The sequence below is a fragment of the Streptosporangium sp. NPDC050855 genome (assembly GCF_044456585.1).
Classification (GTDB): Bacteria; Actinomycetota; Actinomycetes; order Streptosporangiales; family Streptosporangiaceae; genus Streptosporangium; species Streptosporangium longisporum.
The window spans coordinates 283946-339261 of the sequence record NZ_JBITFY010000001.1; the positions used below are offsets into that span (position 1 = coordinate 283946).

The 55316-nt window shown below is 71.3% G+C and carries 57 protein-coding genes and 1 pseudogene (2 of these 58 running past the window's edge); 32 read left to right on the forward strand and 26 right to left on the reverse strand.

Annotation, left to right across the window (positions count from 1 at the left end):
- The 10 genes from ACIBCT_RS01275 to ACIBCT_RS01320 all read left to right on the forward strand — a co-directional run.
- Positions 1-2220, forward strand: partial view of an NADH-quinone oxidoreductase subunit G gene (locus ACIBCT_RS01275; protein WP_399185380.1) — the 3' portion only. Its footprint begins 414 nt before the window's first position; 2220 of the gene's 2634 nt are visible here — the last part of the coding sequence; its start codon lies off the left edge, out of view; it ends in the stop codon at positions 2218-2220.
- A complete protein-coding gene (nuoH, locus tag ACIBCT_RS01280; RefSeq protein ID WP_399185382.1) occupies positions 2220-3569 on the forward strand; it encodes an NADH-quinone oxidoreductase subunit NuoH in 1350 nt (449 codons plus the stop codon). The genes ACIBCT_RS01275 and nuoH overlap by 1 nt, the downstream gene beginning before the upstream one ends.
- Positions 3556-4071 (forward strand): NADH-quinone oxidoreductase subunit NuoI, encoded by a 516-nt coding sequence (gene nuoI, locus ACIBCT_RS01285; protein ID WP_344891043.1) that lies wholly within the window; start codon positions 3556-3558, stop codon positions 4069-4071. Before nuoH ends, nuoI begins: the two co-directional genes overlap by 14 nt.
- Positions 4064-4900 carry an NADH-quinone oxidoreductase subunit J gene (locus ACIBCT_RS01290; RefSeq protein ID WP_399185383.1) on the forward strand — a complete coding sequence of 279 codons (837 nt, stop codon included), beginning with the start codon at positions 4064-4066 and terminating at the stop codon, positions 4898-4900. The genes nuoI and ACIBCT_RS01290 overlap by 8 nt, the downstream gene beginning before the upstream one ends.
- Entirely contained in the window at positions 4897-5193 is a 297-nt protein-coding gene (nuoK, locus tag ACIBCT_RS01295; protein WP_344891038.1) for an NADH-quinone oxidoreductase subunit NuoK, read from the forward strand. The genes ACIBCT_RS01290 and nuoK overlap by 4 nt, the downstream gene beginning before the upstream one ends.
- Positions 5194-5259: 66 nt before the next feature.
- A complete protein-coding gene (gene nuoL / locus ACIBCT_RS01300) occupies positions 5260-7122 on the forward strand; it encodes an NADH-quinone oxidoreductase subunit L (RefSeq protein WP_399186082.1) in 1863 nt (620 codons plus the stop codon).
- Positions 7122-8672, forward strand: coding sequence for an NADH-quinone oxidoreductase subunit M (locus ACIBCT_RS01305; RefSeq protein WP_399185384.1), 1551 nt, complete (start codon positions 7122-7124; stop codon positions 8670-8672). Before nuoL ends, ACIBCT_RS01305 begins: the two co-directional genes overlap by 1 nt.
- Entirely contained in the window at positions 8669-10219 is a 1551-nt protein-coding gene (gene nuoN, locus ACIBCT_RS01310; protein ID WP_399185385.1) for an NADH-quinone oxidoreductase subunit NuoN, read from the forward strand. The genes ACIBCT_RS01305 and nuoN overlap by 4 nt, the downstream gene beginning before the upstream one ends.
- Before the next feature lie 14 nt (positions 10220-10233).
- A complete protein-coding gene (locus ACIBCT_RS01315) occupies positions 10234-11229 on the forward strand; it encodes a polyprenyl synthetase family protein (RefSeq protein WP_399185386.1) in 996 nt (331 codons plus the stop codon).
- Between the two features lie 130 nt (positions 11230-11359).
- A complete protein-coding gene (locus ACIBCT_RS01320; protein ID WP_399185387.1) occupies positions 11360-11761 on the forward strand; it encodes a MarR family winged helix-turn-helix transcriptional regulator in 402 nt (133 codons plus the stop codon).
- Positions 11762-11918: 157 nt separating this feature from the next.
- On the opposite strand, the gene rarD is transcribed toward ACIBCT_RS01320, so the two are convergent.
- Complete coding sequence (gene rarD, locus ACIBCT_RS01325; protein WP_399185388.1) at positions 11919-12836, reverse strand: EamA family transporter RarD; 918 nt, start codon at positions 12834-12836, stop codon at positions 11919-11921.
- Positions 12837-12972: 136 nt separating this feature from the next.
- Here rarD and msrA point away from each other — a divergent pair, with 136 nt between their 5' ends.
- Positions 12973-13632: a peptide-methionine (S)-S-oxide reductase MsrA gene (gene msrA / locus ACIBCT_RS01330; RefSeq protein ID WP_399185389.1), complete on the forward strand. Its 660-nt coding sequence runs from the start codon at positions 12973-12975 to the stop codon at positions 13630-13632.
- A gap of 82 nt (positions 13633-13714) precedes the next feature.
- On the opposite strand, the gene ACIBCT_RS01335 is transcribed toward msrA, so the two are convergent.
- Both ACIBCT_RS01335 and ACIBCT_RS01340 read right to left on the reverse strand, forming a co-directional pair.
- A complete protein-coding gene (locus ACIBCT_RS01335; RefSeq protein WP_399185390.1) occupies positions 13715-13966 on the reverse strand; it encodes a hypothetical protein in 252 nt (83 codons plus the stop codon).
- A 90-nt stretch (positions 13967-14056) separates the two neighbouring features.
- Complete coding sequence (locus ACIBCT_RS01340; protein ID WP_399185391.1) at positions 14057-14773, reverse strand: hypothetical protein; 717 nt, start codon at positions 14771-14773, stop codon at positions 14057-14059.
- A gap of 462 nt (positions 14774-15235) precedes the next feature.
- On the opposite strand from ACIBCT_RS01340, the gene ACIBCT_RS01345 reads away from it, so the two are divergent.
- The 8 genes and pseudogenes from ACIBCT_RS01345 to ACIBCT_RS01380 all read left to right on the forward strand — a co-directional run bounded on the left by ACIBCT_RS01345 (position 15236) and on the right by ACIBCT_RS01380 (position 20836).
- Positions 15236-15592, forward strand: a complete 357-nt coding sequence (locus ACIBCT_RS01345) for a type II toxin-antitoxin system RelE/ParE family toxin (protein WP_399185393.1) — start codon at positions 15236-15238, stop codon at positions 15590-15592.
- Between the two features lie 38 nt (positions 15593-15630).
- Positions 15631-15888: a helix-turn-helix domain-containing protein gene (locus ACIBCT_RS01350; RefSeq protein ID WP_399186083.1), complete on the forward strand. Its 258-nt coding sequence runs from the start codon at positions 15631-15633 to the stop codon at positions 15886-15888.
- Positions 15889-16320: 432 nt separating this feature from the next.
- Positions 16321-16455: a hypothetical protein gene (locus tag ACIBCT_RS01355; protein ID WP_399185394.1), complete on the forward strand. Its 135-nt coding sequence runs from the start codon at positions 16321-16323 to the stop codon at positions 16453-16455.
- 232 nt (positions 16456-16687) lie between these two features.
- The gene (locus ACIBCT_RS01360) at positions 16688-16921 is read left to right on the forward strand and encodes a hypothetical protein (RefSeq protein ID WP_399185396.1); all 234 of its coding nucleotides are present in this window, start codon (positions 16688-16690) and stop codon (positions 16919-16921) included.
- Between the two features lie 316 nt (positions 16922-17237).
- Positions 17238-17438: pseudogene (locus ACIBCT_RS01365) on the forward strand (helix-turn-helix domain-containing protein); the annotation flags it as partial.
- 408 nt (positions 17439-17846) lie between these two features.
- Complete coding sequence (locus ACIBCT_RS01370) at positions 17847-19124, forward strand: beta-galactosidase (protein WP_399186084.1); 1278 nt, start codon at positions 17847-17849, stop codon at positions 19122-19124.
- A 354-nt stretch (positions 19125-19478) separates the two neighbouring features.
- Positions 19479-20096, forward strand: coding sequence for a hypothetical protein (locus ACIBCT_RS01375; protein WP_399185397.1), 618 nt, complete (start codon positions 19479-19481; stop codon positions 20094-20096).
- Positions 20097-20275: 179 nt separating this feature from the next.
- The gene (locus tag ACIBCT_RS01380) at positions 20276-20836 is read left to right on the forward strand and encodes a hypothetical protein (protein ID WP_399185398.1); all 561 of its coding nucleotides are present in this window, start codon (positions 20276-20278) and stop codon (positions 20834-20836) included.
- On the opposite strand, the gene ACIBCT_RS01385 is transcribed toward ACIBCT_RS01380, so the two are convergent.
- From ACIBCT_RS01385 to ACIBCT_RS01410, 6 genes are all read right to left on the reverse strand, one after another.
- On the reverse strand, positions 20734-21111 hold the full coding sequence (locus ACIBCT_RS01385; protein ID WP_399185399.1) for a GntR family transcriptional regulator: 378 nt from the start codon (positions 21109-21111) through the stop codon (positions 20734-20736). The two genes, ACIBCT_RS01380 and ACIBCT_RS01385, sit on opposite strands and share 103 nt — an antisense overlap.
- Positions 21108-21920 (reverse strand): hypothetical protein, encoded by an 813-nt coding sequence (locus ACIBCT_RS01390; protein ID WP_399185400.1) that lies wholly within the window; start codon positions 21918-21920, stop codon positions 21108-21110. Before ACIBCT_RS01390 ends, ACIBCT_RS01385 begins: the two co-directional genes overlap by 4 nt.
- A 240-nt stretch (positions 21921-22160) precedes the next feature.
- Positions 22161-23645 (reverse strand): PH domain-containing protein, encoded by a 1485-nt coding sequence (locus ACIBCT_RS01395; RefSeq protein ID WP_399185402.1) that lies wholly within the window; start codon positions 23643-23645, stop codon positions 22161-22163.
- A complete protein-coding gene (locus ACIBCT_RS01400) occupies positions 23642-24130 on the reverse strand; it encodes a PH domain-containing protein (RefSeq protein ID WP_399185403.1) in 489 nt (162 codons plus the stop codon). The genes ACIBCT_RS01395 and ACIBCT_RS01400 overlap by 4 nt, the downstream gene beginning before the upstream one ends.
- A complete protein-coding gene (locus tag ACIBCT_RS01405) occupies positions 24121-24753 on the reverse strand; it encodes a TetR/AcrR family transcriptional regulator (RefSeq protein ID WP_399185404.1) in 633 nt (210 codons plus the stop codon). The genes ACIBCT_RS01400 and ACIBCT_RS01405 overlap by 10 nt, the downstream gene beginning before the upstream one ends.
- Before the next feature lie 182 nt (positions 24754-24935).
- A complete protein-coding gene (locus ACIBCT_RS01410; protein ID WP_399185405.1) occupies positions 24936-25814 on the reverse strand; it encodes a helix-turn-helix domain-containing protein in 879 nt (292 codons plus the stop codon).
- A gap of 165 nt (positions 25815-25979) precedes the next feature.
- On the opposite strand from ACIBCT_RS01410, the gene ACIBCT_RS01415 reads away from it, so the two are divergent.
- On the forward strand, positions 25980-27053 hold the full coding sequence (locus tag ACIBCT_RS01415) for an aldo/keto reductase (protein WP_399185406.1): 1074 nt from the start codon (positions 25980-25982) through the stop codon (positions 27051-27053).
- A 104-nt stretch (positions 27054-27157) separates the two neighbouring features.
- A complete protein-coding gene (locus ACIBCT_RS01420; protein WP_399185407.1) occupies positions 27158-27733 on the forward strand; it encodes an HD family hydrolase in 576 nt (191 codons plus the stop codon).
- 126 nt (positions 27734-27859) lie between these two features.
- Here the strand turns inward: ACIBCT_RS01420 and ACIBCT_RS01425 are convergent, their stop codons facing one another.
- The gene (locus tag ACIBCT_RS01425; RefSeq protein ID WP_399185408.1) at positions 27860-28348 is read right to left on the reverse strand and encodes a type II toxin-antitoxin system PemK/MazF family toxin; all 489 of its coding nucleotides are present in this window, start codon (positions 28346-28348) and stop codon (positions 27860-27862) included.
- 119 nt (positions 28349-28467) lie between these two features.
- Entirely contained in the window at positions 28468-28890 is a 423-nt protein-coding gene (locus ACIBCT_RS01430; protein WP_399185410.1) for a MarR family winged helix-turn-helix transcriptional regulator, read from the reverse strand.
- Between the two features lie 70 nt (positions 28891-28960).
- Here ACIBCT_RS01430 and ACIBCT_RS01435 point away from each other — a divergent pair, with 70 nt between their 5' ends.
- Together ACIBCT_RS01435 and ACIBCT_RS01440 are read left to right on the forward strand one after the other, a co-directional pair.
- Complete coding sequence (locus tag ACIBCT_RS01435) at positions 28961-29350, forward strand: PPOX class F420-dependent oxidoreductase (RefSeq protein WP_399185411.1); 390 nt, start codon at positions 28961-28963, stop codon at positions 29348-29350.
- A 199-nt stretch (positions 29351-29549) separates the two neighbouring features.
- Positions 29550-30347 (forward strand): hypothetical protein, encoded by a 798-nt coding sequence (locus ACIBCT_RS01440; protein ID WP_399185412.1) that lies wholly within the window; start codon positions 29550-29552, stop codon positions 30345-30347.
- Between the two features lie 111 nt (positions 30348-30458).
- Here ACIBCT_RS01440 and ACIBCT_RS01445 read toward each other — a convergent pair whose 3' ends face one another.
- Entirely contained in the window at positions 30459-31271 is an 813-nt protein-coding gene (locus ACIBCT_RS01445) for an ArsR/SmtB family transcription factor (protein WP_399185413.1), read from the reverse strand.
- Between the two features lie 84 nt (positions 31272-31355).
- Entirely contained in the window at positions 31356-32114 is a 759-nt protein-coding gene (locus tag ACIBCT_RS01450) for a class I SAM-dependent methyltransferase (protein WP_399185414.1), read from the reverse strand.
- A gap of 69 nt (positions 32115-32183) precedes the next feature.
- On the opposite strand from ACIBCT_RS01450, the gene ACIBCT_RS01455 reads away from it, so the two are divergent.
- Positions 32184-32753, forward strand: a complete 570-nt coding sequence (locus ACIBCT_RS01455) for a CGNR zinc finger domain-containing protein (protein WP_399185415.1) — start codon at positions 32184-32186, stop codon at positions 32751-32753.
- Positions 32754-32880: 127 nt separating this feature from the next.
- Here the strand turns inward: ACIBCT_RS01455 and ACIBCT_RS01460 are convergent, their stop codons facing one another.
- The 4 genes from ACIBCT_RS01460 to ACIBCT_RS01475 form a co-directional block, all read right to left on the reverse strand.
- Positions 32881-33504: a DJ-1/PfpI family protein gene (locus tag ACIBCT_RS01460; protein ID WP_399185416.1), complete on the reverse strand. Its 624-nt coding sequence runs from the start codon at positions 33502-33504 to the stop codon at positions 32881-32883.
- Positions 33470-34474, reverse strand: coding sequence for a GlxA family transcriptional regulator (locus tag ACIBCT_RS01465; protein ID WP_399185417.1), 1005 nt, complete (start codon positions 34472-34474; stop codon positions 33470-33472). The genes ACIBCT_RS01460 and ACIBCT_RS01465 overlap by 35 nt, the downstream gene beginning before the upstream one ends.
- 289 nt (positions 34475-34763) lie before the next feature.
- Positions 34764-35744 carry an NADP-dependent oxidoreductase gene (locus tag ACIBCT_RS01470; protein ID WP_399185418.1) on the reverse strand — a complete coding sequence of 327 codons (981 nt, stop codon included), beginning with the start codon at positions 35742-35744 and terminating at the stop codon, positions 34764-34766.
- 55 nt (positions 35745-35799) lie between these two features.
- A complete protein-coding gene (locus ACIBCT_RS01475; protein WP_399185419.1) occupies positions 35800-36375 on the reverse strand; it encodes a hypothetical protein in 576 nt (191 codons plus the stop codon).
- Positions 36376-36564: 189 nt separating this feature from the next.
- Here ACIBCT_RS01475 and ACIBCT_RS01480 point away from each other — a divergent pair, with 189 nt between their 5' ends.
- Positions 36565-37317 carry a neutral zinc metallopeptidase gene (locus ACIBCT_RS01480; protein WP_399185421.1) on the forward strand — a complete coding sequence of 251 codons (753 nt, stop codon included), beginning with the start codon at positions 36565-36567 and terminating at the stop codon, positions 37315-37317.
- Between the two features lie 37 nt (positions 37318-37354).
- On the opposite strand, the gene ACIBCT_RS01485 is transcribed toward ACIBCT_RS01480, so the two are convergent.
- Complete coding sequence (locus ACIBCT_RS01485; RefSeq protein ID WP_399185422.1) at positions 37355-37720, reverse strand: hypothetical protein; 366 nt, start codon at positions 37718-37720, stop codon at positions 37355-37357.
- A gap of 240 nt (positions 37721-37960) precedes the next feature.
- Positions 37961-38524, reverse strand: coding sequence for an ArsR/SmtB family transcription factor (locus tag ACIBCT_RS01490; RefSeq protein ID WP_399185423.1), 564 nt, complete (start codon positions 38522-38524; stop codon positions 37961-37963).
- Positions 38525-38602: 78 nt separating this feature from the next.
- Here ACIBCT_RS01490 and ACIBCT_RS01495 point away from each other — a divergent pair, with 78 nt between their 5' ends.
- On the forward strand, positions 38603-40075 hold the full coding sequence (locus ACIBCT_RS01495; protein ID WP_399185425.1) for an alpha/beta hydrolase family protein: 1473 nt from the start codon (positions 38603-38605) through the stop codon (positions 40073-40075).
- A 141-nt stretch (positions 40076-40216) separates the two neighbouring features.
- A complete protein-coding gene (locus ACIBCT_RS01500; protein ID WP_399185426.1) occupies positions 40217-41371 on the forward strand; it encodes a hypothetical protein in 1155 nt (384 codons plus the stop codon).
- Between the two features lie 87 nt (positions 41372-41458).
- On the opposite strand, the gene ACIBCT_RS01505 is transcribed toward ACIBCT_RS01500, so the two are convergent.
- A complete protein-coding gene (locus ACIBCT_RS01505; protein WP_399185427.1) occupies positions 41459-42493 on the reverse strand; it encodes an ion channel in 1035 nt (344 codons plus the stop codon).
- Positions 42494-42793: 300 nt separating this feature from the next.
- Entirely contained in the window at positions 42794-43210 is a 417-nt protein-coding gene (locus tag ACIBCT_RS01510; RefSeq protein WP_399185429.1) for a hypothetical protein, read from the reverse strand.
- Positions 43211-43307: 97 nt separating this feature from the next.
- Between ACIBCT_RS01510 and ACIBCT_RS01515 the strand changes: the two genes are divergently transcribed.
- On the forward strand, positions 43308-46013 hold the full coding sequence (locus ACIBCT_RS01515; protein WP_399185430.1) for a helix-turn-helix transcriptional regulator: 2706 nt from the start codon (positions 43308-43310) through the stop codon (positions 46011-46013).
- Between the two features lie 57 nt (positions 46014-46070).
- Here the strand turns inward: ACIBCT_RS01515 and ACIBCT_RS01520 are convergent, their stop codons facing one another.
- Positions 46071-46502: a VOC family protein gene (locus tag ACIBCT_RS01520; protein WP_399185432.1), complete on the reverse strand. Its 432-nt coding sequence runs from the start codon at positions 46500-46502 to the stop codon at positions 46071-46073.
- A 212-nt stretch (positions 46503-46714) separates the two neighbouring features.
- Positions 46715-49264, reverse strand: a complete 2550-nt coding sequence (locus ACIBCT_RS01525) for a discoidin domain-containing protein (protein WP_399185433.1) — start codon at positions 49262-49264, stop codon at positions 46715-46717.
- A gap of 387 nt (positions 49265-49651) precedes the next feature.
- Here ACIBCT_RS01525 and ACIBCT_RS01530 point away from each other — a divergent pair, with 387 nt between their 5' ends.
- On the forward strand, positions 49652-51850 hold the full coding sequence (locus ACIBCT_RS01530) for a transglycosylase domain-containing protein (RefSeq protein ID WP_399185434.1): 2199 nt from the start codon (positions 49652-49654) through the stop codon (positions 51848-51850).
- Between the two features lie 254 nt (positions 51851-52104).
- On the opposite strand, the gene ACIBCT_RS01535 is transcribed toward ACIBCT_RS01530, so the two are convergent.
- Positions 52105-52332: a hypothetical protein gene (locus tag ACIBCT_RS01535; RefSeq protein WP_399185436.1), complete on the reverse strand. Its 228-nt coding sequence runs from the start codon at positions 52330-52332 to the stop codon at positions 52105-52107.
- 300 nt (positions 52333-52632) lie between these two features.
- Between ACIBCT_RS01535 and ACIBCT_RS01540 the strand changes: the two genes are divergently transcribed.
- Both ACIBCT_RS01540 and ACIBCT_RS01545 read left to right on the forward strand, forming a co-directional pair.
- Positions 52633-53007 (forward strand): STAS domain-containing protein, encoded by a 375-nt coding sequence (locus ACIBCT_RS01540; RefSeq protein ID WP_399185438.1) that lies wholly within the window; start codon positions 52633-52635, stop codon positions 53005-53007.
- Between the two features lie 124 nt (positions 53008-53131).
- On the forward strand, positions 53132-53785 hold the full coding sequence (locus ACIBCT_RS01545) for an NUDIX domain-containing protein (protein ID WP_399185439.1): 654 nt from the start codon (positions 53132-53134) through the stop codon (positions 53783-53785).
- Here the strand turns inward: ACIBCT_RS01545 and ACIBCT_RS01550 are convergent.
- Positions 53730-54362: a GNAT family N-acetyltransferase gene (locus tag ACIBCT_RS01550; protein ID WP_399185440.1), complete on the reverse strand. Its 633-nt coding sequence runs from the start codon at positions 54360-54362 to the stop codon at positions 53730-53732. The genes ACIBCT_RS01545 and ACIBCT_RS01550 overlap by 56 nt on opposite strands.
- A gap of 207 nt (positions 54363-54569) precedes the next feature.
- Here ACIBCT_RS01550 and ACIBCT_RS01555 point away from each other — a divergent pair, with 207 nt between their 5' ends.
- Positions 54570-55124, forward strand: a complete 555-nt coding sequence (locus tag ACIBCT_RS01555) for a GNAT family N-acetyltransferase (protein WP_399185441.1) — start codon at positions 54570-54572, stop codon at positions 55122-55124.
- Here the strand turns inward: ACIBCT_RS01555 and ACIBCT_RS01560 are convergent.
- Positions 55111-55316: the 3' portion of a DUF742 domain-containing protein gene (locus tag ACIBCT_RS01560; RefSeq protein ID WP_399185443.1), read on the reverse strand. 163 nt of this gene lie beyond the right edge of the window; the window shows 206 of its 369 coding nt (coding positions 164-369); its start codon lies beyond the right edge, outside the window; its stop codon occupies positions 55111-55113. The two genes, ACIBCT_RS01555 and ACIBCT_RS01560, sit on opposite strands and share 14 nt — an antisense overlap.

Consider the following 55316-nt stretch of genomic DNA (forward strand, 5'->3'; position numbering starts at 1 on the left):
GGCCAGGGCGAGAGCCGCTTCGCGGAGAAGAAGCGGACGTTCGAGAAGCCGGTGCCGCTCTCCACGGAGGTGCTGCTCGACCGCGAGCGCTGCGTCCAGTGCGCGCGCTGCATCCGCTTCTCCGACGAGATCGCCGGTGACCCGTTCATCGACTTCTTCGAGCGCGGGGCCAAGGAGCAGGTCGGCGCCGCGGACGGCGAGCCGTTCGAGTCCTACTTCTCCGGCAACACCGTGCAGATCTGCCCGGTGGGCGCGCTGACCAGCGCCGCCTACCGCTTCCAGGCCCGCCCGTTCGACCTGGTCTCCACCCCCACCGCCTGCGAGCACTGCGCCAGCGGCTGCTCGCTGCGCACCGACCACCGGCGCGGCAAGGTCACCCGCCGCCTGGCCGGGGACGACCCCGAGGTCAACGAGGAGTGGAACTGCGACAAGGGCCGCTGGGCCTTCACCTACGCCACCCAGCCCGACCGGCTGCGCACGCCCCTGATCCGTGACGAGCAGGGCCGCCTGGTCCCGGCCTCCTGGCCGGAGGCGTTCGCCGTCGCGGCCAAGGGCCTGGCCGCGGCCCGCGGGCGCGCGGGCGTGCTCGTCGGCGGCCGGGTCACCGTCGAGGAGGCGTACGGGTACGCCAAGTTCGCCCGGCTCGCGCTCGGCACCAACGACATCGACTTCCGCGCCCGCCCGCACTCGGCCGAGGAGACGCTGTTCCTGGCGCACGCCGTGGCCGGCAAGGGCATCGAGGTCCGCTACGCCGACCTGGAGAACGCCCCGGCGGTGCTGCTGGCCGGGTTCGAGCCCGACGAGGAGTCGCCGATCGTCTTCCTGCGGCTGCGCAAGGCGTGGCGCAAGAAGGGCCTGAAGGTCTTCTCGGTAGCGCCGTTCGCCGGCCCCGGGCTGGCCAAGATGGGCGGCACGCTGATCCCGGCCGTCCCGGGCACCGAGGCCGCCGTGCTGGACGATCTGGCCGCCGCCGACCCGGCCGCGGCCGCGGCGGTCCGCCTGCCGGGCGCGGTCATCCTGGTCGGCGAGCGGCTCGCCACCGCGCCGGGCGCGCTGTCGGCGGTGCTGAGGCTCGCCTCCTCCACCGGGGCCCGGCTGGCCTGGGTGCCGCGCCGCGCCGGTGAGCGCGGCGCCCTGGAGGCCGGTGCGCTGCCGAACCTGCTGCCGATCGGCCGCCCGGTCGGCGACGACGGCGCCCGCGCCGAGATCGCCCGCGCCTGGGACGTCGCCTCCCTGCCCGAGGCCGAGGGCCGCGACACCACGGGCATGCTGGCCGCCGCCCTCGACGGCGAGCTGGACGCCCTGGTGGTGGCCGGGGTCGACCCCTACGACCTGGCCGCGCCGCACGCCGCCCTGCTGGCCATGGAGAACACCCCGTTCATCGTGAGCCTGGAGCAGCGCGCCAGCGCGGTCACCGACCGCGCCGACGTGGTGTTCCCGGTCGCCGTGGTCGCCGAGAAGTCCGGCACCTTCGTCGACTGGGAGGGACGCGGGCGCACCTTCACCGAGGCGCTCACCGTCCCCGGCGTCATGAGCGACCTGCGGGTCGTCTCCGCCATCGCCGACGCCATGGACGTCCACCTGGGCCTGCCCGACGCCGCCGCGGCCCGCCGCGAGCTGGCCTCGATCGGCGCCTGGCGCGGCCCCCGCGCCGCCGCCCCCGACGCCGTCGGCCGCCCGGCCGTCCGTCCGGAGGCCGGGCAGGCCGTCCTGGCGAGCTGGCACCTGCTGCTCGACGACGGCCGCCTGCAGGCCGGCGAGCCGTACCTGGCCGGTACCGCCCGCCCGGCCGTGGCGCTGGTCTCCCCGGCCACCGCGGCCGAGACCGGCCTGACCGACGGCGGCCAGGTCACGGTCGGCACCGAGCGCGGCTCGCTGACCCTGCCGGTGCGGTTCGCGGCCCTGCCCGACCGGGTGGTCTGGCTGCCGGCCAACTCCGCCGGCCGCTCGATCACCCGCGACCTGCGCGCGGTCCCCGGCGACGTCGTCACGATCGCCGCCTCCCGGACCGGCACCGCGGACGACCGGTCGGTCGCCCCGGCCGCGGCGAGCCCGGCCACGCCCGCCGCGGTGAGCACCGTCGCGGGTACCGTCACCGACGGTGCCACGGGGGTCATCACGGGCACCGTCGTGGGCGCCGGAGCCGGTCCCGACGAGCGTGCCCCCGGCACGAGGGCCGGCGAGGCACGTGCCGCCGGCGAAGCCAACGAGGAGCGGTAATGAATGCCCGGACTCTTCTAGCGGCCGATCCGACCCTCGCCGACTTCGGCAAGGACCCGCTCTGGATCAGCATCATCAAGGCCGTCGTCATCTTCATCGTCCTGATGCTGGGCGTGCTGTTCGGCGTCTGGTTCGAGCGCAAGCTCATCTCGCGCATGCAGAACCGGTACGGCCCCAACCGCGCGGGCAAGTTCGGGCTGCTCCAGTCGGTGGCCGACGGCCTCAAGATGGGGCTCAAGGAAGACCTGATGCCCCGGACCGTCGACAAGGTGATCTACTTCATCGCCCCGGTCGTGCTCGCGGTCCCGGCCTTCCTGGCCTTCTCCGTCATCCCGATGGGCCCGAAGGTCTCGATGTTCGGCGTCCAGACGCCGCTGCAGCTCACCGACCTCCCGGTCGCGGTGCTGCTGGTGCTGGCGATGGCCTCCATCGGCGTCTACGGCGTCGTGCTGGCCGGCTGGGGCTCGCGCTCGCCGTACTCGGTCCTGGGCGGCCTGCGGGCCAGCGCCCAGGTGGTCTCGTACGAGATCGCGATGGGACTGTCGTTCGTCGGCGTGTTCCTGTTCGCCGGGACGCTGTCCACCTCCGAGATCGTCGCGGCGCAGGCCAGCGGCGGGACGCTCACGCTGGGCGGGCTGCAGCTGCCGATGCCCTCGTGGTACATGATCCTGCTGATCCCGTCCTTCCTGATCTACATCGTCACCATGCTGGGCGAGACCAACCGGGTCCCCTTCGACCTGCCCGAAGGCGAGGGCGAGCTGGTCGGCGGCTTCCAGACCGAGTACTCCAACTCGCTGAAGTTCGCGGTCATCATGCTCGCCGAGTACGTCAACGTCTTCGTGGTCTCCGCGGTCTCCATCACCCTGTTCATGGGCGGCTGGCGGGCCCCGTGGCCGATCTCCATGTGGGACGGGGCCAACGCCGGCTGGTGGCCGCTGCTGTGGTTCTTCCTCAAGATGGTGCTGGTCTTCTCCTTCTTCGTCTGGTGCCGCGCCTCGCTGCCGCGCGTCAGGTACGACCAGCTCATGGCGCTCGGCTGGAAGATCCTCATCCCGATCAACCTGGCGTGGATCCTGCTCGTGGCCACCGTCAGGGCCCTGCAGCTGCCCGAGGTCAACCGGGCGCTGGTGCTCATCCTGGCCGCGCTGGTCATGGTCGCCTGCCTGGGGATCTGGTGGCGCTTCGACAGCGTGCTGCAGAAGCGCAAGGAGGCCAAGGCCGCCCAGGTCGAGGCCGAGTTCGAGCAACTCCAAGCCGAGCCCGCCGCGGGTGGCTTCCCGGTTCCGCCGCTCGACCTGCCGCACTACCACGGTGTAGCGCGCAAGGAGGTTCCCAGTGGGAGCAACTGATTGGCTGAACCCCATCAAGGGGTTCGGCGTGACCTTCCACACGATGTTCAAGAAGGTCGAGACGGTCAACTATCCCGAGGAGCACAAGCCCACGGCTCCGCGCTTCCACGGCCGGCACCAGCTCAACCGCTGGCCCGACGGCCTGGAGAAGTGCGTCGGCTGCGAGCTGTGCGCCTGGGCCTGCCCGGCCGACGCGATCTTCGTCGAGGGCGCCGACAACACCGACGAGGAGCGGTTCTCGCCCGGTGAGCGCTACGGACGCACCTACCAGATCAACTACCTGCGGTGCATCCTGTGCGGCCTGTGCATCGAGGCGTGCCCGACACGGGCGCTGACGATGACCAACGAGTACGAGCTCGCCGACACCAGCCGTGAGAGCCTCATCTACACCAAGGAGATGCTGCTCGCGCCGCTCGGTCCCGGCATGGAGATCCCGCCGCACCCCATGCGTCTCGGCGAGACCGAAGAGGACTACTACCGGCTGGGACGCAACAATGGGTGAGACCGTCACGTTCTGGGTCCTGGCCGTCGTCTCGGTGGCGGCGGCCCTCGGCCTCGTCTTCAGCCGCAAGGCGGTCTACTCGGCGCTCATGCTGGGCGTCGTCATGCTCTCGCTGGCCGTGCTGTACGCCATCCAGGACGCCCCCTTCCTCGCCGCGGTGCAGATCATCGTCTACACCGGCGCGGTCATGATGCTCTTCCTGTTCGTGCTGATGCTGGTCGGCGTCGACTCCGCCGACTCGCTGGTGGAGACGATCAAGGGACAGCGGCTCTGGGCGGCCGTGGCGGGCCTGTCGTTCGCCGCCCTGCTCGCCCTGGGCGTCGGCAACGCGGCCTTCTCCGCGCCGGTCGGCATGGACCAGGCGGTCCAGGCGGCGGGCGGCAACGTGCCCTCGCTGGCCCAGCTGATCTTCACCAGGCACGTGTTCGCCTTCGAGGTCACCTCGGCGCTGCTGATCACCGCCGCGCTCGGCGCGATGGTGCTGGCGCACCGCGAGCGGATCCGGCCCAAGGCCACCCAGCGCGACCTGTCCCGTGCCCGCTTCAGCGGCCCGCAGCCCTCGCCGCTGCCCGGCCCCGGCACCTACGCGCTGCACAACGCGATCGACATGCCCGCCCTGCTGCCCGACGGCACGGTCGCGGCCAAGTCCATCAATCGGGTGCTGGCCCGGCACGAGATGGAGGACGGCTTCGCGCCGACCGACCCGGCCAAGGCGGCGCTCATCAAGCAGGTCCTGGAGAAGGACGCGGACACCGACCGCGCGCCCGGCCCGGACACCGCGCCCGTCCAGGTGAAGGACCCGGCGCTCCCGCAGGAGGACGGCAAGTGACCACTCACTACCTGGTGCTCTCCGCGCTGCTGTTCGCGATCGGCGCCGTCGGCGTGCTGGTGCGGCGCAACGCGATCGTGGTGTTCATGTGCGTCGAGCTCATGCTCAACGCCTGCAACCTCGCGTTCGTCACCTTCGCCAGGCAGCACGGCAACCTGGACGGCCAGCTCATCGCGTTCTTCGTGATGGTGGTGGCCGCGGCCGAGGTCGTCGTCGGCCTCGCCATCATCGTGATGATCTTCCGAACCCGCAGGTCGGCGTCTGTGGACGACGCCAACCTGCTGAAGTACTAAGAGGTGGCCGTGGAACCCGCTGAGATCATCCAGCATTCCGGGGGCGCGATCGGGGTCTCCTGGCTCATGATCGCGCTCCCGTTGCTCGGCGCCGCGGTCCTGTTGCTGCTCGGGCGCCGCTCCGACCGCTGGGGGCACCTCCTCGGCGTCGCGATGTCCCTGGGCGCCTTCGCGGTGGCCGTCGCCGTCTTCCTCCAGCTGCTCGGCCTCAACCCCGAGCAGCGCCGCCAGGGCGTCCCGCTGTACGAGTTCATCCCCGGCATCGCCGACATGGGGCTGCTGATCGACCCGCTGTCGATCAGCTTCGCGCTGCTGATCACCGGTGTGGGATCGCTGATCCACATCTACTCGATCGGTTACATGTCGCACGACCACGACCGGCGCAGGTTCTTCGCGTACCTGAACCTGTTCGTCGCGGCGATGCTGCTGCTGGTGCTGGCCGACAACTACATCGCCCTGTTCATCGGCTGGGAGGGCGTGGGCCTGGCCTCGTACCTGCTGATCGGGTTCTGGTACGTCAGGCCGCGCGCGGCCACCGCCGCCAAGAAGGCGTTCGTCGTCAACCGCGTCGGTGACTTCGGCCTCCTGATCGCGATCTTCACGATCTTCACGGTGTTCGGCACGGTCGACTTCCAGTCGCTCACCAAGGTGGCCGTCGGCGGGGCGATGCAGGCCGGCGCGGTCTCGCAGACCACGGTCACCGCGATCGGCCTGCTGCTGCTGCTCGGCGCCTGCGGCAAGTCGGCCCAGCTGCCGCTGCAGTCCTGGCTGCTGGACGCGATGGAGGGCCCGACCCCGGTCTCGGCCCTCATCCACGCCGCGACCATGGTCACCGCGGGCGTCTACCTCGTGGTCCGCTCCGGCGCGTTCTTCGAGAACGCCCCGACCGCGCAGCTCGTCGTGACGATCGTCGGTGTGGCCACGCTGCTCGCCGGTGCGATCATCGGTTGCGCCAAGGACGACATCAAGAAGGGCCTGGCCGGCTCGACGATGTCGCAGATCGGCTACATGATGCTCGCCGCGGGCCTCGGCCCGGTGGGCTACGCGTTCGCCATCGCGCACCTGATCACGCACGGCTTCTTCAAGGCCAACATGTTCCTCGGCGCGGGCTCGGTCATGCACGGCATGAACGACGAGGTCGACATGCGCAGGTACGGCGGGCTGTTCCCGGTGATGAAGGTCACCGCGATCACGTTCATCATCGGCTACCTCGCGATCATCGGCTTCCCGCTGCTGTCCGGTTACTTCACCAAGGACGGCATCATCGAGACGGCCATGCACCACAACGCGATCCTGGGCTGGCTCGCGGTGCTGGGCGCCGGCATCACCGGCTTCTACATGTCGCGGATGGTCTTCATGACCTTCTTCGGCAAGCGGCGCTGGGCCGACGACGCCCACCCGCACGAGTCGCCCGCCGTGATGACGATCCCGCTGGTCGTGCTCTCCATCGGCTCGATCTTCCTGGGCGCCTTCCTGATCCTGGGCAACCGGTTCATGCTGTTCATCGCCCCGGCCGTCGGCCGTCCCAAGGACCTGCCCGCGTTCCACGCCCTCAGCGTCCCCGGCCTGGCCACGCTCGCGCTGGTCGCCGTCGGTGCCGCGTTCGCCTGGTTCCGCTACGGCGCCGCCGAGGTGCCCGCGCTCGCCCCGCGCGGCTCGTTCCTCACCACGTTCGCCCGTCGTGACCTCTACGGCGACACGCTGAACGAGGCGCTGTTCATGCGCCCGGGCCAGTGGCTCACCCGGATCGCGGTGTTCTTCGACAACCGCGGCATCGACGGTGTGGTCAACGGCCTGGCGGCGGGGATCGGCGGCTCCTCCGGCCGGCTGCGCCGCATCCAGACCGGCTACGTACGGTCCTACGCGTTGTCCATCCTCTTCGGTGCCGCCGTGGTCGTTGGCGCGCTGCTCTACGTAGGGAACATGTGATGCCCTGGCTCTCGACCCTGATGGCCGTGCCCGTTCTGGGCGCGGTGGGTGTCTCCCTTGTCAAGAGTGACAAGCTCGCCAAGCAGCTGGCCATGGTGGTCTCGCTGGTCGTGCTGGCGCTGACCGTCGTCGTCGCCGTGCAGTTCAACCCCACCTCGCAGACCCGCTTCCAGTTCGCCGAGGTCTACGACTGGATCCCGCGCTTCGGCGTGCACTACGGCGTCGGCGTGGACGGCATCGCGCTGGTGCTGATCGCGCTCTCGGCGGTGCTGGTGCCGATCGTGATCCTCGCCTCCTGGCACGACGCCGACGGCACGGTCGTGACGGTGCCGGGCGAGGAGCCCAGGACCGTGACGCCGAAGCGGTCGGTGAAGACCTACTTCGCGCTGCTGCTGGTGCTGGAAGCGATGATGATCGGTGTCTTCGCGGCCACCGACGTCTTCCTGTTCTACGTCTTCTTCGAAGCCATGCTGATCCCGATGTACTTCATGATCGGGTCGTACGGCGGGGCGCAGCGGTCCTACGCGGCCGTGAAGTTCCTGCTCTACTCGCTCTTCGGCGGGCTGCTCATGCTGGTCGCGGTGATCGCCCTCTACGTGGTCGCCGCCAAGGGCACCTTCATGTTCCCCGAGCTCATCGGGGCCGTGCAGGACCCGACCACGCAGAAGTGGCTCTTCGCGGGCTTCTTCATCGCCTTCGCCGTCAAGGCGCCGCTGTGGCCGTTCCACACCTGGCTGCCCGACGCGGCCGCGCAGGCCCCGGCCGGCGCCGCGGTGCTGCTGGTGGGCGTGCTGGACAAGGTCGGCACGTACGGCATGCTCCGCTTCTGCCTGGAGCTGTTCCCCGGGGCGTCGAAGTTCTTCACCCCGCTGGTGATCGTGCTCTCGGTCGTCGGCATCGTCTACGGCGCGATCGTGGCCATCGGCCAGACCGACATGAAGCGCCTGATCGCCTACACCTCGATCTCGCACTTCGGCTTCATCGCGCTGGGCGTGTTCGCGATGACCAGGGACGGCGGCAGCGGTGCCACCCTCTACATGGTCAACCACGGCTTCTCCACGGGCGCGCTGTTCCTGATCGCGGGCTTCCTGATCTACCGCCGGGGCTCCAGCAGGATCGCCGACTACGGGGGCGTGCAGAAGGTCGCCCCGGTGCTCGCCGGCACCTTCCTGATCGCCGGCCTGTCCGGGCTCTCGCTGCCCGGCCTGTCGACGTTCGTCAGCGAGTTCATGGTCCTGCTCGGCACCTACGAGCGGTACGCGATCCCGGCGATCATCGGGACGACCGGCGTGATCCTGGCGGCCGTCTACATCCTGTGGATGTACCAGCGCACGATGAACGGGCCGACGGCCGAGTCGGTCGCGACCCTGCCCGACCTCGACCGGCGTGAGAAGTGGGTGATGGCGCCGCTGATCGCGGTGATCCTCATCCTGGGCTTCTTCCCCAAGCCGATGCTCGATGTGATCAATCCCGCGGTGGACAAGACGCTCTCCAGCGTCGGCGTCGAACCGTTCACCCCCGCCGTGGCGGAGAAGGGGGCCGGTCAGTGAACGGCACCATCCAAGCCCCGACGATCGAATACGCGCTGCTCTCACCGATGCTGCTCGTGTTCGGCGCGGCGATCGTCGGTGTGCTCGTCGAGGCGTTCGCGCCCCGGTACCTGCGCAAGTCGATCCACGTGCCGCTCACCCTGCTCGCCCTGTTCGGCGCGTTCGTGACGACCGTGCTGGCCGCCCGCGGCGGCCTGCCGGACGCCCCGGCGGCCATGGGCGCGGTCGCGGTGGACGGGCCCTCCCTGTTCATCTGGGGCGTCATCCTCATCCTGGCCCTGGTCAGCACCCTCCTGATCAACGAGGAGGACCAGTTCGTCGCGCAGGCGGCGGCCGTGCCGGGAAGCCCGGACGAGGAGGAGGCGATCCTCGGCGGGTACGCCCAGACCGAGGTCTACCCGCTGCTGCTGTTCTCGGTGGGCGGCATGCTGCTGTTCGCCGCCGCCAACGACCTGCTGGTCATGTTCGTCGGCCTGGAGGTCCTGTCCCTGCCGCTGTACCTGCTGTGCGGCCTGGCCCGCCGTCGCCGCCTGCTCTCGCAGGAGGCCTCGGTCAAGTACTTCCTGCTGGGCGCCTTCTCGTCGGCCTTCTTCCTGTACGGGACGGCCCTGGTCTACGGCTACGCCGGTTCGGTGGACCTCGCCGCCGTCAACACCGCGCTCGGCAGGGTCAGCGGCCAGGAGACGCTGCTGCTGATCGGCACCGCGATGCTCGGCATCGGCCTGTTCTTCAAGATCGGCGCCGCGCCCTTCCAGGCGTGGAAGCCCGACGTGTACCAGGGCGCGCCCACCGCGGTGACCGCCCTGATGGCCTCCACCGTGCTGGTGGCCGCCTTCGGCGCGCTGCTGCGGGTCTTCTGGGTCGCCCTGGGCGGCCTCCAGTGGAACTGGCAGCCGATCATGTGGGGTGTCGCGATCCTCACGATGGTCGTCGGCGCGATCCTCGCGATCACCCAGACCGAGATCAAGCGGATGCTGGCGTACTCCTCGATCGCGCACGCGGGCTTCCTGCTCACCGGTGTCGTCGCGATCGGCGCCGCCGAGCAGAACGCCCAGGCCCTGTCGGCCATCCTGTTCTACCTGGCCGCGTACGGCTTCACCACGGTGGGCGCCTTCGCGGTCGTCACCATGGTCCGCGACGCGGGCGGCGAGGCGGGGCACCTGTCGCGCTGGGCCGGTCTGGGCAAGCGGTCCCCGGTCCTGGCCGGCATCTTCGCGTTCTTCCTGCTGGCCTTCGCGGGCATCCCGCTCACGAGCGGCTTCTTCGGCAAGTACGCGGTGTTCTCGGCCGCGGTCGCCGGGGACGCGCTGCCGCTGGTCGTCGTGGGCGTGGTCACCTCGGCCGTCGCCGCGTTCTTCTACGTCCGCGTGATCGTGCTGATGTTCTTCAACGAGCCCTCCGCCGACGGGCCGTCCATCGCGGCGCCCACGGTGGGGACCTCGGCTGTGGTGGCCCTGGCGGCAGCGGCTACGGTAGTGCTCGGGGTCTTCCCGCAGCCGGTGCTCGATCTCGCGGATCAGGCTGCGTCCGCGCTGTTCATTCGCTAGAGGAGTAATGGTCCATGGCTGCGCCACCGGTTGTTGATCTTCCGTTCGTCGACGAGCGGCTGGCGCAGGATGTCGCGACAGGGCTGGCGGAGGTCGAGAAGCTGCTGCGGTCCTCGGTGCAGAGCGACGACGCCTTCGTCACGGAGGCGTCCAAGCACCTCATCGAGGCGGGCGGCAAGCGGTTCCGCGCCATGCTGGTCCTGCTCGCCGCCCAGTTCGGTTCGCCCGGCGCCCCGGGCGTGGTGCCCGGGGCGGTGGTGATCGAGCTGACCCACCTGGCGACGCTCTACCACGACGACGTGATGGACGAGGCCCGGGTCCGCCGGGGGTCCCCGTCGGCGAACGCCCGCTGGGACAACACCGTGGCGATCCTGACCGGTGACTACCTGTTCGCCCAGGCATCGGAGATCCTCGCCGACCTCGGCGCCGACATCATCAGGATCCAGGCCCAGACCTTCTCCCGCCTGGTACGCGGCCAGATCCGCGAGACCATCGGCCCCCGTCCCGGTGAGGACCCGGTGGCCCACTACATCGGGGTGCTGGCCGACAAGACCGGCTCGCTGATCGCCACCTCCGGCCGGTTCGGGGCCCTGCTCAGCGGGGCCTCGCCCGACGTGGTCGAGCGCGTCACCCGGGCGTGCGAGGCCATCGGGGTCGCCTGGCAGCTCAGCGACGACCTGCTGGACGTCGCCGCCGAGTCGGTCGAGTCGGGCAAGACTCCCGGCACCGACCTGCGCGAGGGCATCCGGACCCTCCCCGTGCTCTACGTGCTGGCCTCCGACGGCCCCGAGAGCGCCCGCCTGCGTGAGCTGCTGGCCGGGCCGGTGGCCGAGGGGGACGTCGAGGAGACCCTGCGCCTGCTCCGCGCCGACCCCGCCATGGAGCGGGCCCGCGCAGAGCTGCTCGCCTGGACCGACCGGGCCCGGCAGGACCTGGCGGCCCTTCCCGACATCCCGGCGCGCGCCGCCTACCTGGCCCTGTGCGACTACGTGGTGGAGCGTTCGGGCTGACACGTCGTCCCTGTGGGCCGGGCGGTGGTCCGGCCCACAGGGGAGTCGCCGGATCGCTACATGCCTGTGCAAGCAAATGTTGCACGTGCATGTAGACTCCTGTTGGATAGGAAATCCAGGAGGAATCACCATGTCGTGGGACCATTTCGCCCTCTTGCACGCCCGGGTGGAGGCGGAGCTGGCCAAGGCGCTCCAGCGAGGGCACGGCCTCGGCCTCTCGGAGTACCGTGCCCTGGGACGGCTCGCCACCGCCCCCAGGGGCTGCATGCGCATGCAGGAGCTCGCCGAGGCCGTGGGCCTCAACCAGAGCTCGGTGACACGCCTGGTCGCGCGCCTCGAAGAGGCAGGGATGACCCGGCGCGACCTCTGCTCGGACGACCGCCGGGGCGTCTACTCGCTGATCACCGACGAGGGACGCGCCCGCCTGGCCGACGCGACGCCCACCTACGAGCGCTCGCTGTCCTCGGCACTGGAGCAGGCCGGCATCGACCCCGTCCTCACCCCCCTGGTCCACGCCGTACGCGGCTCCTGAGGGCGTCGCCTTCGGGGGCCGGGTCTCTCTCGCGGGGCCGGGCCTTTTGGGGCGGGGGCTTATGGAGGAGAGGGCTTCCGGGAGCGGAGCCTCCCGAGGACGAAGGCCCGTGAGGGCGAGACGCGTCCGAGGGCGGTGTACCGCCCCGGGACGCCGGTCAGGTGCCCGCGGTCACCGGTGTGGCGATCGCCGCCTGACGGGCCCGTCCGGCCGCGCGGAGGCTGTCCCAGGTGAAGACCGACAGTGCCAGCCAGATGATGACGAACCCCACCCAGCGGCTGGGCGGCATCACCTCACGCGCCACCAGAACCCCGCACAGGAACTGCAGGATCGGGGCGATGTACTGCAGCAGGCCGATCGTGGTGAGCGGCACCCGGATCGCGGCGGCGGTGAAGCACAGCAGCGGAACGGCGGTGACCACCCCCGCCCCGGCCAGCAGCAGCGCATGCCCCGCCCCCCACTGCCCGAACGAGCTCGTCCCCTGCTGCCCCAGATAGGCCAGGTAGCCCAGCGCGGGCAGCAGCAGCACCAGCGTCTCGACCGTCATGCTCTCCGCGGACCCCACCCCGGCGATCTTCTTGATCAGCCCGTAGGTGCCGAAGCTGGCGGCCAGCACCAGCGCTATCCAGGGGAGACGCCCGTAGTCGATGGTCAGGACGACCACCGCCACCGTGCCCAGCCCCACCGCGACCCACTGCCACGGCCGCAGCCGCTCCTTCAGCAGGAAGACACCGAAGACCACGCTGACCAGCGGGTTGATGAAGTACCCCAGGGCGCTCTCGACCACGTGCCCGGTGTTGACGGCGTAGATGTAGACGCCCCAGTTGAGCGTGATGACCGCCGCGGCCAGCGCGAGCAGGCCGAGCTTCGCCGGGGTGCGCAGCAGCTCGCGGAACCAGGACCAGTGACGGCGTACCGCCAGGATGACCACGACCGCCACCAGGGACCAGGCGATACGGTGGGCCAGGATCTCCAGGGCGCCCGACGGTTTCAGCAGGGGCCAGTAGAGCGGGAACAGGCCCCACATGGTGTAGGCGGCGACACCGTACAGAACTCCCCGACGTGCTTCAGGCATGACCCCCATCTTCGCTGCTTACATGATTTAACGCAATTTAGTAGTGCTTTTCCGGTTGTTAAGCGTTCCTTACGGGAACATCGGCGGGCCTCCGCCGGTTGCCACCTGGTGAGAACGCGTCAGAGGAGGTCTCACGATGGGCTGGCTGTTCGGCAACAAGACCACGATGGTGTCCCCGGAGAACGCGCTCCCGGGCCGCCCCGCACCGATCACGGTGCCCGGCCGCCACGCGGTCCTCGATGCCCCGCTCGCCCCGCCGTACCCCGAGGGAAGCGAGATCGCCGACTTCGGACTCGGCTGTTTCTGGGGCGCCGAGCGCATCTTCTGGCAGACCCCGGGCGTCATCACCACCTCGGTCGGCTACGGGGGCGGCCACACGCCGAACCCGACCTACGAGGAGGTCTGCACCGGCCGGACCGGCCACACCGAGCTCGTCCGCGTCGTCTTCGACCCCACCAGGGTGTCGTACGAGGAGCTGCTCCGCGTCTTCTGGGAGGCGCACGACCCCACCCAGGGCATGCGCCAGGGCAACGACGTCGGCACGCAGTACCGCTCGGCGATCTACTTCCACTCGCCCGAGCAGGAGAAGTCGGCCCTGACCTCGCGTGACGCCTACCAGAAGGTGCTCACCGACTCCGGCTACGACCCCATCACCACGGAGATCGCCCCGGCCGGGGAGTACTTCTTCGCGGAGGAGTATCACCAGCAGTATCTTTTTAAGGTCCCGAACGGCTACTGCGGGATCGGCGGGACCGGGGTCTCCTGCCCGATCGGGCTGACCTCCGGCGAGGCGTAGACCTGCGGATTCAGCCAGATCCTGGCCCTTGATCGCCCGGCGTGTCCGGTGACGATCTTGGGTCAGTGTCGTTTGTCGATCTTCAGTTGATGATTGACGGATCAGTGTCGCCTGACGCTTTCCACCAGGCCTGGATCCTGTGGTCGATGTGGCCGCTTGCTCGTAGCCGGTCGACCTCCTTGACGCTGGTTCGAGGGTGCTGCGACAGCTCCTCGCCGTCGAACAGCACCCGAGATCGAGTCTTTTCAAGAACGACGGTGACGGCCTTGCCGCGATGGACCTGGCCGACCTGGACCTTGCAGCCGGCGACCATGAGGGTGCCGTTGCCGGCCACCACCCGCTCCACCGTCGGGACGCGGCCGACGGCGGCGTTGGGCTGTGGGCCAGACGGGCGCCGCCGCCCCGGTCGTCGCCGAGGCCGTTGTCATCCGGCGTCCTGGCGCGGGTCGGTCCACGCCTCTGTGACGCGGCCGCCTGGCAGTGCGATATCCAGCTGCCTGCACCACGATCGCGTCGGCGTCCATCCCCCGGCCGGAGTGAAGTTCACGCGCAACAGGCGGGCTGAGCCGGGAACCGGCCCACCCAGGTAGCGAGTTCCATGCGCGGCCGTCTTGCCGTCTGGATCGAAGGCACCACCATTATCGTCGCGGTAAAGGGTGCCAAGGTCATCCTCCGCAGACAGGGTCCAATACCAGAAGAACGGTCCTTTGAGATCCATCTCGTGTTGCCGCAGTCCCGGAACGAACTCGTAGTGCAGCACACCGTCGGCGCCTGATATTTCCAGTCCACGAGCGACCACGTGGTGGCTTTCCAGCAGTTCTCCAAGATCGATGTCAAAGACGATGTCGAGACGTCTCGACCCGCTCATCTTGGCGAAGTAGGCGTCGGTAGCCGTACGCGGCGGAATCCTGATCACGACCCTCAGCATCGGACACGATCGAGAAGCCTGCCACTCGATATTCGTTCTGTGAAGACGCCGCTGACGGGGCGGCTGCCCTTCCTCGCGGATCAGAAGGTCGAGGTTTCGATCACCTCCGGCCGCATGCATGCGAGAAGGCCCCTGAAAAGGCATCACGCCATCAGGGGATTTCTTGGTCGTTCGAGTTTCTTTTTTACAGTTCGCTGCGGCCTGCTCGCGCACTGTCCGATTCTCTGATCAGCCAGTCCGATGCCGTCGCGCCTACTTCGCGGCTGGTGGACACGGACTTGAGCGGAGGGCCGTTCAGGATGCGATGGCGGCGGCTTGGCAGTTGATCACCTTTGAGACGGGCAGGCCGAAGACGATCCGTATGCAGAGATCCCGCAGGGCCGCCTCCAGCGATCGCGGGTCCTGCCCGTAGTCGGCCTCGGTCTGGGTGGTGAGGCGCTGCTCGAGGTAGGCGCGCAGTTCCCGCTCGCCGCTCGGAATGCGGCCCGTACGACGAGTTGCTCACCCCAGCGCAGCAGGACCGGAGGGGGCCCATCGGAGGGCGGTGCCGAGGCGGAGACGGTGAGGGTGATTACCCGGTTTCGTCGCATTCCTCCAGGATCTGCTCCTTCGATGGACGGCCGTGTTCGGTCAAAAGCAGAGTGTGATGAAAGCGCGGCTCATAGCATCAATGCTATGAGCTGGGGTACCGTAGAGCTGGAACCGGAAGTTCAAAAATGGCTTGAAGGTCTCCCTGTGGCATCGTTCGCGAGGGCGGCCTTCTATGTCGATCTGCTCGCGGCGGAAGGGCCTCTGCTGGGAGAGCCCTATACGAAGCAACTGGACGGCAAGCTACGTGAGCTCCGGTTTCATTGTGACGAGCTCGCCGTGCGCATCACCTACTGGATCGCACCTCATCGCCGGATCGTGCTCTTGACCGTGTTTCGCAAGACCCGGACGCGTGATGACCGTGAGGTCGAGCGGGCCCGGCGAGCCATGCGGCGCTGTGTCGAACTGGCGCACACCGTCGACGAGGGAGAAGAAACAGCATGAGCGAGCAGGGGAACTGGCGAGAACTCAGAGATCGTCGAATGACCGAGCCGGGGGCGGCTGAGGCTTACGAGGCCACACGTCTCGCCTACGAGCTGGGAAGGACGGTCCGAGGGATGCGTAAGGGGCGAGGCTGGAGTCAGAACGACCTGGCTCGTGCGGCGGGCATGACACAGTCGGCCGTGGCGCGGTTCGAGGCGGGGGGGACCGTCCCCACGTTGCCGGTTCTGGAGCGTCTGGCGCGTGCCCTGGACGCGGATGTCGAGGTTCGCCTGACGCCACGCGCTCCCGCCGCTTGAGCAGAGACCCAATGTCGACGGGAAAGCCGTCGTCATACCGCCGTCACCTCGCGGGTTACTGCGGTGCTGGTGGGACCGGGGTCTCGTGCCCGGTCGGTCTGACCTCGGGCGAGGCGTAGACCTGCGGATTCAGCCAGATCCTGGCCCTTGATCGCCCGGCGTGTCCGGTGACGATCTTGGGCCAGAGCCGTTTTCGGCGACAAGTGTCGCTACTGGTGAAGGGCGTACCGCCTGGGCCGACCCGCCGTGCGTGGGCGGTCACCGGTCGTGGCCGGCATCGCCCACGTGCCGACACCGCCATGGAAACGATCGTGGACGCGACAAGAACATCACCGACCACGGTAAGCCGTGCGAAAGGCACCTATCCGGCAGAGTCCTGCGGGCCGACTCGATTCATCACATCCGGAGCGTGAACAGGCCGACAATGAGCCCATGGATCTCCAGCACGCGGTGACGCACTACAGGCGCCTGATCAAAGAGGCCGGGTGGCTGGAGGAGGGGATGGCGTGGACCGTCATCCTGCCCGTCTCGGGAGACTTTCCGTGCGGGAAACCGCGACACGCCTGACCGGCGACAGCCGTACAGAAATCAGCGAACTCGAACCGGGCTTTTCCGGTGTCGTCTCCTTCGGCCGGTCAGGAGCGGCGATGATGATCTTCGAGGCGGACGGTTTCAGTCATGCCGGATATCTCCCGTCCTGTAGCGGCTCAGCGAGAACGCCCGCGTATGGCACGTGTCCTGGAACCTCACCGGCAGACGCATGCTCAGGTACGCCGCCCATGGGAAGGTGTTGGCCCAGATGCTCGATTTCGACCCTGACGAACTCCATGGCATCGACCCCGGTTCTTTACGGGAAGAGGCGGCGATCCTCCGCGGTATCGGCCGGTACAGGCCGCCGAACAGGTACAAGACCAGGGTGATGGCCATGGTGGAACACCACACCGGAGCGCGCCTCGACAGGCGATGGCTCGACCGGCCTCAGCCCGCGCTGTCCATCGGCTGGCCGCCCGCCGAAGACATCCAGCCCACCTGATGCACCCATCGAGGATCGCGTAACGGAAGCAGGTATCCACTCCGTCCGGCCGGATCGGGGAACGCGCCCGAGACCGTCATCGGCACCGGAGGCGGCGACGCGGTACGACCTTCCGCTCTTCCGGTGGAACGATCATCCCGCTGGGCTGGACGAGCCTGTTGTCAGGAAGATCTGTGACGTATCGTCACACTGTCGATCAACTCGGCACGCGCGGCACAGGGCGTGAATGTGACGCTTACCGATCGGGAGGAACCTGAGATGGCGGGTTCTTCGTCGGCCTAGGGTGCTCCACCATTTTGGATCAGGGGGACGAGAGATGGGAGGGGCGTCGGCCGAAGATCTGGCTGAACTGCTTACCGAACTGAAGCAGCGCAGCGGCCGCAGCTACGAGGCACTGGCACGCCGTACCGGCATGAGCCGATCCACGGTGCACCGTTACTGCCGCGGCGAGATCGTGCCGGACACCTACGGGACGGTGGAGCGCATCGCCAAGGCGTGTGGTGCGAGCAAGGCCGAGCTGGACGAGCTGTACCGGCGCTGGAGGCGCGCGATCGCCTCTCTGGAACAGAGGGCGGCGGAGGCACCCGAGTCCGTGACGTCGCGTCCTTCCGCGGATCCCGATGAGATCGGGGCCGCCGAGAACGCGCCGGCCCCGAACCGGCAGGTCACGGAACAAGACCGACGAGGCCGGGGGACGGCCGAGGAAACGCCCAAGCCACGAAGCCGGGAGGCGGCCGGGGAGACTCCGGACTCACGGGGCCGGGAGGCGGCCGAGGAAACGCCCGGGCCACAGGGCCGGGAAGTGGCCGGCGGAACCCCGGACCCACGGGGCCGGGAGGCGGCCCAGGAGACTCCGGAGCCGCCGGCGAGCGGCGTGACCTCGCGGCGAAGGCCCATCGCTGTGCGGTACAGGACGTTCCTCGGCATGGGACTGGTGATCCTGTGCGTGTTCGTCCTGACCGCGGGCTCGTCGCCCGCGCGGCAGCCGCCCCGGCAGGCGCAATGGGTGAGCGGTCCCTCGTGGACCCTGCCCGAGACGTCGGTGCCGCGCACGCTCTTCGGCGTCACCATCAACACCGGGACCGGGGCCATGCCGACGTTCCGGGTCGGCGCGGTGCGCCTGTGGGACAGCGGGACACGCTGGGCGGAGATCCAGCCTGAGCGGGGCACGTTCGACTGGGCGGTGCTCGACCGGCACGTCGACGGCGCGGAGAAGGCCGGGCTCCCCGTGCTGTTCGTCATGGGAGGCACTCCCGCGTGGGCCAGTCCCGCGGGTCCTCTGTCTCCGTATCCGGACGGCACGCGAGCGGCGCCGCCCGACGACCTGGACGACTGGGACGCGTTCCTGCGCGCCGTGGCGAAGCGCTACGCGGGACGCATCCAGGCCTACGAACTGTGGGTGCTGGGCAACGACCGGCGATTCTACGCGGGCAGCATGGAGACCCTGGTGGAGATGACGCGCCGGGCCGGCCGGATCATTCGAGCGGCGGACCCCGAAGCGACCCTGGTATGTCCCGGCATGGGGCAGTTGTGGACCGCAGAAGGCCGTCGGATGTTTCAGCGGTTCACCGCGCTCGGTGGGTACGGCCACTGCGACGTCGCCGGGATCAAGCTTCACCAGCGCACCCCGTCCGACCCGCCGGAGAGCATGCTGGAGCTCGTGACCACCGTCGACCGGGCGTTCCACCGGGCCGGTATCCATCCCCGGCTGTGGAACACCGGCACCACCTACTCGATCCGGCTGCAGGGGCCGCTGGACGAGACCAGGGCCAGGAACCACGCCGTGCGCTTCTTCCTCACCGGTCTGTACGCGCGCAACCTCAACCTCGAACGCATGTACTTCTACAACTGGGGCGGCACCAAGATCCCGATCGTCCTGCAGGCGGTGGGAGGGGTCCCCACCGGCGCCGCGCTGGCGGTGGAACAACTGCAGCGGTGGCTGGTCCACGCCCGCAGCCGTTCGTGCGGCCACGGGACGGCCATCAACCTGCCGGAGAACGTCTGGCAGTGCGAGGTCACCGTCGCCAAGCCCGGGGATCACCACGAGGCTTCGATCCGCTGGACGATCGGCGGAACGGCCGAGACCACGGCCGGCCCGCGCGTCCGCGCGGTGCGCCGGTTGGACGGCACCACGGAGACCGTCCGGCCGGGAGACGTGATCACGATCACCGAGGAGCCGATCCTCATCGAATCCCGGTCCTAGGAACAGCCGCCGTCCGTGCCCTCGTACCGGTTCCGGCCGTGCCGGCGGGCGTCGATGCCCGCGCCTGCGGGCGAGCACGTCCGTCGTGCCGCGTGCGGGTGGGATGCCGGAGGGATGACGGCCACGGCGTGCCGGTGGAACATCCCATTTCTCTGGGTTCATGCAGGTGGGATGGGGTCCTTCGTCCCAGTGTCCCAGGAGCGTGCCAGGGCGTTGCCGGTGGTGGTGGGGGCTGTCACTGTTTCTCACGTCACGGGGGACGGGCGCCGACGCGGTTCGCGAGCGAGCAGGACGCATTGCGCGTCGGCGCCCGACGTGATCGTCGTACCCCAACCCTCGATTTAAGGACCACACATGGCACCGGTAAAGCACCGCTTGGTCCGCTACCTCGCCGTCTCGTTCGCGCTGGCCGTGTCGGCCGTCACCTTCCAACCTCCGATCGCGGCGAACGCCGACGACGTGCCCGGCGTCCAGGCGCCGCGGACACCGGGCCCCGATGACAGGCCTGTCAATCTTCAGCCGAAGCCGCTGGACGCGACCCCGCTGCGGCCCGCCCCGGACGCCGGCACCACGCTGCGGACCCCGGATGCGGCGGACGCCGCGGCCGTGGAGTGCTGCGGTCTCGTCATCCGGTACAACAGCATCCAGAACCTCGTCGTCGCCGCGAACATCAACGCCGGCAACGTCGGCAAGGGGGGCAACTGCAACATCTGGAACTGGAACGGAGGCAACGTCTGGAGCCCGGTGAATCCCGGACGCAACTGTGACACGCGGAGCATGAACGGCCACACCTACAGCTGGAACATCTGGGCCGACACCGACGCGTTCACGCTCCAGTACGAGGACTACTGGCTGAACTTCCACGGGTCGTGGCGCAGGATCGGCGCCAACGTCTACACCAAGATCAGCAGCATCGAGACGGCGAAGTGCTACCGCGAGTCGGACGGCGTCAACTGCTACGTCGTCTACTGACGCCGGGCCACCGGGACCGGACGCGCCGCCGCCGCTCACGGGGTCCGTCACCGGGCGGCGGCAGGTACGGATGACGCACGGCCCCTGACCACACGCACTCCGGTCAGGGGCCGTGCCTCGTTCGAGAGCCCGGCGGCCGGCCGTTCGGCAAGGGCGTCGTCATGGGGCAAGCTGATGACGTGAGTGTCCATGTGTCTTCGGACGACGTCGGACTCCCGCGGGCGCAGTCAGGCCCCAACCCGCAGCACCTGCTGACGACCCTGCTCGGCGAGTACCTCGACTCCTCGGACGCCGACCTCCCGTCGACGGCGGTGGTCGCGATGCTCGGGGAGTTCGGCATCAGCGAGTCCAGCGCGCGGGCCGCGTTGTCCCGGTTGACCAAGCGCGGCCTGATCGCCGTGCGGGGAACCGGGCGGCCGCCCGTGTACCACCTCACGCCTCAGGCGATCGCCAGGCATCGCTCCCGGATGGACCACTTCCTGAGCTTCGGCGCACATGCGCCGCGGTGGACCGGCGACTGGGTGACCGTCTCCTTCTCGATCCCGTCTTCTCACGTCCGGCAGCACCGGCAGCACCGGCCGCACCGGCCGCACCGGCGTCGTGCGCCCGGCGCCGTGACCCCGCGGCCGGGTCGCGGTCATGGCGAGGCCGGTGCCGCCGCGCCGGACGTCAGGGCCGCCTGCACGATGCGGATCGCCTCACCCGTGTCGATGCCGACGCTGGCGATCACGGCCGCGTAGTCGGCGGCGGCCCGGAGGGCCCGCTCCCGGCCCTCCTCGCCCGCGGCCGACACGAACGAGCCCGCCCGTCCACGTGTCTCGATCAGTCCCGCCTCCTCCAGCTCCCGGTAGGCCCGGCCGACCGTGTTGACGGCCAGGCCGAGGTCTGCCGCGAGGTGGCGGATGGTCGGCAGCCTGGAGCCCACGGCCAGCGTGCGGTCCTGGATCTGCCGGGCGAGCTGGGCCCGCAGCTGCTCGAACGGCGGTACCGGCGAGGCCGCATCGATGACGATCATCGGACGCTCATGACCCGCCGGGCCACCGTCGCGCACGACGGCGTCCTGGCATGGAGCGCGATGCACGCGGCCAGGCTCAGGATCATGTAGGCGACCGCGGCGGCGCCCCACCAGCCGGGCGCGGTGCCGAACAGCACCACCGGCAGCGTCCACTGCACGCTCGGCGTGGTGAGCTCGCGGGCGTCCTCGACGCGCATGATGACGTCGGCGGTCAGCGACTCCTCGTCCTCCGCCACGACCGGCCGCCTGAGCAGGTGGCGCAGCTGCATGGCGGTGATGGCCGTCGCGCCGAGCAGCCCGATCAGCACGACGACGGCCAGCCGCCGCACGGTGGGGTCGGGAACGGTCAGGGTGCTCGCGGCCAGCACCATCGCGCCGGCGAACGTGGCGACCGTGAAAACGGCGTACGGCCGGCCGAGCACGGTCCGCCAGCCGGGCTGGATCGAATGGGCGGCCCTGCGGGCCAGCGTCGCGCCCGCCCGCCGGTCGACGCGTCGCACCCACCGGTCGAGCGACCACTGTGCCAGCAGCAGCCCGGCCACCGACGCGGTCAGGGCCAGCAGCGGTAGCGGGTGATCCGGCGGGAAGCCTCCGAAAGCGGAAGTGGCGACGAAGGCGCTCACGATGATCAGCACGGCCAGGATGACGTAGGTGGCCAGGCGGGCGCGTTCCCGGACCGCCAGCCGGCCGGCCAGCAGCGGGGTCGGGCGGGCGTCGGCCAGGTCGTGCCCGGCCAGCCACGCGCTCGCCGATCGCAGATCGACCGTACGCGCAGGCGAACCGGCGTCCGGTGACGGGTCATGGATCATGACACCTCCTTTGTCGCAAGCTTTGTATCAGCATGTTGCGTCATACCTTGCGACAAAGTCAATGCCCCGCGGGCTCTCGTCGTCCCGGTGGGTACGAGCCCGGCTCGGCGGTGTCCGTGGGCCATCGCGTGGACGGCGGCCGGTTCCGTCACCCCTTCGGGCGTCTTCCCGGTGGCGGCGGCTCCGAGGACGCGAGTCCTTGATCACTCAGCGCGGCCGGTGTATCGACGACGAGAACCGTCACGGCGAGGAGGACGCGGCCCGTGCCGGTCGCGCGGTGGGGACCGTGAACGGTGCCAGCAGACCCGGTACCGCCTCCTCGGCGAAGGTCAGTCCCTGTCCGACGCCGACGTCCTTGATCCGGTGGGTGCCCGCGGACGTCGCCGCGGTGAGGGTCATCAGGCCCCGGCGGCGTTGTGCCGGAGACCTGCCGACCGTCCAGCCGATGACCGCGTCCGTGCGCAGCGCCGTCGTCCTGCGGGCGATCGCGCCGTGGCGGGTCAGCAGGTAGCCGCCGGACATACCGTGGCCGAGGCCGCGGTAGGCGTCGGCCGCCAGCAGCAACGTGACGGGCAGGCAGGCCGGGGCGAGCAGCCACAACCCGTCCGGGAGCCGGCTCGCCCACGTCCCGAGCCAGGCCAGCGGCACGGCCGGCAGCGCCACCGCCCAGACGGCGCGTGACAGGCGCAGGCGCAGCGCGGCCCGCGGGTGACGGCGCAGCCGGGTCGCCAGCACGGGGGCGCCGAGCACCCGCGCGGCCACCCGCAGCGCCGCCTGCCGGGGCGCGGGCGGCAGCAGCGCCGCGGAGGTCCGCTCCTCGCTGTCGTCGGGGTTGACGCCGGCCACCAGCGCGCTCAGGCGGGCGCCGCCTCCCCAGCGCAGCGGCAGCGGCTCGGCCAGCCGTACGCCGCGCAGCCGGCCGTCCTGGAGCGACAGCGACCGGGTGCCGAGCAGACCCCGCCGGATCCGGTAGGTGCCGTCGGTCCCGCGCGTCAGCCGGAAACGCCACCACACCTCCACATGGAGCAGCAGCGCTCCGGCGAATCCGATGGCGAGCACGGCCGCGAGGACCGTCCCGGCCACGACCGGCCAGGAGAACCGGGACGCCGTGCTCCACGCCTCCCGCAGGAGACCCACCTCGGCGGGTTGGAGGCCGAGGATCTCCAGCGCGCGGAAGAGCGCGCCGAACGGCGCCAGGCCGATGAGCGGTGTCCAGCCGCTCAGCAGGGCGTAACCGACCCAGGCGGGACGCGCCGTCACCGTCTCGCTGTCCGCGGGCGTCCCGCCCTCCGGGCCGAGCAGCAGGCGCAGCCGCTCGGCCCGGGCCCGGGAGACGGCGTCCAGGCGCAGGTCCGCCTCCTGCTCGCCGACGCCGACGCGCACGACGGCCACGCCGAACAGGCGGTGCACCGGCTGCGCCGTCACGTCGACGGTCCGTACGCGGTCGCGCGGGATCGAGCGGTCCCGGCGGAACACCAGCCCGGATCGGTGCTCGAGTCGCTCCCCGGTGATCCTGTACCGCGTGGTGGCGTGGCGCAGCACCCCCAGGGAGGCGATCCCGGCGAGGACGAGCAGCAGGACGGCGAGCGGGATGACGGTCCGCGGCGTGGCCCCCAGCGTGACGACGGCCACCGTGGCGGGGATCGAGGGGCCGGCCAGCCAGCTCAGGCCGACCGCGACCGTCCGCGCGTCGAGCCGCTCCCAGGCGTCCTCGCCGCCGCTCATGTCGCGTCCCCGGGCACGGCCTGCGCTCTCGCGGTGAGGTGCTCGACGAGGTCGGCGGCCAGGTGCCGGTCCAGCCCCTGGATCCTGATCGATCCCGCGGCCGAGGCCGTGGTGACCTTCACCGCGGACAGGCCGAAGACCTGCTGCAACGGGCCGCGTACGGTGTCGACGGTCTGGATGCGCGACATCGGCGCCACCCGCCACCTGTGCCACAGCCAGCCGGAGGAGGCGTAGACCGCCTCGTCGGTGACCTCCCAGCGGTGGATCCGGTAGCGCCGGCGCGGCATGCAGAGCGCGTAGCCCAGGCCGGGGACCGCGACGAGCAGCGCCGCCGCCAGCAGCCACGGCCGGGCGGGCGGGATCAGCGCGGCCAGCAGGGCCGGCACGAGCACCGGCGGGAGCACCCAGGCCAGTGCCTGCGTCGTCCACCAGCGGATCGCCCGGGGCTCGACGGGGTGGCGGGGAGGCCGCAGGTTCACCTCCATCGGTCCTCCTTGCGGGTGGCGCGGTCGAACAGGCCGGCCAGCTCGCGGGCGTAGGTGTCGAAGTCGAGGTCGTCGTAGGCGGCCATCAGCAGGAGCACGCCGTCGACCGCCTGCTTGACGGTCACGGCCATCACCCGGGTGGAGAACTCGCCGAACTCTCCGGTGGCCTGGCCGAACCGCAGGATCTGCTCGACGTCGCCCATCTCGTTCTCGTTGTCGCGTACGCCGAGCCGCTGCCTGCCGTCCTGGGTGCGCAGGTTCGTCCAGATGTCCAGCAGGGCCAGCATGTGCCGCTGGTGGGTGCGGTAGAACTCCACGCTCGCCTCGATGTAGACCCTGAGCATGTCCGCGGCCGTGGTCTGCGCCTCGACGAGGGGACGGACGGCGGCGTCCCCGGCGGTCATCGCGTCGTCGACGATCTGCTGGACCAGCTCGTCCTTGCTGTCGAAGTGGTAGGAGATGACGCCCTTGCTGATGCCGGCGTGCTCGGCGATCCGGGCCAGCGACGCCTGCGCGTAGCCGATCTCGGCGATCACGTCGATCGCGGACCGGACGATCTGGGCACGGCGTGCCGTCTCGATGAACGAACGATCCTGGCCACTCGCCTTGTTTTCTGACCGCATGGCCAAAAAATAGCACAGTCGTCTGGCATTTTGTCGGCCGAGAGAACCCTCTTCGCCCGGTACGTCCTCACCCTGGCCGGGCGGACGCCCCGGAGGACCCGTCCCGGGTTCCCCGCGAAGCGATGTCGCCGGTGGTCCCTCCCGGGTGGCCGTCGCGCTGCGGGGCCTCGGCCCCGCGCGTGTCAGCGCCTGGACGTCCCGTCTGCGACGCCATCGCGTACGGGAGCGGCGACACCGTCGGTGAGGGCGTCCAGTACGGCCTGCGAGGCGGGGTCGGCGGCGCGGTAGATGACGAGCCGCCGGTCCGGGTCCCCCAGCGGGTTCAGCACCTCGTAGTCGACGGAGAGCGGGCCGGCCGTGGGGTGCAGCAACCGCTTGCGGCCCCGGCCGTTCACCTTGACGTCGCGGCTCGCCCACAGCCGCGCGAACTCCTCGCTCCCCGACCTCAGTTCCGTGATCAGTTCGTCCAGGAACGCCTCGCCGGGACGCGCGGCCCATGCCGCGCGCAGGTCGGCGATGCACTCGCGGACGACCAGCTCCCGGTCCCGCCAGAAGTCGCGGTACTCCGGGCGGAGGATGCACAACCGGAGCGTGTTGTGCTGATCGGCCGGCAGGCGGTCGAAGTCCAGCATCAGCCTGGTCATCTCGCGGTTCGCGGCGAGGATGTCGAACCGGTGGTCGACCAGCATGCACGGCAGCGGCGACAGGTCGTGGACCAGCCGGGCCAGCGGGCTCGGCGCCCGGCCGGGCGCGGGCGGCCGGCTCACCGGCCGCTGCCGGGCCAGGTCGAACAGGTAGACCCGCTCGTCGTCGTTCAGCCGCAGCGCCCGCGCGAGGGCGTCGAGCACCTCGGCCGAGGGGCGCAGCCCCCGTCCCTGCTCCAGGCGTACCACGTAGTCGACGCTGACCCCGGCCAGCTCGGCGACCTCCTCCCGGCGCAGGCCGGGGGTACGGCGCGGGCGCCCGTGCGGGGAACGCGCCAGGTCGTGGGGGGTCAGTCGCTCACGGCGGGTCCGCAGGAACACCGCCAGCTCGTGGGCCAGGTCCATTCCGCTGCTCACCCCCTCGATCGTAGCCACGGTCCGCCTGGGACGGTCAGTCCCAGGAAAAGCCCTCGCTGGTCCCCCTCCTCCGGCGGCCGCACGATGAGCAGGCGGCTCGCTCACGGCGGCGGTGCGAGCCCCGAACGAGATCGTCACGCCGCAGCACCGTGCCTGGAGACCATTGTGACCGGAACTGTTTCGCTTGACCGCTACCGCCTGCTGGGCCGCTCCGGCCTGCGGGTCTCACCGCTGGCGCTCGGGGCCATGACCTTCGGGCAGGACTGGGGATGGGGCGCCGACAAGGACGAGTCGCGCCGGATCTTCGACGCGTACGTGGACCGGGGCGGGAACTTCGTCGACACCGCCAACCAGTACACCAACGGGACGTCCGAGCAGCTGCTCGGCGAGTTCATGCACGGCCGTCGTGAGCGCGTGGTGGCCGCCACGAAGTACACGGCCGCCACGCGCCCGGGGGACCCGAACTCGGGAGGCAACCACCGCAAGAGCATGGTCGCCTCGGTCGAGTCGAGCCTGCGGCGGCTGAACACCGACTACATCGACCTCCTCTACCTGCACGCCTGGGACTTCACGACCCCGGTCGAGGAGGTCCTGCGGGCCATGGACGACCTGGTCCGCGCCGGAAAGGTGCTCTACCTGGGCATCTCCGACACCCCCGCGTGGCAGGTCTCCCGGATGCAGGCGATCGCGGACCTGCGCGGCTGGTCACCGCTGGTCGCCCTGCAGATCGAGTACAGCCTGGTCGAGCGGACGGTGGAGCGCGAGCTCATCCCGATGGCGCGGGAGATGGGGCTCGGCGTGATCCCCTGGTCGCCGCTGGCGAGCGGTGTGCTGACCGGCAAGTACACCCGGGCCGACCTGGACCACGGCGTCTCCGCCGATCCGGAGGGGACGCGCAAGAACGTCGCCGCGGCCAACGGCTCGCTGACCGAGCGGGCGCTGGACATCGCCGACGTGGTGAAGGAGGTCGCGGCCGGCAAGGGCACCGCCCCGGCGCGGGTCGCGCTCGCCTGGACGCTGCTCGACCCGGCGGTCACCGCTCCCATCGTCGGCGCGAGGACCCTCGCGCAGCTCGAGGACAACCTGGCCGCCCTGGAGGTGACCTTCACCGAGGACGAACTGGCCGCCCTCGACCGGGCCGGCGCCGTCGAACAGGGTTTCCCGCACGACTTCCTGAACCGTCCGATGACCCGTCAGGTGATGTCCGGCGGGGCGGTGATCGAGCCCAGGCGGGGATAAGGCGTCCGGGCGGGGGTACGGGGGCTCGTCATCGGTGGTGCCGGACGGGACGACGGCGGTCGTCTACGCTCTGCGCAGATCCACCGAGGGGAGAGGGGGCCTCCATGGCGGAGGAGTTGTCGAGGCTGACCGGTCTGCTGTACGAGATGGGGCTGCTCAAGCGGTACAGGCGCACGGGCTGGCTGGTGGCGGGGGTGCGGGACCCCGAGAGCGTCGCCGACCACTCCTTCCGTACGGCGATCATCGCGAGTGTGATCGCGGCGCTGGAAGGCGGAGACCCCGAGCGTGCGGCGTTCATGAGCCTGTTCCACGACACGCAGGAGAGCCGCATCACCGACATCCACCACCTCGGCAGGCTGTACCTGAAGGCGGCCCCGAACGAGGAGGTCACCGCCGACCAGGTGCGCGGCGTTCCGGCGGTGGTGGCGGAGATGGTGAGTGGCGCGGTCGGGGAGTACGAGGAGAAGACCAGCCTGGAGGCCGTCTGCGCCCGCGACGCCGACAAGCTGGAGTGCCTCATCCAGGCCGTCGAGTACCGCGAGCAGGGGTACCGGAACATCCAGCCGTGGATCGACAGCTCGCTCGCCGCGCTGAAGACGGCCTCCGCCAGGCGGCTCGCGGACGAGGCGCTCGCCACGGGCTCGCTGGAATGGGTGAAACGCGTCCTGGACGGAGACTGAGCCCCCCGGCCCCCGGGCCTCGTCGAGGTGCGTCGTCCCCCGTCGCGTTCCCCCGTCGCGTTCCTCCGGCCGTGCGGGGGTGCCGACGGGCGGGGCACCGGCCGTCGGCCCTTCGCGGACGCGGTGTCAGTGGTCGGGGGAGTGGACCCAGCCCGTCCGGTGGTGTTTTCTCACCAGCGACCAGGTCCGGTCGTCGCAGGCACCGGCGCGTCGCCGGAAGTCATGGTCGCCGATGAAGTACGGGGCGTCGAGATCGAGCCAGCTGTCCTTTCGCGCCCGCCGGTCCCAGTGGGCGGTGGGGATGCTGACACAGTTCATCCGATGGGATTTGTCCTGGCTCGTAATCTTCAGGACCTCCACGCCATTCGAATGGGTGCGAATCACCAGGCACGGCCTGACCTTCCCGCCCGAGCCGTCCGCGAACGGCACACCGGCCCACCAGATGTCGCCGGGACGCGGACGTGAATTCCAGTCCGGGTGCGGTGGCGCCTCGTGCACCTCGGGCTGGGGCCGGGGGGCGAGGAGCTGGCGAATGACGCGGACAAAGACATATATTCCTGCGATCAGCAGCCCGAGGATCAGTAAATCGCCGGCTTCTCCAAGGACGTCGAGCATGGCTCACAACCTACTCGACCTACATTGAACTCCACCCTTGCTTGGACATTTTCGGATTCGAGTATGAGGTGGGGAAAGCACGGGAAGGCCACCGGCGCGATGAGCGCCACCCGGTACGCCTAGATCGCCTCGGTGAAGCGGGCGAGCAGATCCCGCAGGGTGTCGCGTTCCTCTGGGGTGAAGGCGTCGGCGATCCTGCGCTCGATGACCACGGCCGCCGCGTCCGCGGTGCGCAGCGCCTCGCGTCCCGCGTCGGTGAGATGGGTCTCCAGCATCGTGCGGTGCCACTGGTGCGGGCCGCGTTCGATCAGGCCGGCCCCCAGCAGGTTCTTCAGCACGACGGTCATCGCCTGCGGGGTGACGAGGCACTCCCTGGCCAGGGCGGCCGCGGAGATGCCCGGGTTGTCGGCCAGCACGAGCAGGGCGGCGTACTGCGGCACGGTCAGGCCCGCGGTCCTCACCGCCGCGTGCTTGGCCGCCATGAGCCGCTGTTCGGCGCGTTTCACCGGCAGGCCGAGCCGCTCCTGGGCGGGCATGTCCATGAGCGGAGCTTACAAGCCGTCACGTGTGGCAAGCTTCTTATGACTATCAAAGCTTTGATAGCGTGCCGCCATGACCGTGATTCCCGAGAGCCACCTCGACCTGCTGACCCGCCCCCTGTACGCGCACCTGGCGACCCTGATGCCCGACGGCACCCCGCAGGTGACACCGGTGTGGACCGTCTGGGACGGCGAGTTCCTGCGCCTCACCACCACGACGGACCGTCAGAAAGGCCGCAACGCGAGCGTCCGCCCTCGGGTGGCGCTCTCCGTCAACGATCCCGAGCAGCCGTACCGGTACCTGGAGGTCCGCGGCATCGTCGAGCGGATCGACCCCGACCCCGAGGGTGCCTTCTTCGACGTGCTGGCCAGGCGCTACGGGCTGGAGTACGAGGCGCCGGTCGCCGACGCCGGGCGCAGGGTGGTCCTGGTCGTGCGGCCCACCCGTACCACCAGCCAGTGACGCGTTCTGGGCGCGGGCCGGGTCCCGGGCCGGTGAGATGATCACGGCGCTTCCGGCGGCGCCGGGGCCGGGCCGGGTGCGGGATCGCGGTCCGTCTCCGGCGGCACCGGATGCCGGGCACGGAGACGTGCCGTCGAGACGGCATCGTGATCTTTGATTGGGAGAATCTCCTTCCCCTCCGGATGGTGAAGGAAACCACATGAAACGGATCACCGCGGGCGTCGTCGCGGGCCTCGTCCTGCTCGCGCCGCTGCCCGCCCGTGCCGCCGCCGTCGTCGCCGATCCGGTCAAGGCGCTCCGTGCCCAGGTCGTGCCCGGCCGGGGCGTCACCGTCTCCCTGGTCACCCGCACGTCGCCCGACGGCAGGCGGTTCGCCACCACCCGGACCGACCGGATCGTGGGGTTCCGCAAGGGGGGAGTGGTGGAGACGGACGACACCACCACGTTCTACTCGGCGATCAGCTCCGAGGGCCTGAAGGAGGACACCCTCTTCCCGTCGCTGCTCGTGCGGGTCAAGGACGCGACCTACGCCTCCGGGGGCGAGCTGATCGGCAGGCTGCCGCTGAACAAGAACTGGGTACGTCTCCGGGAGCCCCGCCCCGTCGCCGCCGACGGCGCGATCGACCTGTTCACCCCCGGCACGCTGCGGGCGCTGCTCGCCACCGCCTCCTCCAGGGGCCCCCGTTCCGCCCGGGGCACGATCCTCGCCTCCGCGATTCCGGGCCGGCCCTTCGAGGGATGGACGGGACGCGGCGAGAAGGTCGCCTGGGCGCTCTGGTTCGATGCCGAGGGCAGGGTCACCCGTCTGGCCTCCGCGACCTCCCGGCACGCGAACGGCGGCGACCGGCCGAGCCTCACTTCCGACCAGCGCTTCACCGGCTGGGGCGCCAGGGTGACCGTCCAGCCGCCGCCCGAGGACGCGGTCATCGAGGCCGAGGAGCTTCCCGAGCCCGGCTCCCCGGAGGAGACGCCGGAGACGATCGAGATCCTTCCGTAGGGAGCCCGGACCCGGGGGATGCGCGCGGGCCGTGAACGGCGGACGGCCCCGTCCTCCGCCGGTGTGCCACGAGGCCCCGTACGGTGCCCCCGCGCGGTGTCCCGGTGAGGGTCACGACCCCTGGCGGTCGTTCTTCGCCATCTGCTCGGACCGGGCCTCCGCGTGCATCTCCCAGGGGGCCTGCGGCAGGACGTGCCCGGTCTCCAGGAGGGACTTGAGGTTGGCCATCACGGCCGGCCATCCGAGGGAGATCTGGTCGTAGTCGTCCCGGGTGGCCAGGTTCTCGTGGGTGACGGTGAGCCGGACGATCTCGCCGTAGGGCTCGATCTCGAACGTGACCTGGGACGGCTCGCCGAAGGTGATCACCAGCCGCTTGGGCGGCACGGTCTCCACGACCGTGCCGGTGACGTCGGCGACCCCCGACCCGTCGGTGCGCACGTGCTGCCAGGTGGAGCCGGCCTGCCAGTCCGAGACGTTGCTGTGGCCCCAGTACTCGGCGGTGAGGTCGGCGTCGGTCAGGGCGTGCCAGACCTTCTCCGGGGTGCTCTGGATGTAGGTGACGTACACGAAGGTGGGCGTGCCGGTGGTCAGCGTGTCGCTCATGTCGTGCTCCTCTGCTCGTCGCTTCAGGGCGCTCAGCGCCCGGAGGCGTGGACGCTCGAACTTGTCGATCCACCGTTCCTGGATCTCGTGGAGGGGGACGGGGTTGAGGTAGTGCAGCTTCTCTCGCCCCCGCCGGACCGTGCTGACCAGGTTGGCGGCCTCGAGCAGGGCCACGTGCTGGGTCACCGACTGGCGTGCCATGTCGAGGTGCTCGCACAGCTCGCTCAGCGTCTGCCCGTTGTGCTCGTGAAGCCTGTCCAGGAGGTATCGCCGCGTCTGGTCCGCCAGCGCCTTGAAGACCTTGTCCGTATCCGCAGCCACACGGAGAATTATGCAGGCATTTGCCTGCATAATGTCAAGCGACCACCGGTGACCGCGGCGATTCCTCCCCGGACGGGTGACCGATCAGCCGCGGACGGCGCACAGGAGACGGTTGTCGCCGCGCTGCCACAGGCAGCCGATCTCGGTGAAACCGGCGTCGCGCAGGGCGTCGACGTGCGAGGAGAGCAGGGGGGACTCCGAACCGTGGTGGTCGGCCCCCGCGGTGGCGCGGGCGGAGTTGAGCTCGGCGAACGCGGGGTCGGCGGCGACCGCGTCCCACCACTGGCGCCAGTCCTCCGGACGCCCGTCGGCGAACAGGCGCTCGGTGGCCCGCTCGTGCACGGCGCGTTCGAGGCGGGCGATGACGGGGGCGGTGTCGTCGGTCTCCATGTGGTCGCCGTTGAGCAGGAGCCCGCCCGGCCGCAGCACGGTCGCCAGTTCGGCGTACATCTTCGGGAGGTCGGACGCGGAGATCCAGTGCAGGGCGGTGGTGCTCACCGCGGCGTCGGCCGGCCGGTCCAGGCCCAGGGAGCCCGCCCACCCGGGGGTGCGCAGGTCGAGGGAGACGAACCTGAGGTGCGGGTAGGCGGCCCGGCCGAGGCCGATCAGCAGCGGGTCGGCGTCGACCGGGACCACCGTCGCCCCGGGCAGCCGCTCCAGCAGACGCGCCGACAGCGAGCCCGGCCCGCAGCCGAGGTCGACGACCAGCGGATCGGGACGGTCCAGCGCCTCGACGGCGTCGATCAGCGCGGTGAACCGCTCCTCCCGGTCGGGCAGGTAGCCCTCCTGCTGACGGTCCCAGCGTGCGATCCATTCGCGTGCGGCATCGTGGGTGAGCACCATCGTCTCCTTGTGACTGTCGTATAAGCTTTCGACAGTCACAAACTAAAACGCGAACAGGTAACTGGTCAAGTGGATTTCAACAGTCACACCGATGCGATCGTCCGGATGGCGGTGGGTCTGGTCAACGAGCTGACCCCCGGGGAGAGGCGGGGCCGCCCCTTCCAGGCGCCGCGCGATCTCGTCGGCGCCGCCACCGAGGGCCTGCGGACCGGTTATCCGGGCCAGCGGGAGGTCACCGAGGAGGAGGCCGGCGAGCTCGCCGGGACCGCGGCCCGGCTGCGCGCGGTCTTCGAGGCCGTGACCGCGGGGGACGTCGACACGGCGGCCCTGCGGGTCAACGCCCTCCTGGACGACACCCGCGCCCGTCCGCTGCTCGAGCGGCACGACGGGGAGCCGTGGCACCTGCACTTCCACGGCCGCGGCGGCACCGTCGCCGGTGACCTGGCGGCGAGCTGCGCCACCGGGCTCGCGATCGTGCTGGGCGGTGACTTCCGCGACCGCCTCGGCGTGTGCACGGCGCCGCACTGCGACCGGGTGTACGTGGACGTGTCGCGCAACGGCACCCGCCGCTTCTGCGGCACGGCCTGCCAGAACCGCGTCAAGACCGCGGCCTTCCGCGCCAGGGGCAGGACGACGTGAGGACGCGTCCGGGGACGTGAGGACGCGCCCGGGCGGGGGTGCGTCCGGACGTCCCCGCGCCCCGGTGTCCGGGCGTCCGGACGTCTCCGTGTCCGGACGTCTGGCGCCCCGGTGTCCGGGCGGGGGTTCAGGTGCTCCTCAGGAGGGAGCGCACCAGCTCGACGACCCCCGCGGGGGCGGTCTCGGGCCTCCCGGCGTCGAACGGCGGCCGGGGCGCGTACTCCAGGCCGAGCTGGATGGCCATGGCCGTCTCCTCGTCCGCCAGCAGGGACGCGAGGTGGAGGGCCATGTCGATACCGGCCAGCACCCCGCCCGAGGTGATGATCTTTCCTTCCGTGACGAAGCGTTCGTCGACCGGCAGCGCTCCGAACCCCGCGAGCAGGTCGCGGGCCACCCAGTGGGTGGTCGCCCTGACCCCCTCCAGCAGGCCCGCCGCGCCGAGCGTGAGCGAGCCCACGCACACCGACGTGGTCCACGTGGTGGTCGGATGGGCCGTCCTCACGTACCGGATCAGCTCCTGGTCGGCCGTGCTGCGCATCACGTCCGCGGTGCCCGGCACCACCAGGACGTCGGGGGCGGGCAGGTCGGCGAAGGAGGCGGTGGCCGTCAGCGTGACCCCCTGGTCGGCGACGACGCCCGGCCGCTCGGCCACGAAGGTGACCGTGGCGCCGGGGATGTGGCGCAGGACGAAGTACGGCCCCAGGGCGTCCGCGGCGTCATAGCCCGCGTACAGGGGGATGGCGATCTGCATGTCGGTTCTCCGTGGCGTGGAAACGGCGCCGGTACTCTCCCGGCGAGATCGTGAGGTGGCGCCGGAAGACCCGGTAGAGGGTCTCCGGTGTGCCCAGGCCGACCCGGACGGCGATCCGGTCGAGCGGCTCGTCGCCGCTCTCCAGCAGCCGTCTGGCCGCCGCGGTCCGCGCGTGTTCGACGTACCGGGCGGGCGTCATGCCGACCTCGGCGGCGAACACGCGTGAGAAGTGGCGGACACTCGTGTTCACGTGTTCCGCGAGGACCTGTACCGACAGATCGGCGTCCAGGTTCTCCTCGATCCACCCCTGCAGGTCGCGCAGCGGCTCGCGCTTCGGCGTCCGCGTGCTCAGCGGCGTGCTGAACTGGCTCTGCCCGCCGGGCCGTTGCAGGTACACGACCAGCCAGCGGGAGATCTCCCTGGCCAGGTCGTGCCCGTGGTCGTGGGCGACGAGGGCGAGGGCGAGATCGATCCCCGAGGTGACCCCCGCCGACGTCCACACGTCGCCGTCGCGTACGTAGATGCGGTCGGCGTCCACCCGCACGTCCGGATGGTCGCGGGCGAGCATGTCCCCCACGGCCCAGTGGGTGGTCGCCCGCCGTCCCTCCAGCAGACCGGCCTCGGCCAGCAGCAACGTGCCCGAGCAGATGGACCCGACGCGGTCCGACTCCCCGGCGAGCCTGCGGAGCTCCGGGATCAGCGCCGCGGTGCCGTCCAGGCCCGCGGGGGTGGGAAGGCCGCCGACCACCAGCAGCGTGCCGATCGGCCCCCGGACGTCCCGCAGCGGCGTCCCGGCGTGGACGGTGACGCCGGACAGGGAGCGCACGGCTCCGGCCTGGGCGGCCGTGGTCTCCACCCGGTAGGCGGCACCCGGGTCCAGCAGCCCGGCCGCGGAGAACACGTCGGCCGGGCCCGCGAGATCGAGCAGCTGGAAGCCGTCGAAGACGACGATGACGACGCGGTGTGGCATGCCGTCATCCTTGGCCACCGGCGGTGACGGCCGCAAGGACACATGTCTTGCAGATCCGGCCATCGCGACGCGGGCGGGGAATCGGCGGACGACCAGGCCGAGGCCGTGGCGTCCGGTGCTGAACGGGGGACGGCGTTGCGGGCGGACGCCGCGCGCAACCGCGCGCGGGTGCTGGAGGTCGCCCGCCGGCAGCTCGCCGCGGCCGGCGCCTCGCTCGACGGACGGACCGGCCTGGTCATCGGACCCGGCGCGCGGCCCGTCCCGGGTCCGGGACCGCCGGAGCACGGGCTCACCGGAGTCCGGGCTCGCTCGTCCCGGGGGAGGCGACGGTGAGAACTATCTTGCCGGTGGTGCGGCCGGTCTCGCCGCGCGCGTGCGCCTCGGCGGCCTGCTCCAGCGGGAGCACCGTGTCGATCTCGGCGCGCAGCCTGCCCGCCTCGGCCAGCGCGGCGATCGCCCTCAGCGCGGCGTGATCGGGCTCCACGAGCATGGACTCGGCGCGGACGCCCGCCGCCTCGGCCTGGGCGCCGAACCCCTCGGCCAGGCCGGACAGGACGAGCGACACGATGACGCCTCCCTGGCGCATGGTGCGCAGCGAGCGGGGGCCGTAGTCGCCGCCCATCGTGTCGAGCACCACGTCGACGTCCCTGACCGTCTCGGCGAAGTCCACCTGCCGGTAGTCGACGAGCTCGTCGGCCCCCAGCCCGCGCAGCAGGTCGTGCTTGGCGGCGCTCGCCGTGCCGATGACGTGGGCTCCCCGCGCCTTGGCGATCTGCACCGCGAGGTGGCCCACCCCACCGGCCGCGGCGTGGACGAGCACCCGGTGACCGGCCCGCACCGCCGCGACGTCCACCAGCGCCTGCCACGCGGTCAGCGCGGCCAGCGGGAGCGCCGCCGCCCGGACGTGGTCGATCCCGCGCGGCCTGCGGACGAACGTCCGGGCGGGGGCGGTCACGTACTCGGCGAACGCGCCGTGGCCGTACGGGTAGCGCAGCATGCCGAAGACCTCGTCGCCCGGCTTGTACACGGCCGTCCCCAGGCCGACGGCCTCCACGACACCGGAGACGTCCCAGCCGAGGACGAACGGCGGCCGTCCCAGCAGGCCGCCCGTGGCGCGGTGCTTCCAGTCGGTGGGGTTGAGCCCTGCCGCGTGCACCCGTACCAGCACCTCGGTCGGGCCCGGCACGGGCCGCTCGCACTCCACCACCTTCAGCACCTCGGGTCCGCCCAGGACGTCCTGGCTGACGGCGCGCATCGTCGATCCGGTCATGGGACAAGCATGCCAGCGGCCCGGCGGCGGCCCGCGGACGGGACGACCGGCGCGCTTACAGGGACCGCCGGGTCCGGCCGGACCCGGCGGGCAGGAACTCCGTCATGTCGCCGAGGAGGCCGGTGAACGTGGGCAGGGCCCGGTCCGTCCGCCGGATGCGCAGGGCCTCCTCGGCCACCCGGTGCCAGCGCGGCGGGAAGGTCTCCAGCGCGTGGCGGCACGCGCCCTCCTCGGAGGTGATGTCGCCCGTGGCCAGGGTGAAGTGCAGGCGCGTCACGCCGGTGACGATCCAGACGGTGCCGTAGCCACCCAGGGCGGCCTGTCCCCAGACGCTGAAGGGCCTCGACGCGCGGTCGCAGAGCCGGCGCCAGTACCGGTCGAGGTCGTCGTCGGCCCAGACGGCGAGGGCCCGCGGGTCGTGCCAGAGATCCAGTCCGGCGGGTTCGGGACCGCGCAGGGTCGTGCCGTGACCGGACAGGGTCCGCCAGGTGACGGGGCCGGCGGGAGCCGTGCCGTCGGTGCCGGGGTGGAACCGGCCCTCGTACAGGCCTTCGACAAGACCGGGGGCTTCGTCGTCGGCCGCCCGGAGGTAGGTGGTGACGACCTCTTCGGCGAGGGCGGGCAGTGTCATGCGGCCGGAGTCTGCCGGACGCCCCCGGCCCCCGTCCATGGCGGCTTCGTCCCGGTTTCCGCCCACGGGACGGAAACCATCGGATCGGCAGGAACCAGGAGAAAATATTCTTGTTCGGTGTTTCACGGCCCCTAAGATCCGATCATGCGTTTTCCCCTCCTTGTGGCGATTTCTGTAAGTTTTTTGCTTGTGTTGTCAGGCGCGGCTCACGGCGCCGTCCCGGATCCGGCCCCCGGCGCCCGCTACCCCATCCGCGATTCGGTCCTGACCAAGAACAAGCTGTACCGCAGCGGTGCTCTCGAGCCGAGCGAGTGCCCGGAGCGGGAGGTGAAGCCGAACCACGCCGCCTCGGCCAAGCGGTACCTGACCTCGGTGCTGAACTGCCTCAACACCTCCTGGGGCGCCCACCTCCAGCAGGCGGGCCTGCCGTTCGCCAAGGCCCGGATCGCGTTCGGCGTCAAGCCCCGGCGATTCTGCGGGCACGTCTGGAGCAAGAGCGCCGCGGCGCAGTACTGCGGCCGGGAGCGGCGCTTCCTCGTCAAGCTGGACGACACCCTCCTCGAGGACCCCTCCGATCTGGTCCTGTTCCTGTTGGCCGCCCACGAGTACGGGCACCACATCCAGACCCTCACCGGGATGGAACGCGCCTTCGACTACCACCCGTACAAGGGGAAGCGCGAGCTGGGGGAGCAGATCCGCCGGAACGAGCTGCAGGCCGAGTGCCTGGCAGGCGTCTTCATCGGCAGCGTCTGGGACTCCCTGGACCGGACCGAGGAGGACTGGGAGTACCTGCTGGAACTCACCCGCAGGAACGGGGACGAGAGGTACGGCACCAACCACGGCAAGGGCCGTACCATCGCCACCTGGCTCGACAGGGGTTTCCGCGCCGCGTCACCGGCGGCCTGCAACACCTGGACGGTCCCGCCGTCCAGGGTGCGCTGATCCGGGAAGCCGAGCCAGGGGGTTCGGGGCGCGCTGATCAGGATGCGTCGATTCGTGCCGGGTAGACGGCTCCGTCCGGTGCGAAACTCGGTTGTGAGTCACCTTTTTTCGGCTTTTCCGTGATGGAATTTCCCACCGGGAGGAATCGCGGGGTGAAGGGCCGCACCGGGCGGACGCCTTCCGGGTAGCGCCATAGGACCGTCGCGCCGAAGTCGTCGGCGGACGCCGCGAGCGGGCCGGGGGCCGCCTGGACGACGGGCCGTGAGCGGGTCGCCTCCGGCCGCACGGTCTTGGCGGACCCGCCCGGGGTGACCGGCGTCCGCCCGGGACGACGGGCGGAGAGCGGGAGCAGGGGGAGGACGACGGCCGCCACGACGGCGTCGATCAGCGCGTCGAGCGGCATCCGCCCGCCTCCTCCCGCAGGTCGGGTACGCGGTGGCGCGGGAAGACTTCGCGGTCCGTCGTCGGAGCGGGACGGCCGGGACGGCCGGGATCGGTGGATCGTTTCACGCCCCGTTGGATGCACGCCGGAAGGGTTTCGTTCTCGGCTCCGGGAACTCGTCTCCCGGGACCTGCCTCCGGACCCGACCTACCGGGCCCCGACTCCGGGAATCCGTCCCCCGGGACCCGTCCGGGGAGCCCGTCAGCCGTCCTCGGCGGGGAAGGCGAAGAGCCGGACGAACATCGGCCGCGCGTCCGGGGAGGCGTCCTCGGCCCGGGGGCTGTGCTTTTTCAGCACCTTCATGTAGGCCTCGAAGAACTCCTCGAACTCCTGCGCGGTCATCCGGGCGATACCGCGTGACGCCTTGACCCAGTGGGGCTCGCGCTCGTAGATCTCGGGAAGGCGCTGGAAGAGCGCGAGATCCTCCTCCAGGCCGATCCGGTGGAACTCCGCGAGCACGGGACGGTCCTCGGGGGCGAGCCGGTCGGGGGTGGGCAGCCGCATGTCCCTGGGCTCCTCGGTCCTGCGCCACCAGCGTTCCCTGCCCGCCGAGTGCCCGGGGACCTCTTCGACGAAGCCGTACTTCTCCAGCTGCCGCAGGTGGTAGCTGGTGGTGCCGGTCTTGGCGCCGAGCAGGTCGGCGAGGGTCGTCGAGGTCGCCGAGCCGTGCAGGGAGAGGTGGCGCAGCATGAGCCGGCGCATGGGATGCGCGAGCGCCTTGAGCCGGGCCGGGTCGTCGAGAAGGAACGAGTCCTCATCCTTCATGATGAGCAGCCTAGTCCTGCAGAAGGGTCTCTGCAGGAAAGGGTTTGCAGAGACTTCTCTGCAGAGTACGTTCGGCATATGACACCTCATCTCCTCGTCGTGACCGCGGCCCTGTTCCTGTCGGCCCTCTCGCCTCCGGCGGGCCCTTCGCCCGCGGAGCCCTCACCTGCCGGGACGCCCTCCTCGGTGTCGTCGTCCGCCGGGCCTCCGCTCGTCGTTCCCGCCGACCTGAGGGCGGTGCCGGTGAGTTTCGGCGGCTCGGAGGGGCTGCCGCTGCACGGCACGGTCCTGTCACCGATCGCGGCGAGACCCGGCCGGCCGGGCGTCGTCCTGGTGCACGGGGCGGGTACGGGCACGCCCCGCACGAAGCTGCTGACCGAGGCCGTCGAGTTCGCCCGCCAGGGGCTGTCCGTGCTGATCTACGACAAGCGCTCCAAGGGCTACTCGCTCTTCGAGCGGTCCTACGCGCGGCTCGCCGGCGACGCGCTCGGCGCGGTGACCGCACTGCGTTCCCAGCCGGGCGTCGATCCGGCCAAGGTCGGCCTCTGGGGGCTCAGCGAGGGGGGCTGGGTCGCCCCGCTCGCGGCCTCCCGTTCGCGGGACGTCGCCTTCGTGATCGTCGTGGGGGCGAACAGCGGCCCGCCGCTGCGCCAGCAGACCTGGGCCGTGGCGGCCGGGCTGCGCAAGGCCGGGGTCTCCGGTTCGCTCGTCGACCGGGCCGAGCCGCACATGTACCGGATGATCGCGGACGGCGGCCTGTTCCCCGAGCCCTACTACGACCCGAGGCCGGTCATCGCCGCGCTACGCCGGCCGGTGCTCGGCATCTGGGGCGTCCACGACCTGCTCACCCCGCCCGAGGAGAGCCCGCGAGGGTTCGCCGAGGCGCTGGAGAAGGGCGGCAACCGGCACTACACGTTCCGGTTCTTCGCCGACGCCGACCACGCCGCCCACCGCACCCCCGACGGGGGCGTCACCCGGCTGCCGGAGCTGGCACCCGGCTACGCGGCCCTGGTCGGTACCTGGGTGCACGGCGTCACCGCGGGCGAGCCGCCCGGGACGCGCTGGTCGGGACCCGATCCGGTGCAGGACGCCCCGACGGTGCCGATGGATCCTCCGGCCGGCTGGGAGTCGTCGAACGTCCAGCTGGCGGCCCTGACGCTGCTCGTGGTCGCGTTCGCCGCCTATCCGGTGGTCGCCCTGGTGCGCCGCCTGCGCGGCCGCTCGCGGACGCCGGTGACCCGGGCCGCCCGGCTCCTGAGCGCCGGAGGGCTCACGGCGGTGCTGGGATCGTTCTGCTACCTGACCTACCTGCTGATGACGGGAGGCAAGCTGGCCACCACCGGTCCGGTGCTGGCGGGGCGCCCGCTCGTCTGGCTGGCGCTGCAGGCCCTGGCGGTGGCCTCGGTGGTCGCGGTGGTCCTCACCGCGCTGGCCTGGCGTCGCAACGCCGCCTCCGTCCCCGCGGGGGAACGGGTACGGCTCGGCCTCCTGCTCTGCGGCGGGCTGGTGTTCGTCCCCTGGTCCCTCTACTGGGGACTGCTCCTTCCCTGACGACCTGCGACGACACAGGACGGCGCAGGATGCGGGGGACGACGGGGCCGGGACGGGTCGTGGCACGCCCGGGAAGCCCGGCGGGCAGGGCGGCCGAAAACCCTTTCCCGGCGTCGTGGGCCCGTTGGTATGGTGCCGGAAGTGGGAGACGATCAGGCACGCCCCGCGGGGATCGCGGGGACCGCGTCCACCGGCGGGCTCCTGGAGATCGCCTGTGACGAGTCCGGCTCGGAGGGCGAGAAGCTCATCGGCGGGAACACCGACGTCTTCGCGCACGCCGGGGTGGGGCTGAGCGTCGCCTCGGCCGCGGAGTGCGTCCAGGAGACGCGGAACAGGATCCGGTCCCCCGCGGTGGAGTACAAGGCGAACCACCTGCTCCGCGAGAAGCACCGGGCCGTCCTCGAATGGCTGCTCGGGCCGTCGGGGCCGATTCACGGCAACGCGCACGTCCACCTGGTCGACAAGGAGTTCCTCCTCGTCGGCAGGCTCGTCGAGCTGCTGGCCGGGGAGATCACCGGGCAGGCCGCCCGGCCCGTGGACGGGGGCCCGTACCGGGACCCGCGCGCCGGGCAGGCGGCCCTGGTCCTGTACCGCGACGGCCGGGAGGTGTTCGGCCGGCGGCGATGGGACGCCTTCCTGGAGTCGTTCAACGACCTCGTGCGGGCCAGGACGCCCGCCGAGGCGTTCTTCCGGGCGGCGGACGCCCTGCGGTCCACCGCCGCGCCGGAGTCGGTGGCGGGGATCGTGGCGTCGCTGGCGCGGGCCGGGCCGCACGCGGACCTCCTGCGGGGGCGGCCCGCGGGCGACGCGGCGATGCCGGTGCTGGACCCGCTGATCCCGGCCATCGTCCAGGCCGTCCTGCACTGGGGGCGGGACGGGGCGTCCGTCTCGATCGTCCACGACCGGCACAACGCGCTGACGCCGGAGCGGGTCGCGCGGCTCACGGAGCTCACGGAGCTCACGGAGCTGGCGCGGTCGGCAGAGCTCGCGGGGCTCGCGGAGCTCGCGGGGACGCCCGGGGGTCCGGCCGTTCCCGGCCGTTCCGGGGCGGTGCGGCCGGCCGGTCTCAGGCTCGTCGACTCCATGTCGGACCCGCGGGTCCAGGTGGCCGACTTCCTGGCCGGCGTGGCGCGCAGGGTGGCGTCGGACGAGCTCAACGGCCGGGGCGACACCGGCCTGGTGACGCTGCTGCGGCCGTACGTGACCCCGTCGTCGATCTGGGGGGACCCCGGCAGCCGGCTGCTGCCCGCGCGGGACCGCGAGGAGACCGGCCGGGCTCGCGCGGGGCGGCCGTGACCTCGCCGGGGAGGCCGGCCGGGTTCGCGCGGGGCGGTGGTGACCTCGCCGGGGAGGCCGGCCGGGTCGTGACCTGTCCGGGGAAGGTCAGGCGGGTTCGCGCAGGGCGGCCGTGACCTCGTCGGGGGTGAGCCTGCGGGAGGCGACGTAGTACAGCACGGCTCCGGCCGGGAGCAGGGTCTGCCAGCCGGGGTTGACCAGCAGGGTGTCGCCGTCGCGCGCGGCGAGCAGGGTGGCGCCGTACCGCCGGCCCAGGGCGATCTGGCAGCGCTCGACCGGGACCGTGCCCAGGGCGCCGGGCAGCCGCAGCGAGTAGGTGTCGGCCCCGCCGTGGGTCATCAGCTGCGTGTAGACCTCGGTGATGCCGGGGTCCTTCAGCTCTTCGGTGATCATGTGAGGGCTGTGCCACTGGACGCACCGCACCCGCTCGTCGACGTAGCGCATCTGCCGGATCCTGCCCAGGTCGCGCAGGGCCACGACCAGGTGGGCCCCGTCGGCGACGTGGGCGGCGGTGATCGCGATCGCCAGGGCCTCGTTGTCGTCGCGGGCGTCGACCAGGACGCTGTGGGCCCGGTGCACCCCGGCCCGGCGCAGCACGCCGTCGTCGGTCGGATCTCCCCGTACGAACGTGATGTCGCGGTCGGGCATCGGATGGGCGGGCACGTCGTTCCCGGCGCAGAGCACGATGCGGGTCGAGCCGTCGGCGGTCAGCTCCTCCACCATCTGCTCGGTCCGTCCGGGCGTGTAGCCGAGCAGCACGATGTGGCCGGAGGAGTCCGCCGTGAGGGAGCCCTGCATCCTTCGTCCCTTCGCTCGTTCCAAGGTCGCCGACAGGCGGGTGAAGACCGTCGTCAGTGTCGCGATGCCGCCGATGATGACGTAGACGCCCACGACGTGCCCGAGGGCCGACTCCGGGTACAGGTCGCCGTACCCGACGGTCGCGGCGGTGACGACGAAGTACCACCAGTAGTTGGCCGGTTCGACGATCGGGCTGCCCGGGGGCTCCGCGAGCGCCATCAGGGGCCAGCTGGTCACGAACACCAGGCTGAAGACGAGGACCGGGGTCCACCACGTTCCGAGCAGCCTGAACCTGACCAGCAGGCGGGCTAAGAAGATCGGCACGCTTCCTCCGTCGGGAAAGCTCGGGTGCCGTCACCTTAACCGGACAAAACCCTTGAAGGGTGATTGGACCCGTGGATAGGTCCCGGATCGAGACATCGCAGGTGGGAGGGGGTATTCTCGCTCGTGGGGGCCGGTGGGTCCCGATGCCGCGGGAGCGCTGGCCGTTCCTGTCGTCCGGCTCTGTCGATCGGCTCGCGCGGGCCGGTGACCGTGGTGCGGCGGGGGCGACGAGCGTCCCCTCACGCGGTCCCGCGCGGGCCGATGGGCGATGCCGCGGTGCGGCCGGAGGCGGCCACCGTCTCAGGAGGCCTTGCGCAGGCCGGCGAACTGCAGCGCGGTGAGGCCGGCGACCGCCACCGCCTGCGCGATCACCAGGGCGGTGCCGAGGCCGGTCAGCGGGAACCAGCCGGCCACGAGCGACTCCACGCTGGCGGCCACCCAGGCGACGTTGACGGCCATCGTGACGCCCACGGCGACCCTGCTCACCGCGGGCCGGGAGGCGATCAGGAACAGGACCGCCGCGAAGGCGACCAGGAAGGCCCCGGCCGGGTAGAGGAAGGCGGCGGGCAGACCGAACAGCTCGCCGAAGACCGCCGCGGCGGCGACGTAGAGGACGCCGTTGGCGCCCGAGGCGATCGCGTCCGCCTTGAGGGCGAGACGCAGCAGCCCGGCGTCGGTGACGGTCCTGGGGGTGCGGGTGATACCTGCGGTGGCCATCTGGAGGTCCCTTCGTGGTGCGAAAGTGCTGATGACCATGAAATTACGCGGGTCCGCCCTCGCCCGAATCAGTCATCGTGACGGTAGGTTCCTGACCGTGCTGTACGGACGGGCGGGTGAACAGGAGCGGATCGAACGGCTCCTGGCCGAGGCCGGGACGGGCCGGAGCGGCGTCCTGGTCGTCCGGGGCCAGGCCGGCATCGGCAAGTCGGCGCTCCTGGACCACGCCGCCGCGCGGGCGCGGGACATGCGGGTGCTGCGCGGCGTCGGCATCGAGTCCGAGGCCGAGCTGCCCTTCGCCGCGCTCCACCTCCTCCTGCGCGGCGGGCTCGACCGCGTGCACGCGCTGCCCGCCGCCCAGGCCGCCGCGCTCCGCGGTGCCCTCGGCCTGGACGACACCGCCCCGGAGAACCGGTTCCTGGTCGGGCTGGCCACGCTGAGCCTGCTCTCCGAGCTGGCCGGGGACGGCGCGCTGCTCTGCCTGGTCGACGACGCGCAGTGGTTCGACCGGGCGTCCCTGGACGCGCTGGTCTTCGCCGCCCGGCGCCTCGACACCGAGGGCGTCGTCATGATCTTCGCCGCCCGCCCGGAGTTCCAGGCCGCGGGCCTGCCCGAGCTGACGCTGGGCGGGCTGGACGGCGAGGCCGCCGCGGCCCTGCTGCCGCCGGGGCTCCCGCCGCAGGTGCGCGAGCGCCTGATCGAGGAGTCCGGCGGCAACCCGCTGGCGCTCATCGAGCTTCCCGCCGCGCTCACCGCCGAGCAGCGGGCGGGGCGGCTCTCACCGGTGGGGGCGATGCCGGTCGCCGACCGGGTCAGGGAGGCGTTCCAGGCGCAGATGGCCGCGCTCGGCGAGGAGGCGCGCACCGCGCTGCTGATCGCGGCGGCGGACGGCTCGGGCGAGCTCGGGACGGTGGTGGGCGCGGGCGCCTCCCTGGACGGCCTGGAGTCGGCCGAGCGGAGCCGGCTGGTCGAGATCACCGGGACGACCGTCGGGTTCCGCCACCCGCTGATCAGGGCGGCCGCCTACCAGAGCGCGCCGGTGACCCGGCGTCTGGCCGCGCACCGGGCCCTGGCCGGAGCCCTGGCCGGATCGGCCTCCGGTGGCGCGGCCGACCGCCGGGCCTGGCACCTGGCCGCCGCCGCGCTCGGCCCCGACGAGGCGGTGGCGCGGGAGCTGGAGGAGGCCGCGGAACGGGCGCGTACCCGGGGCGGCGGCGCCGCGGTCGCCGCCGCCTACGAGCGGGCCGCCGAGCTCACCGCCGATCCGGTACGGCGGTCGGCGCGGCTGGCCGCCGCCGCGCTGGCGGCCAGCGACGCCGGGCTGATGAGCCGTGCCGCCGCGCTCGCCGACCGCGCCGCGCCCGACGTGGACGACCCCGGGGTGATCACCGCGTTGATCCAGGTGCGCACCCATCGCGAGTTCGAGTCGGGTACGCCGCTCGCGGCGGGCCGGATCATCATGGACGGGGTCCCCCGGGTGGCGGCCCGCTCCCGGGAGCAGGCCACCTGGTTGCTGGTGGAGGCCGTCCGCTGCGCCTGGTTCGCCGGTGACGCGCGGTCCGCCGAGGAGGCGGCCGCGAGCCTGCGCGCGCTCCCCGCGGTCGAGTCGTCGCTGGTCGACGGGGCGCTCGGGCTGGCCCGGCTGCTGGGCGGTGACGCCGGGGGCGGGATCGAGCTCATGGGCCGGGCGGTCGACGACCACGCCGCAGAGGGACTGGGGGTGCCGGGGCTGACGTTCATCGCCTCCCTGTGCCTCCCGCTGGACCGTCCCGGCCGTCACGAGGAGATCGCCGGGCGGATCGTGGCGGACTGCCAGCGGAGCGGGATGATCGGCTGGCTCCCCATGGCGCTCCACGACCAGGGACTCGCCCAGGGGTGGCTCGGCCGCTACGGCGAGGCCAGGGCGACGTTGAACGCGGGGCTGCGGCTGGCCGCGGACCTGGGACACGAGCACCGCCTCACCCATCTGACCTGCTCCCTGGCCTGGGTGCTCGCCCACCAGGGCGAGACGGAGGACTGCCGCGCCCTCGCCACGCGGGGCGTCGCCAGGGCCGAGCGGCAGGGGCTGGCGCTCGCGGCGGTCGTCGGACGCTGGGCGCTCGGCGTGCTCGACCTCGGCCTGGGCGATCCGGAGGCCGCCCTGAGGCGGCTGGAGGAGATCCCCCCGTCGCCCGTCGCCGCCCCGGCCGCCGACCAGGTCGAGGCGGCCGTCCGCGCCGGCCGGCCGGAACGGGCTCGGGAACCGCTGGCCCGGTACCTGGCCTGGGCGCGGCACGTCCACCGGCCGTCGTCGGACGCGGTCGCCCTGCGCTGCCGCGCCCTCGTCGAGGACGACGAGGCGCACTTCGCGGCGGCCGTGCGCCTGCACGAGCGGGACGACCGGCCGTACGAGCGGGCCAGGACGCAGCTGGCCTACGGCGAGTGGCTGCGGCGGGCGCGGCGGCGCGCGGACGCCCGGGCGCGCCTGCGCGAGGCCCTGGAGACCTTCGACCGGCTCGGCGCGGAGCCCTGGGCCGAGCGTGCCCGCACCGAGCTGCGCGCGACCGGGGACGTGCCGGCCGCGCCGCGCAGGGCGGGCGACCCGCTCAGCGTGCTCACCCCCCAGGAGCGCCACATCGTACGGCTGGCGGCGGAGGGGGCCTCCAACCGGGACATCGCCGCCCGGCTCTTCCTCAGCCCCCGGACCGTCGGCTACCACCTCTACAAGGCGTTCCCCAAGCTGGGCATCACCTCCCGGGGGCAGCTGGCCGGCCTCACCCGGCCCGTGGACGGGCCCGGCGCGGACGGGGACACCGGGCGCTGATCCGGGGCCGGGGGCTCGCAGGCCCCGGCGGGACGGGCCGGTGGCCGGGCGCGCCGGTCAGGTCGCGAAGATCTGCGACTCGTCGGCGAACGCCTTGAACTCCAGGGCGTTGCCGGCCGGGTCGAGCAGGAACATCGTCCACTGCTCGCCGGGCCGTCCCTCGAAGCGCAGGTAGGGCTCGATGACGAACGCGGTGCCCGCGGCCCGGAGCCGGTCGGCCAGTTCGTGGAACCGCGGGACGTCCAGGATCAGGCCGAAGTGCGGGACCGGCACGTCGTGGCCGTCGACCTCGTTGTGCGCCCGCCGCGCCGGGGACGGGGCGAGGTGGGTGACGAACTGGTGGCCGCGCAGGTTCCAGTCGATCCAGGTGTCGGACTCGCGTCCCCGCTCGCAGCCCAGCACCTCGCCGTAGAACCGGCCCGCGGCCCGAAGGTCGTCGACGGGCACGGCCAGGTGGAACCGGGGGATCGATGCGTCGGCCGTGGTCATCGGTGCTCCTGCCTTCCGAAGGACCGCTCGCGCGTCGGACGCGGGCGCTGCCCACATGGTAGACAGCCCCGCTCCCGGGGAGCGGCCGCCGTCCCGGGGCGCGAAAAAGGCCGTGGGCCTTCCGGGTGACGGAAGGCCCACGGCGGGGGGTGGACGCCTGATCAGCGAGGAGAGCGCTGTTACCACCGCTGATCAGGCGGGCTCGGGGTCTCTCAGGGGTAAGAGGCGATCTTGGACGGGATGGTCTCGACGCCCTGGGCGGGGCCGCCGACGCCGTTGATGACGTGGTTGATCCGGCCGTTGCCGCCGAGGGAGACGGTGAGCAGGCTGTGGAACTTCACGCCCGGCTTCACCGGGGTCTCGAAGGCGTTCTCCACCTCGATCGTCGGGTCGACGTTGAAGTAGACGTAGCTGCCCATGCCCCAGCCCTCGTGGACGTCGACCGCCGGGCCGACCTTGTAGGCCGCCCATCCCTTGGTGCTGCCGTTCATGTAGGCGGCCTGGTTCGGCGGGTCGTAGGCCTTCTCGTTCTGGAAGAAGATCGTCCGGCCGCGCTCGCCGTACCACTCGACGTCGTACTTGCGGTAGTGCTCGACGAACAGGCCGGTGGCCAGGACGTCGTCACCGTTGACGATCAGGCCGGTCTCGGCGGTGTTGACGTCCCAGCCGATGCCCTCGCCGTGGTCGCCGCGCCAGAGCCAGGTGTGGTCGATGATCACGTCATCGCTGTTGATCACGACGCTGGTGGTGGCGTTGCCGGCGAAGGCGCCGCCGATGCGGACGAAGACGTCCTGCAGCGTGGTCGGGTTGGCGGCGTGGTCCGCGCTGGAGCCCTGCGGGCCGACCTCGATCAGCACGTCGGACTTCTGCGGGCCCGCGTCGACCAGGAAGCCGGCGAGCTTCACGCCGTCCACGTCGGCCACCTTGACCGCGCTGACCCCGTTGCGCGGGATGAGCGTCGCCAGGCCGAGTCCCAGGACCACGGTGTTCGCCCGGTTCACGGCGATCGGCTGGTCGATGTTGTAGATGCCGGGGGTGAGCAGCAGGTGCAGGCCCTGGGCGAGCGCGGCGTTGATCCGCGCGGCCGTGTCGGAGGGCTTGGCCACGTAGAACTGCGACAGCGGGATCGAGGTGCCGGGGGTGGACCCGTTCGCCCAGCTCACGCCGCGCGCGTTCGTCCGCTTGGCCGGGACGAACACCCGGTACTCGTTGCCGGAGACGTACAGGTAGGGCTTCTCGCGGCTGATCGGGGTGGTGTCCAGCGTGGTGTAGGACTTGCCGAGGAAGTCGGTGGCGGGTGCGCCCTCGACCCCGGAGAAGACCATGTTCCACACGCCGTTGACCCAGCCGCCCACGGAGCTGTCGCGGGTGTACCACTGCTGCTGGGAGTACGGGCCGACCGCGCCGTCGATCTTGCTGTCGGCGATGTAGCCGCCGCTGGCCCAGCCGTAGCCGGTGGGGGCCAGGTTCAGCGCGCCCTTGATGTGCATGCGGCGGAACGGGGCGGCCTGGGAGACGGCCCACTGGTTGGTGCCGCCGGGGGGCTGCACCGACAGGTTCTCGGTCGAGCGCCAGAAGTTCTGGGTCGCGTTGCCGCCGAACCAGCCCGCGTCCACGGTCACGCCGTTGAGGGTGACGTCGTCGGGGTTCTGGCCCAGGCCCACGATCGAGGTGTAGAAGCCGACCTTGGCGTTCACCGGGTAGGAGCCGGGCTTGAACAGGAAGGCGTGCCGCCCGGTGCCGAACTGCGCCGACTCCTGCTGCTGGAACACGCTGTCCAGCCGGCTCTGGATGGTCGCGGCGGGCGTCGACGGGTCGAAGACGTGGACGTTCGGGCCCAGGTCCCCGCCGCCGGGGATGACCGGGTCGTCACCCGAGGTGGTGTGCACGGCGAACTCCCACAGTGAGTAGCCGTAGCCGGTGGCCCGCGCGGTGCCGAGCATCCGCACGTAGCGACCGGAACCGCTGACGTCGTACGACTGCGTGCCGCCGGTCGCGCCGGTGACCGACTTCAGGTCGGTCCAGTTGGTGCCGTCGGCCGAGGACTGGAGCTTGAAGGCGGACGCGTACGCGGCCTCCCAGCGCAGGTCGATCCTGCAGATGGTCCGGGTGGAGCCGAGGTCCACCCGGACCCACTGCGGGTCGGCGGCCGCGCTGGCCCACCGGGTGCCGGTGTTGCCGTCGAAGGCGGCGCTCGCCGGGGTGCCGGCGTTCTCCGTGGAGGAGGCGGTGGCGGCCTTGTTCAGGGCGGCGTTGGCGGTCCCGCAGCCGGGCACCGGGTCCGAGGTGCCGCTGTAGACCTGGAACTCCCACAGCGAGTAGCCGTAGCCGGTGGCCCGCGCGGTGCCGAGCATCCGCACGTAGCGGCCGGTGCCGCTGACGTCCCAGGTGTCGATGCCGCCGTCGCCGCCGGTGACGGTCTTCAGGTCCGTCCAGGAGGTCCCGTTCGGGGAGACCTGGATCTTGTAACCGCTCGCGTAGGCGGCCTCCCAGTTCAGCACGACCCTGCTGACGGAGGTCGAGGCGCCGAGGTCGATCTGGAGCCACTGGGAGTCGGTGGCCGCGCTGGACCAGCGGGTCGCGGTGTTGCCGTCGACCGCGAGGGCCGGGGCGGTGCCGCCGTTCTCGGTCGACGAGGCCGTCGCGGTCTTGCCCTGCGACACCAGCGTGTCGGCGAATGCGGGAAGGGGCGGGGCGGCGATCAGGGCCGCCAGGACCGCCGATGCGGTCCATAAGGCGGCAGGTCGGAACAGACCTCTCATGCGTGTCTCCACAGTGGATCCGGGGGGTGAAAAATCCAACGGCAGATGAGGCGCGACTTACGTGAGGCAGTAAATCAACGCTTATTTCTACACTTAATTTAACTTGTCGGAAACAGCGGGTCAATAGATGACGCCCGTCCGTCCTCCTCCCCGAGGTCCCGGCCGTGCGGGGCCCGCTCGGGGACCCGCACCGACGGGAACCGGCCGCGCGGGACCGGCCTGCCCGGGACCCGCCCGACCGCGGAGTCACCTGCCCGGGACCCGCCCCTGTCGAGGGGGCGGTCACGGACGACCCGAGCCCCGGGCGACCGCCCGCGTCCTCCCCCAGCGGCCGGTAATAAGTGCGTCATGTGCCGGAAGACCTTTTGAAGCCAATAATCTGGTCCCATGCCAGAACGGGGTGAGGACCAGCAGGAGACCCGTCAGGGGACGGGGTCGCAGATCACACGCCTGCTCGCCGTCGGAGCCGCGGCGGGTGTGCTGGTCGCGGGGATCGCGTTGCCGGCCGTGGGCGGTGCGGGCCTGGGGATCGTGTCGGCCGTCGAGGAGGTCAACCTCAAGCCCGAGGAGCTCGTCGAGCCTCCGCCCGCGGAGGTCACGATCGTCCAGGACGCCAGGGGCAAGGAGATCGCGCGGTTCTACGAGGAGTACCGCGAGGCCGTCAGGCTCGACCAGGTGGCCGAGGTCATGAAGACGGCGATCATCTCGATCGAGGACGACCGGTTCTACCAGCACGGCGCCATCGACCTGGAGGGCACGATCCGCGCGCTCGCCAAGAACCTGTCGTCGGGCGGGGTGAGCCAGGGCGGGTCGAGCATCACCCAGCAGTACGTCAAGCAGGTGCTGCTCAACGCCGCCGACACCGAGGAGGAGCAGAACAAGGCGCTGGAGGCCAGCTACGCGCGCAAGCTCAACGAGCTGCGCCACGCCATGGCGGTGGAGGAGAAGTACACCAAGGACCAGATCCTGGAGAAGTACCTGAACATCGCCTACTTCGGTGCGAGCGCCTACGGCGTCGAGGCCGCGGCCGAGCGCTTCTTCGGCGTCAAGGCCGCCGACCTGACCCTGCCGCAGGCGGCGACGCTGGCGGGCGCCGTGCAGGACCCCAACGCCACCGACCCCAACCTGGGCAGGAAGCACCGCGAGCGGCTGCTGAACCGGCGCAACATCGTGCTGAACCGGATGGCGGAGCTCGGCAAGATCACCAAGGCCGAGGCGGAGAAGGCCAAGGCCGCCAAGCTCGGCTACAAGGACACGAAGCTCCCCGGCGGATGCGAGTCCAGCAGGTACGCGTACTTCTGCATCTACGTCCGCAACGAGATCCTGAGCAACCCCGACTTCGGCAAGACGGCCAAGGCCCGCCTGGGGTTCCTCAACCGCGGCGGCCTGACGATCAGGACCACGCTCGACCCGTCCATGCAGGCGGCGGCGGACAGGGCGATCAGGAAGTGGGTGCACGCCTCCGACCACCAGGTCGCGTCCGAGGCCCTGGTCCAGCCGGGCACCGGGGCGATCAAGGCCATGGCGGCGAGCCGGAAGTACGGGCGGAGCAAGGCCAGGAACGAGATGTCGTACAACGTGGTCGCGGACGCCGCGCACGGCGGCGGCGTCGGCTTCCAGGCGGGCTCGACCTTCAAGACCTTCACCCTGATCGCCGCCCTGAAGAAGGGCATGAAGGTGAACGACGGCTTCAGCGTCGGCGCCGGGTACACCGCGCCGAGCTACTCGGCGTTCAGGAACTGCGCGGGCGAGGCCGTCGGCGACCCGCGTCACACCGTCACCAACGACGAGGGCTCGCCGGGCTGGAGGACGCTGCAGACCGGCACCTGGGGTTCGGTGAACACCTTCTTCATGACGCTGGAGCAGCGGGTCGGGCTCTGCGAGACGGTCAAGGTGGCCAAGTCGCTGGGCATCCACCGGTCCGACGGGCTGAAGCTCCAGGAGTACGAGACGTTCACGCTCGGCACCAACGAGATGGACCCGGTGACGGTGGCGAACGCCTACGCCGCGATCGCCGCCCGCGGCCAGTACTGCGCGCCGATGGCGATCTCCCGGATCACCGACCGCTACGGCAAGACCACCACCTACAAGCCCAAGTGCCGCCGGGCGCTCGACCCCGAGGTCGCCGACGCCGCGGCCGACGTGCTGTCGGGGGTGTTCACCAAGGGCACGATGCGGGGCGTCGGCGGCATCGGGCGTGACGCGGCCGGCAAGACCGGGACCACCGACGGCTACGCCAGCGCCTGGTTCGCCGGGTTCACCCCGGACCTGGCCGGTGCGGTCAGCGTGGGCGACCCGCGCGGCTCGCAGAAGTACAAGCTGACCGGCGTCACCATCGGCGGGCGGTACTACGGCTCGGTGGCCGGGGCCAGCATCCCGGGGCCGATCTGGAGGGACACGATGCTGGCGGCGCTGCGGAAGGTCGACCCGAGCTCGTTCACGCCGATCAACGCGGAGCGGTTCGGCGGCTGCGGTCAGAGCTGCCAGCCGGCCCCGCCGCCCTCGGACGACGACGCCACCGTGGACGGCACCGACGACGGGGGAACCGACGGCGGGACGGAGATCCTGGCCGACCCGGACGACTGACGCGCCTTCGGGTCCCGTACGACCGGCAGGGGATCCGGATGATCGGCGCGGTGCCCGGCCGGGACGGTGCGGCGTGACGCCGGGAGCGGTGCCGGGCCGGGACGGTGGGGCGTGACGCCGGGAGCGGTGCCGGGCCGGGACGGTGGGGCGTGACGCCGGAGACGGTGCCGGTGGCCGGGGGTCACCGCCCCCGGCCACCGGCACCGTCTCCCGCGCTCCTGCCGTCCTTCGGCCTCGCCGGTCGTTCCGGTCCGTCAGTCGTTCCGGTCCCGTTTGGCGGGAGTCCGCTGGTCCGCCTCGTCGGCGAGCTGGTCCTCGACGATGGCGCACCAGCGGTGCCACCGTGCCAGTTCGAGATGCTGGTCGACATCGCCCACACCCGCGTCGGCCATGAGCTGGTGGCTGCTGGCCGCGGCCTCGTGGGCGTTGACCAGCGCGTGGTGACCGTGGTTGGCGAGAGATTCGCTGACCGCCAGATTCACGGCGATCTCTCCCATTGTCCTGGGTCGGCCCGAAAGTCCATCGCCGACCCCCTTCCCAATGAAGTCGTGGCTCTCCGGATCGTGGCTCATAGCTGCTGAGTGCCCCACAGGTCCTAGATCTATCTGGGACCCCCGATCCGATGTGGACGATTTCCGGGCACGGGCCCGCTGCGGAGGGTGACGGGAGGCTCAAGGCCGGGATGCGATTCGCTTACGGGCGTGTTGCAGTTGGCCGGAGAGTGTCTTCTCCCCAAGATCTTTAAAATAGCCTCGGCACAACCGGCGTAAGGATCGTGGAGGATGACGACGCGGCTTGATCTCTCAGTTCGCAGGCACCAGGACGCTTCGGTCATCGCGCTCGACGGTGAGCTGGACAAGTTGTCCAGCCCCCGGCTTCACGACGTGCTGGCGGAGCAGCTGGACGGCGGGGCGTGTCACCTGGTCCTCGATGTCAGCGGCCTGAGCTTCTGTGACTCCACCGGCCTGTGGACGATGCTGGCCTTCCAGCGCCGTGCCGGCGCGGCCGGAGGGTCCCTGCGGCTGGCCGGTGTGTACGGGGTCCTGGAACGGATCCTCACCGTGACCGGCCTGGCGGCGGCGTTCTCCCGCGACCCCGACGTCTCCGCGTCGCTGAGGGCCGTCTCCCCGGCCGATGGGAACGGGGTGAACAACTAGGGCAGACTTGTCGCCCGTGGACCCGCTCCCGGACCTGGGGCGGGTCCGGCCGACGGCCGGCCCGGCCGCGCGGCCCGCCGCGGAGGGGAAGAGCAGGTGAGCCGTGTCCGGTGAGGTGCCCGGGGTGAACGTCCCGGATGGACGGGGACGTACCGGACTGGACAGGGCGGGGCTGGACCTGACCGGCAACCCGCGGGTGCGGGTGCGGAAGGTGGAGCTGCTCTCCTCCAGCTGGTACGTGCTGCGCAGGACGACGTTCGACTACCTGCGCCGGGACGGCGGCTGGAGCACCGAGCAGCGGGAGACCTACGACCGCGGCAACGGCGCGACGGTCCTGCTCCACGACACCGAGCGGGAGACCGTCCTGCTGATCAGGCAGTTCCGCTACCCGATCTACGCGAACGGCCACCCCGACGGCATGCTGATCGAGACGGCGGCCGGGCTGCTCGACGACGACGACCCCGAGACCGCGATCCGCCGGGAGGCCCAGGAGGAGACCGGCTACGAGATCGGGGAGGTGGAGCACGTCTTCGACGTCTACATGAGCCCCGGGTCGGTGACCGAGCGCATCCACTTCTTCGCCGCGCCGTACCGGGCGGACCGGAAGGTCTCCGACGGCGGCGGGCTGGCCGACGACGGCGAGGACATCGAGCTGCTGGAACTGCCCTTCCGCAAGGCGCTGGACATGATCGCCTCGGGGGAGATCGCCGACGCCAAGGCGATCATGCTGCTGCAGTGGGCGGCGCTGTCCGGTCCGTTCTCCGGCCGAGATAGGTGAGCGGGCCGGGGTCGGGGACCGGGATCTCGTGGAAGCCGAGACGGTCGTAGAAGGCCCTGGCCGCGGTGTTCGTGCTCACCATGCCGAGGTGGACGGCCGGCACCCCCTTTCCGTGCAGGGCGTCGAGGAGGGCGTGCATCAGGGCGCGGCCCCCTCCCCTGCGCTGGTGGGACGGGAGCAGGTCGATGTGCAGGTGCGCCGGGTAGGCGGCCAGCTCGGGAAGGACCATGCGCTCCGGCCGGTGCAACAGATCGATCATCACCTCGCTCGGCGAGGAGGGCGGCCCGTCCAGCTCGGGGAAGCGCTCTCTCACCCGGGGCAGCCACCTGTCCCGGAACGCGCGGGCGAACGCGACGGTGTCCGCGGTGCCGATCACGTAGCCGGCCGCGCGACCGCCGTCGTCCAGCACGAAGGCCAGATCGGGTTCGAGGAACACGTACGGAGCTGCGAAGATGCTCGGCATCAGGTCGAGGTCGGGGTAGATGTGCCGGGAGTCACCGCCCTCGTGGGCGGTCCGCACGCAGATGTCGTAGAGCGCGGCACGGTCATCGGGGCGGTACGGCCGGACAGTCGTCATGGGCCCATCCTGTCGTCGTGAAACCGCTCTCACAAGATCCGTCTCCGGGTGATCAAGTCTCCGGGGCGAACCGGCGGCCTCCGGAGGTCCGGATCCGGCGCCCTTCCCCGGTGGGACCGGTGCCCTTGACGGCCGAGACCGGCGTCCCTTCAGGGACGGACCCGCTGTCCCTTCACGGGCGGGCCGCCGGGCAATACCCTGCACGGCATGGTTGAGGTGGAGCTGCGCGGGTGGCGACCCGACGACGTGCCGGTCGTGCTCGACGCGTTCCGCTCCCCGGACATGGCCGACCAGGCGGCCCGGCCCGTCGACACCGCGCGGGCGGCGCTGGAGTGGATCGGCATCTGGGGGTTCCGCGACGACGCGCAGGCGTTCGCCGTGGTCTGCGGCGGGGAGGTCGTGGGGAACGTGGCGGTGAGCAACATCGACGCGCACGACACCGGCTGGGTCTCCTACTGGACGCTCCCGCGCGCCCGGGGACGAGGTGTGGCGATGGCGGCCACCATGAGGCTGGCCGAGTGGGCGTTCCTGGAGCGCGGGCTGTTCCGCCTGGAGCTGGGACACCGCATCGGCAACGTCGCGTCCTGCGCGGTGGCCACCAGGGCCGGATTCCTGCCCGAGGGGGTCGAACGGGCCAAGCTGCGCCACGAGGGCGTCCGCTACGACGTGGAGCGGCACGCCCGGCTGGCCACCGACCGGCCGGCCCCGCCCGGCCTCGAACCCGGCGAAAGGAACGGGCGCGGACGGCTCACAGGGCCCTGAGGGCGGCGAGCAGGTGGCGGAGCACCTGCTCGTGCGGCATCCCGGACGGAGCGGACGGGGAGGGCGGGGGCGGCACGACGATCAGCCCGCTCTCGCGCAGGTCGCCCAGGAGCACCCTGAGCACCCCGACGGCCAGCCCGGTCCGCCCGGCCAGCTCCACGACCGGCAGCGGTGCCCGGCAGGCGTCCAGGA

What these genes read in the sequence shown, in the direction of transcription:
- ACIBCT_RS01465 (WP_399185417.1), bottom strand. Translation starts at nt 34,474, where the DNA reads ATGCCACACCGCGTCGTCATCGTCGTCTTCGACGGCTTCCAGCTGCTC.
- ACIBCT_RS01470 (WP_399185418.1), bottom strand. Translation starts at nt 35,744, where the DNA reads ATGACCGGATCGACGATGCGCGCCGTCAGCCAGGACGTCCTGGGCGGA.
- ACIBCT_RS01540 (WP_399185438.1), top strand. Translation starts at nt 52,633, where the DNA reads ATGACGACGCGGCTTGATCTCTCAGTTCGCAGGCACCAGGACGCTTCG.
- ACIBCT_RS01525 (WP_399185433.1), bottom strand. Translation starts at nt 49,264, where the DNA reads ATGAGAGGTCTGTTCCGACCTGCCGCCTTATGGACCGCATCGGCGGTC.
- ACIBCT_RS01450 (WP_399185414.1), bottom strand. Translation starts at nt 32,114, where the DNA reads ATGGTGCTCACCCACGATGCCGCACGCGAATGGATCGCACGCTGGGAC.
- ACIBCT_RS01290 (WP_399185383.1), top strand. Translation starts at nt 4,064, where the DNA reads ATGGGTGAGACCGTCACGTTCTGGGTCCTGGCCGTCGTCTCGGTGGCG.
- ACIBCT_RS01370 (WP_399186084.1), top strand. Translation starts at nt 17,847, where the DNA reads ATGGGACTGGTGATCCTGTGCGTGTTCGTCCTGACCGCGGGCTCGTCG.
- ACIBCT_RS01440 (WP_399185412.1), top strand. Translation starts at nt 29,550, where the DNA reads ATGAAACGGATCACCGCGGGCGTCGTCGCGGGCCTCGTCCTGCTCGCG.
- ACIBCT_RS01435 (WP_399185411.1), top strand. Translation starts at nt 28,961, where the DNA reads ATGACCGTGATTCCCGAGAGCCACCTCGACCTGCTGACCCGCCCCCTG.
- ACIBCT_RS01460 (WP_399185416.1), bottom strand. Translation starts at nt 33,504, where the DNA reads ATGCAGATCGCCATCCCCCTGTACGCGGGCTATGACGCCGCGGACGCC.
- nuoH (WP_399185382.1), top strand. Translation starts at nt 2,220, where the DNA reads ATGAATGCCCGGACTCTTCTAGCGGCCGATCCGACCCTCGCCGACTTC.
- ACIBCT_RS01420 (WP_399185407.1), top strand. Translation starts at nt 27,158, where the DNA reads ATGGCGGAGGAGTTGTCGAGGCTGACCGGTCTGCTGTACGAGATGGGG.
- ACIBCT_RS01405 (WP_399185404.1), bottom strand. Translation starts at nt 24,753, where the DNA reads ATGCGGTCAGAAAACAAGGCGAGTGGCCAGGATCGTTCGTTCATCGAG.
- ACIBCT_RS01385 (WP_399185399.1), bottom strand. Translation starts at nt 21,111, where the DNA reads ATGATCGTCATCGATGCGGCCTCGCCGGTACCGCCGTTCGAGCAGCTG.
- ACIBCT_RS01490 (WP_399185423.1), bottom strand. Translation starts at nt 38,524, where the DNA reads ATGAAGGATGAGGACTCGTTCCTTCTCGACGACCCGGCCCGGCTCAAG.
- ACIBCT_RS01350 (WP_399186083.1), top strand. Translation starts at nt 15,631, where the DNA reads ATGACCGAGCCGGGGGCGGCTGAGGCTTACGAGGCCACACGTCTCGCC.
- ACIBCT_RS01430 (WP_399185410.1), bottom strand. Translation starts at nt 28,890, where the DNA reads ATGGACATGCCCGCCCAGGAGCGGCTCGGCCTGCCGGTGAAACGCGCC.
- msrA (WP_399185389.1), top strand. Translation starts at nt 12,973, where the DNA reads ATGGGCTGGCTGTTCGGCAACAAGACCACGATGGTGTCCCCGGAGAAC.
- ACIBCT_RS01315 (WP_399185386.1), top strand. Translation starts at nt 10,234, where the DNA reads ATGGCTGCGCCACCGGTTGTTGATCTTCCGTTCGTCGACGAGCGGCTG.
- ACIBCT_RS01475 (WP_399185419.1), bottom strand. Translation starts at nt 36,375, where the DNA reads ATGACACTGCCCGCCCTCGCCGAAGAGGTCGTCACCACCTACCTCCGG.
- ACIBCT_RS01550 (WP_399185440.1), bottom strand. Translation starts at nt 54,362, where the DNA reads ATGACGACTGTCCGGCCGTACCGCCCCGATGACCGTGCCGCGCTCTAC.
- ACIBCT_RS01530 (WP_399185434.1), top strand. Translation starts at nt 49,652, where the DNA reads ATGCCAGAACGGGGTGAGGACCAGCAGGAGACCCGTCAGGGGACGGGG.
- ACIBCT_RS01375 (WP_399185397.1), top strand. Translation starts at nt 19,479, where the DNA reads ATGGCACCGGTAAAGCACCGCTTGGTCCGCTACCTCGCCGTCTCGTTC.
- ACIBCT_RS01305 (WP_399185384.1), top strand. Translation starts at nt 7,122, where the DNA reads ATGCCCTGGCTCTCGACCCTGATGGCCGTGCCCGTTCTGGGCGCGGTG.
- ACIBCT_RS01495 (WP_399185425.1), top strand. Translation starts at nt 38,603, where the DNA reads ATGACACCTCATCTCCTCGTCGTGACCGCGGCCCTGTTCCTGTCGGCC.
- ACIBCT_RS01355 (WP_399185394.1), top strand. Translation starts at nt 16,321, where the DNA reads ATGGATCTCCAGCACGCGGTGACGCACTACAGGCGCCTGATCAAAGAG.
- ACIBCT_RS01320 (WP_399185387.1), top strand. Translation starts at nt 11,360, where the DNA reads ATGTCGTGGGACCATTTCGCCCTCTTGCACGCCCGGGTGGAGGCGGAG.
- ACIBCT_RS01390 (WP_399185400.1), bottom strand. Translation starts at nt 21,920, where the DNA reads ATGATCCATGACCCGTCACCGGACGCCGGTTCGCCTGCGCGTACGGTC.
- ACIBCT_RS01400 (WP_399185403.1), bottom strand. Translation starts at nt 24,130, where the DNA reads ATGGAGGTGAACCTGCGGCCTCCCCGCCACCCCGTCGAGCCCCGGGCG.
- ACIBCT_RS01510 (WP_399185429.1), bottom strand. Translation starts at nt 43,210, where the DNA reads ATGGCCACCGCAGGTATCACCCGCACCCCCAGGACCGTCACCGACGCC.
- ACIBCT_RS01485 (WP_399185422.1), bottom strand. Translation starts at nt 37,720, where the DNA reads ATGCCGCTCGACGCGCTGATCGACGCCGTCGTGGCGGCCGTCGTCCTC.
- ACIBCT_RS01425 (WP_399185408.1), bottom strand. Translation starts at nt 28,348, where the DNA reads ATGCTCGACGTCCTTGGAGAAGCCGGCGATTTACTGATCCTCGGGCTG.
- rarD (WP_399185388.1), bottom strand. Translation starts at nt 12,836, where the DNA reads ATGCCTGAAGCACGTCGGGGAGTTCTGTACGGTGTCGCCGCCTACACC.
- ACIBCT_RS01345 (WP_399185393.1), top strand. Translation starts at nt 15,236, where the DNA reads ATGAGCTGGGGTACCGTAGAGCTGGAACCGGAAGTTCAAAAATGGCTT.
- nuoL (WP_399186082.1), top strand. Translation starts at nt 5,260, where the DNA reads ATGATCGCGCTCCCGTTGCTCGGCGCCGCGGTCCTGTTGCTGCTCGGG.
- ACIBCT_RS01395 (WP_399185402.1), bottom strand. Translation starts at nt 23,645, where the DNA reads ATGAGCGGCGGCGAGGACGCCTGGGAGCGGCTCGACGCGCGGACGGTC.
- ACIBCT_RS01360 (WP_399185396.1), top strand. Translation starts at nt 16,688, where the DNA reads ATGCTCGATTTCGACCCTGACGAACTCCATGGCATCGACCCCGGTTCT.
- ACIBCT_RS01520 (WP_399185432.1), bottom strand. Translation starts at nt 46,502, where the DNA reads ATGACCACGGCCGACGCATCGATCCCCCGGTTCCACCTGGCCGTGCCC.
- ACIBCT_RS01555 (WP_399185441.1), top strand. Translation starts at nt 54,570, where the DNA reads ATGGTTGAGGTGGAGCTGCGCGGGTGGCGACCCGACGACGTGCCGGTC.